Below are 50,552 nucleotides of genomic sequence, written 5' to 3'. Positions count from 1 at the left end.
TCCTCCCAGACAGGATGAATCACAAATCAGCTCCAACAGGAATCCCCGCGATTCAGGTTTTCAGTCGGATGCTTTAATCAGCAGGTTCGGGGTTCGAGTCCTCGTGGGATCGCCAGCCTACCCCCAAGCCACTCACATCTCCGCCAGAAACCCGCCCACGGCCATGTTGAACAATTCGGGCCATTCCATGTGCACCGCGTGGGCGCATCCGGGCACGACGGCAAGGGAGGCATCCGGGATCGTCCGCCAAAGCCGTTCCGTCTGTGACCACGGGTAGGTCCGGTCACGGTCCCCCCAGACGATCAGCGTTTTGGCCCCGATCGAGGGCAGGTGATCCTCGCCCGACCAGCCCTGCATCGCGCCAAGCCCGGCGAGGATCGCGGGCAGGCCGCTTTTCTCCGCGATTGCCGCGCAGGCGGGGTATTCCGCCGCCGCCTCGCGCTTCAGAAACCACGTTGCGGCGATCCGCCGGGCTGTCGCGGAAGGGCCGTCGGCGCGCGCGCGTTCCATCGAGGTTTCGATGGTCTCGAACCGCCCCGGCAGAACGCCCACCGCCCCGGTGCCGTATAGGATCAGGCGCTTGATCCGCTCGGGCGCCTGCCGCGCCATCTCCTGCACGATCATCCCGCCCATCGAATGGCCCAGAAGATCGAATTGCCCGATGCCCCGGTGCGCCACCTCCTCCAGAACCCAGGCCGCATTGCCCGCAATGCCGGGAAGCGGCGCGAGATCCGCGTTTGCCCCGAACCCCGGCAGATCCACCGCGATCAGATCGCGCTCTTTCCCCAGCGGGGCCTGCAGCGCCCATTGCGCGCTGCCCCCCATGAACCCGTGCACGAGGACGAGCGGCGTCACCTGCGCCCGCCCTGCACGATGCGATCCAGGATCATCGCGCAGAACAGGATCGAGAAGCCGGCCAGAATCCCCTGGCCCACATTGGCGTATTGCAGCGCTTCAAGTACGTCTTCGCCCAGCCCCTTCGCCCCGATCAGCGAGGCTACGACGACCATCGCGAGCGACAGCATGATCGTCTGGTTGATCCCGGCCCGGATCGAGGGCGCGGCCAGCGGCAGATCCACCTTGGTCAGCAGGTACCACTTGTTCGCGCCGAAGCTGATCGCAGCCTCCCGCACGCTTTCGGGCACGCCCCGCAGGCCCAGAACCGTCAGCCGCACCACTGGCGTGCCGCCGAAGATCATCGTGGTGACGACGGCGGCGGGCTTGCCGGTGCCGAAGAAGGCGATGACCGGGATCATGAAGACGAAGGCCGGCATGGTCTGCATGAAATCCATGATCGGCTGGATGAAGGAATAGAAGCGCGGGCGCCGGGCGGCGAACATGCCCAAGGGGATGCCGATCAGGATCGACAGGCACGCCGCCGTCCCCAGTAGCGCGAGCGTCGTCATCGCCTTTTCCCAGAACCCCAGAAGGCCCATATAGGCGAGGAACGCGCCCGAATAGATTGCCATCCGCACGCCCGCCGTCAGCCAGGTCAGAAGGATAATCAGGCTCGCGATCACGATCCAGGGCGTACTGACGAAGGCGATTTCCAGCGCGTCGAGCACCAGCCGGATGCAATAGGTGATCGCGTCGAACAGCGCCTCTCCCGACAGGACCGCCCAATTGAAGAATGCCTCGACCCAGTCGATCGCGGTCAGGCGGATTTCGGGCACGGTCGGGAAATCGGTCAGAAGCGGGAAGCGCCCCGGGAAGCTGTAGTGGATCATCGCGGCGGCCACGACGAGCCCCATGAAGATGGCGCTGAACGCGATCTGCGACACCGGCATGCCGGAGCGCACGCTCCTGTCGCTCAGCCAGTCGGAGAACCGCGCCTCGAGCGCGGTGTTCGCCACGACGGCCTGCGCGAGCTTCGCGAGGATCAGGATCACGAGGCCCGTCAACGCGATGGTCGGGCCTTCTGCGGCCAGCGCCTCTGCCTCGGCCCGGATGCCGCCGATATTGGCCTCCAGCGCCTCGACGGTGCGCTGGAACGCCTCCACCCTGTCCGATCCGCTTTCGATGGCGGCGGCAAGCTGCTGGCGGCGCAATTCCAGCGTGCCCTCGATCGAGGCGATCCGCTCCATCGCATCCGCCGCGAGATCGCCGAAGAGGCCGCGCGCGATCTGCACGAAGGCAAGCGCTTCGAGGATCAGGAAGGATAGCGCCCAGGACCAGAGGCCGCGTGCCCCGAACCACACCGGTCCGAACAGCCCCGCGAAGAGGTTGAAGGTGGGCGTGAACTTGGCGGAGGCGCCGATCTTGTCGAAGTTCCGGATGTAATAGTCGGGGCTTGTCCGCACGAAGGTGCGGATGTTCTCGCGAAGCTCCTCGGCATAGGCCTGCGCGGCCTCGCTTTCGGTATCCTCTAGCGGGTTTACGCTGTCGTCCCTCATGACACCTCGGTTCCTTCGATGACCGTGCGCAGAAGGTCGGCGCGGGTGATCACGCCGACATCGGTTCCGCCATCCTCGACGATGATCGCGCTGTCGTCCTCTATGGCGAGGTTGATCAGGTTGCTCAGCGTCTCGGCCTCGTTCACGCGTGGCGCATCGGCGTGAAGCGGGCCGTGGGTGGCCACATGGGCCTCGATCGGCTGCATCACCGCATGGGCATGCACCACCTTCAGGCGCGAGATTCCGGCAACGAAATCGGCCACGTAATCGTCGGCAGGGTGCATCACGATGTCTTCCGCCGTGCCGATCTGCACCATCTTGCCGTCCCGCATGATCGCGATCCGATCGCCGATCCGCACCGCCTCGTCGAGGTCGTGGGTGATGAACACCGTCGTCTTCTTCAGGATCTTCGACAGCCGGATGAACTCGTCCTGCAACTGGCGGCGGATAAGCGGGTCGAGCGCCGAAAAGGGCTCGTCCATCAAAAGCACGTCAGGGTTCGCGGCCAGCGCGCGGGCCAGGCCCACCCGCTGCTGCATCCCGCCCGAAAGCTCATGGGCGAATTTCGATCCCCAGGCACCAAGCTCCACGATGTCGAGGATCGCCGCCGCCTGGCGCATGCGCTCGTTCTTCGCCGTCTTCCGGATCTCGAGCGGCATCGCCACGTTGTCCAGCACAGACCGATGCGGCATCAGCGCGAAGTTCTGGAACACCATGCCGATTTTCTGGTTGCGGAAGAGCTGAAGCTCCCTCGGCCCCAGCGCCATAACGTCGGTGCCTTCGATCTCGATCTTTCCGGCGGTGGGTTCGAGAAGCCGGTTGAAATGCCGAACGAGCGTCGATTTCCCGCTGCCCGACAGCCCCATAATACAGAAGATCTCGCCCCGGTTGACCGACAGGCTGACATCGGCGACGCCCACGACGGCGTTGTATTCCGCCAGAACCTCGGCCTTCGTCAGTTTCCTGTCCCGGATCGCTTCAAGCGCGTTCGCGGCGCGCTCTCCGAAGATCTTCCAGACATTCGAGATCTCGATAACGGTGTCCTGGGTCATTCTGTCCTGTCCCGCTCGCGACACGCCAAAGGGGCGCGGGGCTCGCGCAACTGGCCCCGCGCCGCTTCCGTTTCGTCTGGCCTCAGAGGCCGAGCATCGCGTCGACGCGATCGGAGTTGGCCTCGACCCAGTCTTTCGCCACGTCCGCCGGATCGCGGCCGTTTGCGCTGATCTCGAAAGCCAGCCGGCTGACGTCATCCGCCGTCAGGGCGAAGTTCTGGAAGAATTCCACGATCGCGGGCGATCGGTCTGCCAGCGAGTTCGACCAAGCGATCTGCACTTCCTTCAGCGCGTCCTTCGAGGCGACCATCGACTTCTCGTACCAGTCGGCATCGTCCGAGGGCTGCACCATCACGTATTTCTCGGGGTCATAGGTCGGCTCGGTCAGCATTATGACGTCGAACATGTACCACACGGCATGGGGCGTGTAGCAGTAGAAGGCATACCCTTCGCCCTTCGCGATCGAATCCTTGATGCGTGCGGTCTTCACCGCTTCTTCCGCGCGGATCGGCTCGATGAAATCGAGCAGGCCGTAATCCCGCACCTTCACCTCGTTCACGTTGGCCGAGGCCCAGCCCGGCGCCCCGATCCACATTTCGCCCCGGCCATTGCCGTCGCTGTCCATCAGCGCGGCCACGTCCGGGCGGCCCAGATCGGCGATGTCGGTGATGTTGTTGGCCTGGCCGAAGTCCTTCGACACGCAGAAGCCCTAGTTGCCCTCATAGGGGTTCGAACTCAGCGTCACCGTGCCCGCCTCGTCGACGTATTTCTTGGTGAAGCTCTCCTGGTTCGGCAGCCAGACGTCGGGATGCACGTCGATGTCGCCCTTGCCCTGGTCCATCGCCTGGAAAATCGTGGCGTTGTTGCCCGGCACGTATTCCACGGTGCCGCCGATCCGGCTTGTGACGACCTCGCCCAGCACATGCGCGATGGCCTGCGCCCCGGTCCAGGACGGCACGCCGATCTTCACTTCTTCCGCGGCCTGCGCGGCAAGCGCAAACGGGCTGATCGCGGCTGAAAGCACGAGCGCCTTGAATGTTGTCTTCATTGTAGTCTCCTCTGTTGGTTTGCGCCGGTTTTCCGGCGTTTTTTCAGATCAATGCTCCGCGCAGCTGGTCCTCATAGGCGAACAGCGCCGAGGCGCCGCCGGTGTGAAGGAAAAGCACGCTGTCGGTCGGCTTGAAGAATCCCTGCCGGATCATCCCGATCAATCCCGCCATGCCTTTCGCGGAGTAGACCGGGTCGAGCAGGATGCCTTCCTGCCGCGCAAGCAGGCGGATCGCCTCAAGAGTACTCTCTGCGGGAATGCCGTAGCCTTCTCCGACATAGCCGTCGTCGACGAGAATCTTCGACAGGGGCACGCCCTCGGCCCCGAGCTTTTCCAGCGTCGCCTGGGTCAGTGCATGGACGGCGTTCATCTGCCGCTCCCGCGGCTGGCGCACGCTGACGCCCATCACCGGCAGGCTGTGGCCGATCGCGTGCAGCCCGGCGACGAGCCCCGCCTGCGTCCCGGTGCTTCCGGTCGCCATGACCAGCCAGTCGAAGGTTTCGCCGGTCGCGCGGGCATGATCGGCGATTTCCTGCGCGCAGGCGGCATAGCCCAGCGCGCCCGTGGGGTTCGATCCCCCGCCGGGGATGAAATAGGGGCGGTGTCCCTCGTTCCGCAACCCGTCCGCCACCGCCTGCGCCTCGGCGTTCATATCCAGCCCGCCGGGGCGAAACTCGTGCGTCGCCCCGAACAGATCGTCGAGCAGGACGTTGCCCGTCGCTTCGTAGCTTGCCGCCACATCCGGCACCCGCCGTTCCAGAAGCACGTGGCACTTCATCCCCACCTTGCAGGCCGCCGCCGCCGTCTGGCGCACGTGGTTCGATTGCACCGCGCCTTGCGTGACAAGCATGTCGGCGTTCTGCTGCATCGCCTCGCCAACGAGGAATTCGAGCTTCCGGGTCTTGTTGCCGCCCATGGCGAGCCCGGTGCAGTCGTCGCGCTTGATGAAGATCGATGGCCCGCCCAGAAGCTCGCTCAGCCTCGGCAGGGGTTCGATCGGGGTCGGCTGGTGGCAGAGTGCCGTGCGCGGAAACCGGTCGAGATCCAGTCTGACGGTGTCGCGCAGCAGGGTGTCGGTATCGGCCATGACTCATCCTGATGGGAGGTGTGATGCCGTCACCTTGCGGCAGGCGCGGCGTGCAATCCAATGTTATGTTCGAATGGCATTATGCAAAATCTGCATTATGCTGGCGGTCATGGACATCTATCTCTTCCGCGATCTGAAACTTCTCCGGCAGACCGGGAACTTTTCGCAGGCCGCCGCGCTCGGCAATCTCAGCCAGCCGGCCTTCAGCCGACGGATCAAATCGCTCGAGGCCTGGGTGGGCGCCACGCTGGTCGATCGCGCGCGTCAGCCCGTGAAACTGACGCCTGCGGGCGAACAGATGCTTGAAGCGGGGCTTCAGGCGCTCACCCGGATCGAACAGGAACGCAGCCAGATCCTCGAACTTCAGGCGCTGCCCGACAAATACGTGGTCTCCTTCGGGGCGCAGCATTCGATTGGCTGGCGGTTCTACCCGGCCTGGCTTCAGGCGCTTGAAGAGGCATACGGGCCGATCATGTCCCGGCTCCGGGCCGATGACCTGCCGAACTGCATCCGCGATCTGAGGGGCGGCGACGTCGATTTCGTGATCGCCTATGCCAGCACGGGCGAGGGCGGTGACGGCCAGTTCGAGGCGATCGGGATCGGCGAGGATCAGCTTATTCCCGTCTGCAAGCCGAACGCCGACGGCACGCCGCTCTTCACCTTCGACGATGAAGGCGTGAAACTGCCCTACCTGCGCTTCGGCGATGCCGCGCCGATCGGCGATCACCTGGCTCCGCTGTTTTTCGCCCACGGCATCCCCGACCGCCTGCAGACGGTCTATGAAAACACCATGGCGGGCGCGCTCCGGATCAGGGCGCGGGCGGGAGAAGGCGTGGCATGGCTTCCGAAAAGCCTTGTCCTGCCCGATCTCGAAAGCCGCATCCTGGTGCAGACCGGGCGGCCCGAATGGGTGGTCGATCTCTCGATCCGCCTGTTCCGGAACCGCCAGCATTCGAACCGGGTGACACGGTCGATTTGGTCCTTCCTGAAGGTCCGCCAATCGGTGTCGCTGCTCGCCCCGGCCTGATGCTTGGGGGTCAGAGCGTCCGGGTCTCCTTCGACAGGTGCGGCGGGCGATCGGTGGAGCGGCCAAGCCGCCGCGCCATGGCTTCAAGCGCGGCATAGAGTACCGGAACATCGGTCAGCGGGTCGACCAACGGGTGCCCCGTGCCCGCCCCGGGCGGCAGGACGCGCAGATCCGCGCCCTGGGCACGCAGGCTGTCGGTTGCCTGGGTCAAGCCGTCTTGTGCCCCGGTCGCCAGCGCAAGCACCGGAAACCCCTCGGTCAGGATCGCGCGGGGGCCGTGCAGAACTTCGGCCCCGCTGAAGGCGGTCGCGTGGATGCCGCAGGTCTCGATCAGCTTCAGCGCCAGTTCCTGCGCCACGCCAAGCCCGGTGCCGCGCCCGATCACGACGGCTTGCCCGCGCCGGTCGAGCCCGTCTAGGAACGCCTCGGGCACCGGCGCACTCATCCGGTCACGCAGCACCCCGGGCAGCGCGTGAAGCGCGTCCGCAAGTGCTTGGTCCTTCGCCCAATGCGCCAGAAGCCACAGACCGGCCACCACCGAATTGACGAAACTCTTCGTCGCCGCGACCGCCTGCTCCTTCCCCGCACGAATGTCGATCACGTGATGGGCGGTTTCCGCCAGCGGGCTTCCCATGCTGTTCGTCAGCAAGGTCACCTCCGCGCCCGCCGCCCCCAAGGCCTGGCACAGCGCGGCCAGATCGCGGCTCGCCCCCGACTGGCTGATCGCCAGCGCGGCAAGGCCGCGGGCGCGGAAACGCGCGCCGTGCACGGTGACGGTCGACGGCCCGAGAGACGCGACGGGTAAGCCAAGGCATCGCTCGACCGCGTATTTCAGGTAACTCGCCGCATGGTCCGAACTGCCCCGCGCGACGGTCAGAAGCGCGGGCGGATCCAGCGCGCGCAGCCCTGCCGCCACCGTGCCGATCTCTTCCTGGGCCCCCGGCCCGGCAAGCCGGGCCACGGCCTCAGGGATTTCCTCGATTTCGCGGTGCATATGCATCGGGCCTTCGGCTCCTTCCGGCCTCGCCTCAGCGGGCCAGCGCCTCGGCCGCCGGTTGCGGGGCGCTGGCTTCGGGAAAGCCGCCACGCCCCGATATCGCCCGCGCGCCAAGCGCGTTTCCGGCGGCCAGGCACGCCTCTACCGGGCGGTCGGCAAGCCAGGCGCTCAGAAACCCCGCGTTGAACGCGTCGCCCGCGCCAGTCGCATCCACCACCTCGACGGGATCGGCAGGGGCCGAGGTTTCCACGCCCCCGATCAGCGCCGTCGCGCCCTCCGCCCCGCGCTTGATCACGGTTATCCCGGCCAGCCCGGGTGCGATCCCGGCGCGGCCCAGATGCTCGGCCTCCCCGGCATTCGGCAGGAAGACGTCGATCCCCGGCAGAAGCCGGCCAAGAGGTTCCAGATCCAGCGTCTCGTCCCAGCTGCAATCGAGGGAAACCGTCACCCCCGCCTCCCGCGCGGCGGTGAGGATCGCGGGCCGCTCCATGAGCGTCGCAAGCTCGCCGATATGCACATGTGCGGCCCCGCTGCGGCGGATATCGGCGGCGGCAAGGTCCGGGCAGGGCGCGCCGCTCCGCCGCGTCAGGAAGGCCCGGTCGCCACCCGCCACCATCGCCACCGTCACCTGCGGGTCAAGCCCGGGCGGGGCAGGGCGCGACACGGCAAGGCTTACCCCCGCCGCCTCTATTTCGGTCACCAGCCCCGCGCGGAACGGCTCCCCCGGCAGGATCGACGCGAGCGCCGCCTCATGGCCTAGCGCGGCGAACCAGGCCGCGCTGATATAGGCCCCGCCGCCAGCGTGAATGCCGAAGCCCCCGGCATAGATCTCCGTCCCCAGCGTCGGCATGCGCGGCACCTCGGTGAAGATCAGATCGGCGTAAAGCCGCCCGACGCAAAGGATGCCCGGCGCGCTCATCGGATTGCCTCGCCGGTCCCGGCATCGAAGACGTGGATGTTCTCACTGGCCGAACCCAGCCGCACGGTCGATCCCACCTCGGGCGGGGTGCGCCCGTCAGCCTTGGCGATGATCTCCCCGGCAGGCGTGCCCACGTAGATCAGGGTTTCGTGCCCCAGAGGCTCGCGCACGATCACCTTGCCCTCGATCACCGATTGCGGCGCGTCGAGCGTCAGATCCTCGGGCCGGATCCCCAGCGTCACCTCCGCCCCGGGGCTGAGCGCCCTTCCGATCGCGATCCGCCCGCCGGTCGACAGATCGATCCCGCCATCCGCCGCGCGGCCCGGGATCATGTTCATCGCGGGCGCCCCGATGAACTGTGCCACGAAGGTGTTCGCGGGCTGGTGATACACTTCGGACGGCGTGCCCACCTGCTGAATGTGGCCATCCTTCATGATGACGATCCGGTCGGCCATGGTCATCGCCTCGACCTGGTCATGGGTCACGAAGACGATGGTGGAGCCCACGCGCTGGTGCAGCTTCTTGATCTCGAGCCGCATCTGCGTGCGAAGCTGCGCGTCGAGGTTCGACAGGGGCTCGTCGAAGAGGAACACCGCCGGGTCGCGCACCATCGCCCGCCCGATCGCCACCCGCTGCCGTTGGCCGCCGGAAAGCTGTGCGGGCTTCCGTTCCAGAAGCTCGGTCATCCCGAGGATGCCGGCAACCTCCTCGATCCGCGCTTCCTTCTCGGCCTTCGGGGCCTTTGAGCTGCGCAGCCCGAAACCGATATTCTTCCGCACACTCATATGCGGGTAGATCGCGTAGTTCTGGAACACCATCGCGATGTCCCGGTCCTTGGGTTCAAGGTTGTTAACCACACGCCTGCCAATCTCGATCGTGCCCGAGGTCACATCCTCAAGGCCCGCAATCATCCTGAGCGTCGTGGATTTCCCGCAGCCCGAGGGGCCGACGAAGACGACGAATTCCCCGTCCTGCACCGCAAGATTGATGCCGTGCAGCACCTCGGTCCTGTCATAGGTCTTTACGAGATCGCGAAGGGTCAGGTCGGCCAAGTCTCAGCGCTCCCTCAGGGTCGTGAATGCCGCGTCGAGCGCGGCGGCGGCATCGCGGTGGCGCGCAGTTCGCGCGGCAAGGGCGGCACCGAGGCCCGCTTGCGTGGCCCGATAGCCTTCCAGCGCCTCCCGCAGGGGCGCGGGCGCAGGGCCGCCGGAGCGCTGCCTCACGGCGACGAAATGCTCGGGCGAGGTGACCTCGCGATAGGCCTCGGCGCTTAGCGCCGGTGCGCGCCCCACCTCCGCCTCGAAGGCCGCCGCGAAGGCCGCGAAGCCGTCGCCCAGCGGTTGCCCCTCCGCGATGACCGCCCGCGCCGTCTTTGCCGCGATCTCGTGCGCGCGGCGGAAGCTCAGCGCCTCCTGCCGCACCAGCGTGTCGGCGAGTTCGGTGATTGTCACACAGGCCGCATCGGCATTCCGCCGCACCTTCGCCGCGTCGATCCGGCAGGCGGGCAGCAGCGCGGTCAAAAGCTCCAGCACCCGCGCGCCACTGTCGAAGGCGGCGTATCCCGCCTGCTGCACCTCGCCTTCGCTGTCGTTCATGTCGGTGAAGGGCGTGTTGTGCATCACGTTAACCACCATGTCACAGCGCCCGACCGTGGCGCTCGCAAGGTGGCGCAGATGCTCGATTGGCACCGGGTTCCGCTTCTGCGGCATGATCGACGAGATCTGGACAAAGGCATTCGGCACGTAAAGCTGGCCCACTTCGAAGGAGGACCAGAACTGCAGGTCCTGAATCACCCGGCCGAGATGGAGAAACAGAAGCTTCATCGCCGAATAAAGCCCGGTCACGTAATCGACCGACGCGATGCAGCCGTAGGAATTCAGAAGCGGGCCCTCGAAGCCCAGAAGCTCCGCCACCCGCCCCCTGTCGATCGGAAAGCCCGAGGTGGTGATCGCCGCCGCGCCCATCGGGCAGTGTTCGAGCCCGCCCATCGCGGCGTCGATCCGTTCGGCATCCCGCAAAAGCACTTCGATCGCCGCGCACAGGTAGTGCCCGAAGGTCGTGGGCTGCGCGGGCTGGCCGTGGGTATAGGCGACGATCAGCGTTTCCGCCTCGGCCTCTGCCTTCGCGATCAGCGCCTCCGCCAGGCCCAGCACGAGCGTCTGAAGCGCGGCGGCGCGGCCGCGCAGCGCCATCTTGAACACGGTGTGATCCATGTCGTTGCGCGACCGCGCGGTGTGAAGCGCGCCGCCCGCATCGCCCAGCCGCGCGCGAAGCTCGGCCTCGACGAGGAAGAAGTAATCCTCATGCTCCCCGGTATAGCGAAGCGCCGCCACGTCAATCTCTGCCTCGATCGCCGCAAGGGCCCGCGCCAGATCCCCCGCCGCCGGCCCTGGCACGATCCCGGTTTCCGCCAGCATCACCAGATGCGCCCGGTTGATCGCCCCCATATGCGCCGCGTAATGCGCCTTCACCCCTTCGAAGAGGGGGGCAAGCACCGTGTCGCGATAGGTCGGGTCGGGAAATGTACTGTGGTCGTCCGTCATCCCTTCAGCCCCGCCATAACCACGCCCCGGATGATGTAGCGCTGGAAGATCAGGAACACGACAAGCGTCGGGATCGTCGAAATCGCCGCCCCCGTCATGATCAGTTCCCACGCCACATCCGCCTCGTCCCCGAAGGACGACAGGCCCACGGGCAAGGTGTACATATCGACCGAATTCGTCACGATCAGCGGCCAGATGAAGGCCGTCCAGTTGCCCAGGAAGACGAAGATCGCCAGCGCGGCGAGCGCGGGTTTCACCAAGGGCATCGCCACAGTCCACCAGATCTGCAACTCGTTCAGCCCGTCGATCCGCGCGGCCTCGATGAAATCGTCGGGCACGGTTTCGAAAAACTGCTTCATCAGGAAGGTTCCGAAGGCGGTCATAAGCCCGGGGAACATGATCCCCCAATAGGTGTCGAGCCACCCGAACTGCTGGCTCATCAGGTACCAGGGGATCACCAGCATCTCGGTCGGGATCATGAGCGTCGACAGGATCGCGATGAACACGATGTACCGCCCCGGGAAGCGGAACTTGCACAGGGTGTAGCCGACGAGGCTGTCAAACAGCACGTTCGATACCGTGGTGATCACCGCGATGATCAGCGAATTCACGAACCACCAGTAGAACCGTCCGTCCTCCAGCACGAAGGTGTAGTTCTCGATGGTGGGTTCCTCGGGAATGAGCTTGAGGTTGTAGACCTCGTGAGGCCATTTCAGCGAGGTCGAGATCATGTAGGCGATCGGCATCACCATCAGGATCCCGCCCGCGAAGAGGATCAGCCAGCGCGCATATTGGCCGGGGTTCGCGGGCCGCTTCGGCGCCTCGCGGGTCAGCAGCGTCTCGGACGAGGCGCGGATATCGTCGGCCACCGCCATCAGCTGTCCCTCAATATGCGAAGCTGGATCAGGCTGACGACGAGCAGGACGAGGAACAGAACCACCGTCTGCGCCGCGGCATAGCCCATGTCGAAAGACGAAAACGCGGTCTGGTAGATCATCAGCACAAGCGGCTTGGTGGAATTGAGCGGCCCGCCGGGATTGTTCGTCGTCATGTTGAACACATGGTCGAAGATCCGCAGGAAGCCGATCGACGAGAAGACGACGAGGAACACGATCGTCGGCTTCAGAAGCGGCAGCGTGATCTCGAACAGCACCGTGTACCAGGGCACCCCGTCGATCTTCGCCGCCTCGTAATAGCTGCGCGGGATCGCCCTGAGGCCCGCCATGAAGATGATGATCTGAAAGCCAAGCCCGGCCCAGACGGCCGGGGCCAGGATCGAGGGCAGCGCATTGGTGGTGGAATTCAGGAAGTTCACCTGCGGAATGCCGAGCGAGGCCAGGAAGTTGTTGAAAAGGCCAATGGGCACCGGCTGATAGAACCATCGCCACACCCAGGCCATCGCCACCGCCGAAGTCATGAACGGCAGGAAATACAGCATCCTGAGAAAGCCGTGCATGAACCGGGTCTTGTCGAGGTGATAGGCGATCGCGAAGGACACGACGAGGCTCACCGGCGTCCCGATCAGAAGGTAGACAAACGTGTTGCGGAACACCTGCCAGAACACCGGATCGGCAAAGAGCTTCTGGTAATTCTCAAGCCCCGCCCAGGTCCGGTCCCCCAGAAGGTTCCAGTCCTGGAAGCTGATGAGGATCGCATTCCCCGTGGGATAGAACCGGATCACCGAATAGAACAGCACCGGCAGGGCCAGGAAGGACCAGGCCCAGACGATCTGTTTCTGTCGGATCGTGAGATCGCGGTAAAGCTTCATGGGGCCACCCGGCACAGATGCGCACCCCGGGGAGGGAGGGCCCCCGGGATGCGCGCGCCGCCTCAGTTCGAGGCGTAGTAGTCGTTCAGAAGCTTCTGCTCGGATTCCGCCGCGATGGCGAGGCTGTCGGCCGCGCTCATCCCCTGCAGGGTCATCCGCTCCAGCATCTCGACCATCAGCTGCCGCTGGCCGCTTTCGTCGGCGAACTTCGTCGTGTTCGCATAGGCGAGGCCACGGATGAACGGCCCGAACACCGGGTTGTTGGCATTCGCCTCTGTCATCCCGACCGACGGTTTCGCGGGCAATTCGCCCACCACGTCAAGCCAGACCTGCATCGCCTCGTCCGACGTGATGTACTGCATGAACTTGACGGCGGCGTCGTATTTCTCGCCCTCCGCCTTCGTCGTGATCGCGTTCACCCAGTAGGAGGAGTAATTCGAGCGCGTGCCGTCCGCCGTGGCCGGAAGCTCGGTCACGCCCCATTTCAGGCCACGCGTGTTGTTGAGCGATCCGATCCGGAACGATCCGTCGATGTGAAGCCCCGCACGCCCCGCCTTGAAGGCCGCCTGCGGCTCGTCCATGAAGCCGACCTGGCTGAAGGCGTCGTCGCCCTCCTGCATCCCGGCATAGAATTCGAGTGCCGCGATCCCGGCCTCCGAATTGTAATTCACCGTCCGGTAGTCATCGAGATAGGGCTCGCCCCCGAACTGGCGTACCAGCACCTCGCGCCACCAGTGGTGGTCCTGCGCAGTCATGCCCATGGTCATTCCGACCTGGGTAATGTTGCCCGCGCCATCGCGTTTGGTCATCGCCTTCGCGGCCGCGACCATCTCGTCAAGCGTGGTGGGCGGCTCCACCCCGGCCTCTTCCAGCAGGCGCTCGTTGTAGAACAGCGCAAGCGACCGCACGGCGGTGGGCAGCGCCCAGTACTGATCGCCCTCCTTCATCGCCTGCACCATGGGAAAGAAGGTCTCGTCGATCTCTTCGGCGGGGAAGGCATCGGCCGGAAGCGGCTGAATAAGGTCGGCGGCAACGTAATCGTTCAGCCAGCCATAGAACAGCTGCACCACATCGGGGCCTTCGCCCGCGGGAATCGCGGCGGCCACCTTGGTGCGGTAATCTGCATAAGGAAAATGCGTCATCGTCACGGTGATTTCGGGATTCGCAGCCTGGAAATTCTCGATCAGTTGCTCCATCGCCGTCACGCGGGCATCGAAGAAATACTGCCAGTATTCGATTTCAACGGCCTGCGCCGCCGTGCCGAAGAGCGCCGCGGCGCTGGTGGCCGTCGCGACGGCCAGTGCCTTTACTCTTGCGAGTGTCATGGATGGTCTCCCTGTCATTGTCGCCCGGTCGGATGCCGGCGCATCGCGCGGGTGGGCCCGCATGAAAACAGGATTAACTCAACTCTATTGAGCTATCAAGTTAGTTGAGTTAATTGGGGGCATGTTCGTCGCTTCCGACATCACCGTCGGCGCCAATGCCGGCCGGGCCCGCAGCCACAACCGGCAGGTCGTGCTCGACAGGGTGCGGACGGCGGGGCGGGTCGGGCGCGCCGAAATCGCCCGCGCCTCGGGCCTGACGACGCAGGCGGTGTCGAACATCATCGCCGATCTTCTGGAAGACGGGCTGATCGTCGAACAGGGCCGCCATGCCGCCGGGCGCGGGCTTCCGGCGGTGCAATACGCGCTGAACGCCAGCGGCGGCTATGCGCTCGGGGTCGAGATCCGGCCCGACGCCGTCTTCGCCGCCGTCCTCAACCTCTGCGGGGAAACGGTGGCCGCCGACCGCCGCGATCTTGCCTCGCCGGATCGCGACAGCGTGACCGAGACGATGCTCGGCCTCCGCGATCACCTGCTCAAGGCGTCGGGCACCCCGCCCGACCGGCTTTTGGGCGCAGGCGTCGTAATGCCGGGGCCGTTCGGCGCGACGGGCATCCGCGACAGCGGCTCCGAACTGCCAAGCTGGGCCGAAAGCGCGCCCGATCACTGGTTTTCCGAAGCGCTCGAACTGCCCGTGGTCATCGAGAACGATGCCAACGCGGCGGCCATCGCCGAACGCATCGTCGGGGTCGCGCAGGGGCTTGAAACCTACGCCTTCATCTATTTCGGAAGCGGCATCGGCCTTGGCGTCGTCCAGAACGGGCGGCTGATCACCGGTGCCCACGGCAATGCGGGCGAGATCGGGCATATCCCGGTCCCGGCAGGCGGCGAAAGCGTCCCGCTCGAAAGCCGGGTCAGCCGCCTCTCCGTCCAGCGCGCACTGGCGGGCGCGGGTATCACAGCGGCCAGCGTCAGCGATCTCGACCGGCTCTATGCCGCCCGTACGCCGGAACTCATGGCCTGGCTCGACGCGGCGGCAGAGCCTCTGTCCGCCGCCATCGCCATCGTCGAAAACCTCTTCGATCCAAGCACGGTGATCCTTGGCGGCGCCATGCCTGATACCCTGCTCGATCACTTGATCGGATCGGTCACCCTTGCCGAAACCTCCGTCGCCCGCCGCGACGACCGCACAACGGCCCGGCTTCTGCGCGGCGCGTCGGGGCGGATGACGGCGACGCTCGGCGCGGCGGCCATCGTCATCAACCACGCCTTCACCCCGAAAATCGCCGCCTGAGGCCCTGAGGAGCGTTCATGCCGACCCAGGATCAGTCCCTCCTCGATGATGCCCGTGCCCGCCCGCGGATCAGCGAACTCTGGCGCGCGCTGCGCCCCCTCGCCACGGTGATCCGCTTCATGCAGTCGGGCGCGCATCCCGATGATGAAACCTCCGACATGCTCGCGGCGCTCGCGTTCCGCGACGGGATCAACCTCTCCTACGCCTGCTCGACCCGGGGCGAGGGCGGCCAGAACGACATCGGGACAGAGGCGGGCGCCGATCTCGGCACGCTCCGCACCCGCGAGATGGAGCGGGCCTGCGACATCCTCGGCATGCGCATGTACTGGCATTCCGACGGCCCCGACGATCCGATCACCGATTTCGGCTTTTCGAAAAGCGGCGAGGAAACGCTCGCGCGCTGGGGGGAAGAGCGCACGCTCGCCCGCTTCGTCGAGATCGTGCGCACCGACCGGCCCGATATCCTGTGTCCCACCTTCCTCGATATCGGCGGGCAGCACGGGCATCACCGGGCGATGACGCGCGCGGCCCACCAGGTGATGGCGGCGGCGGCCGATCCCGGCGTTCCCTCCAACCTGCCGCCCTGGCAGGTGAAGAAGCTCTACCTCCCGGCCTGGTCCGGGGCAGGGCGCGCCTATGACGACGACGCACCGCCCCCGCCCGCGACGTTGACGATCGACGGGGCCGGTCGCGACAGCATGACGGGCTGGACATGGGCGCACGCGGGCCAGATGTCCCGCGCCTTCCACCGCACGCAAGGCATGGGCCGCTGGCCCGCGCCGGACGAGGCGCGCGACTGGCCGCTCCACCTCGCCGAAAGCCACGTGCCGGGGCCGGACACGGCGCTTTTCGCTGGCCTCCCCCGCACCCTTGCCGATCTTGCCGCGCTGGATGGTGCCGCGCCCATCGCCGATCCCCTCCGCGCGGCGCAGGCGGCCATCGACACCGCGCTCGGGGCCTTCCCGGCCTTCGAGGCGGTGGCCGATGCGCTTGGCACCGCGCATGACGCCGTGGCCCGCGCCATCGCCGATTGCCCCGCGGCCCTCGCGCCGGATCTCCTCCACCGGCTCGAGGCGAAGCGCACCCAACTGGCTCAGGCCCTCCGCCACGCCCGCGGCTCCGACGCCCGCGCCCGGGTGGCGGATCCCTTTCTCCGGCCCGGCGAAGCCGCGGCGCTCACGCTCGAAGCAGGCCCGGGCGAGGCGCCCGCCCTCGATCTCCCTGCCGGCTGGCAGGCAGACGGCGGCACACTCACGATCACCGCCGATGCCGCGCCCTCCGATCCCTACCGCGACCGCTACGATCCCGCCGATCCGCCCGCGCCTGCGCTCGTCCTCTCCCTGCCGACGCCCGCAGGCACCGCCTCGGCCCGTGTCTCGTTCGACACCGAACCCCTGGTTCTGCCTGCAGAAACCGCCGCAATCACGCCCGAGGCGTTGATCCTCAACCTCACGCAAGCCCCCCGGCCGCTCACGATCCGCGTCACCGATATCCGCCCCGAGGCCGCCACGCCCACGCTCGACCTGCCCGCGGGCTGGGCCGCCCTGCAAACCGGCGACACCCTGACGCTGACGCCCCCCAAAAGTGCCGCCCCCGGCCTTTACGAGCTGCCCCTTCGCCTGAACGGCACCCCGGCCCACACGGTCCGCCGCATCGCCTATCCCCATATCGCGCCCACCGCCCGGTCCCGGCCCGCGACGCTGCGCCTTCGCGTTCTGGACGCGGCGGTGCCCGATGTGCGCATCGGCTATGCCGGCGCGGGGAACGACAGGGTCGGCCACTGGCTCGCCGCCATGGGCGCGAATGTCACCGATCTCACCGACGCCGATCTTCTGAGCGACGCCACGCTTGCAGCGCTCGACACCATCGTTATCGGCATCTTTGCCCTCAGGTTCCGCCCGGGGCTTGCCGAGGCGATGCCCCGCCTGCACCGCTGGGTCCGCGCGGGCGGCACGCTCGTCACGCTCTACCACCGGCCGTGGGACAACTGGGATCCGGAACAGACCCCGCCATATCCCCTGGAAATCGGCCAGCCCTCGCTGCGCTTCCGCGTGACCGATGAAACCGCCGGCATCCGCCACCTCGCCGATCATCCGATCCTCGACCACCCGAACCGGATCGGGCCGGAGGATTGGGCGGACTGGGTCAAGGAACGCGGCCTCTACTTCGCGAAACGCTGGGATGCGGCCTATACGCCGCTTCTTGAAATGGCCGATCCGGGCGAGGCCCCGCACCGGGGCGCGCTTCTGGTCGCCGATGTGGGGCAGGGGCGGCACGTGCACACCTCGCTCATCCTTCATCACCAGATGGAGCATCTCGTGCCCGGCGCCTTCCGCCTGATGGCGAACCTCGTCGACCGGCGCGCGTGAGCGGCCGGGGCGACCGCGACAACCTCAGGGGCGGCGCCTGGCTCATCGCGGATATGTCTCTGAACATATGGGCGCTTTCCATCGTGAAATGGCTCGGCGCGGGCTATCCCTCGACACAGATCGTGTGCCTGCGCGCGCTCGTCGGGCTCATCCTGATTGCGCCCCTGATCTGGCGGGGCCGGGCGCTCTTCCGCGAAATCCCCGATGCCCGGCTCCACCTCCTCCGCGTCGGTCTCTCGGTCGTCACCCTCTCGGCCAGCTTCTTCGCCATCGCCCGCGTGCCGCTCGCGCTCTTCACCGCCATCGGCTTCACCCGGCCCCTCGTCACGATGGTTCTGGCCGCGCTGCTCCTCGGCGAAACCATCGGCCTGCGCCGCTGGATCGCCGCAGGCATCGCGCTTCTGGGCGTGGTGATCGCGGTCAACCCGGGGGCGGTGTCGTGGAACTGGGGGCTCGCGGCGCTCGGCATCGTCGTCGTCTCCGGCTCCGGCGCCGTCGTCGCGACCCGGCGGCTGAAGGAGGCGCCGCCCATCGTGCTCATGGCCTTCTACACCGCGGGGCTAACGCTCTTCTCCGCCCCCTTCGCGCTTTGGGGCTGGGTGCCCATCGCCCCGGGCCACGCGCTGCCCCTCCTCCTCGTCGGCTGTTTCGCGCAGGCGGCCCAGCTTTGTTTCCTGCGCGCGCATTACCTCGGCGGGGCGGGGTTTCTGTCGGTTCTGAGCTACCTCAGCCTCGTCCTCTCGGTCTGCGTGGGTGTCATGGTCTTCGGCGAGGTGCCTGCGCCGTCCTTCGCCCTCGGTGCGGCCCTCGTCGTCGCTGCGGCACTCTGGGTGACACTCCGGGCGCGCACCGCGCCACCGCCCTTCAAGAAGGATTAGCAGGCTCAACCTCAAGGCCGGGCCGGAAAATCGCCGGGATCCGTCTGTTCCGTGTCCGAGCTCAGCGAGATCTGGATCATTCTCTGCGCGCTTATCGTGCTGGATCTTCAATGCGGGTTCCTCTGCCTCGAGGCGGGAACGGTGCGCGCGAGGAACGCGGCCAATATCGCGCTGAAGAATCTCAGCGACATCTGCGTCGTGGTCACTGTCTACTGGCTTGCGGGCTTCGGCATCGTGGTCGGCGCAAGCCCGGGGGGGGGGGGGCACAACGGGCTTCACCCCGGCGATCGACAATGCGACGGGCAATCCTGCGGCGCTTTTCTTCTTCCAGCTCGCCTTCGCGGCCACGGCGGCCACCATCGTTTCTGGCGCGGTGGCGGAGCGGGAGAGGTATGTGAGCTACATCCTCGTCTCCGCGATCCTCGCGCCGCTCGTCTACCCGGTGGTCGGGCACTGGGTCGGTGCCGGCGGCATCCTGTCGGCCGACGAAGGCTGGCTTCAGGCCATGGGCGTCCTCGATTTCGTGGGAGCCACGGTCGTGCACAGCGTCGGCGGCGGGGCGGTGCTGGCGGACGCATGGCTCAGCTTGGCGTTCTCTCGGTCGGCGGATCGACCAGGACGGGGAACGCCGAAACCTCGTGAAGGGCCTGATCAAGATGGCCCACAATATCGGCGCCACCGCGCTCTCGTCGCTCGGCACCAGATGTGTTTCTGGGCTGCTATTCCGGGTGCCCGATGTCGGAAGCGGAATTCACCGACTGGGCGCTGTCCGCAAGGTGCGCCGGGCCACCTGAGGCCCGCGGCCCCGGCGGCCCGCCGGCTCAGCCCGCGCTCAGCGCCGCACCCGCCGCCAGCATCAGCCCGGACGACAGGATCGAGGCGACCGCGCGCACGCTGTTCCACCCGGTCCATTTCGGCAGGTAGGTCTCGCGCCAGTAGGCCGCCCCTTCCGCCGACTGGGCCGCAAACCTGTCCAGCGCGGTGTTCATCGGCACGTTCCGGGCCGCTGTCACCCCGAAGACGCCCGCGAGATAGACAAGCCCCGCAACCGCCATCAGCCCCCCGGGCGTCCCGCCGACCGCCCAGAGCCCGAGCCCCAGAAGCAGAAGCGACACCGGCACGAGCCCCAAAAACAGCGTCATGAACACCCAGCGGAACACAGCGCGGTTGATCTCCTGCATCGCGGCGAGCCCGCCCGCACCCGGGGTCGCCCCGAGCGCGCGCATGATGAAATCGGAAAACGCGAGGAACATGCCCCCCGTCACGGCGAAGGCAAGTGCCACGGCCTGCATGGCAAGTGTGGTCCAGATCTCCATGGTCCGTCCTCCCCGCCTCAGGCCGCGCGCGCCCAGGCGCCCGCCTCGGCCGCGCGCCGCGCGAAATCGGCGAAATCCCGAGGCGCGCGGCCCAGCGCGGCCTCGACGCCATCCTCGAGATGCGCGTTCCGCCCGTCCAGCGTTTCGCGCGCGATCGCGGTCAGGATATCGGCAATCGCCGGCCCGGCGCTCCGCGCCACGCTGTCGTGGAACATCTCCAAGCTGATCGGCTGGTAGCGCACCGTGCGGCCCGTCGCCTCCGATAGGATCGCGGCCATTTCCTCGAAAGACAGAAGCCGGGGCCCCGTCACTTCGTAAAGCTTGCCCGCATGGCCCGCGCCGGTCAGCGCGGCCACGGCCACATCCGCGATATCGTCGGCATCGATGATCGGCTCCCGCACGCCATCGCCCGGCATCGGCAACACCCCTGCAAGGATCGGGTCGCGCAGGTAGCCCTCGCTGAAGTTCTGCGCGAACCACGCCGCGCGCACCAGCGTCGCGGGCACGCCAGAGGCGCGCACCGCTTCTTCGCCAAGCCGTGCGTGATGTTCGCCCCGGCCCGACAGCAGCACAAGCCGCCCGACACCGGCAACCCGGGCCGCTTCGCTCAGCCGTGCGACCCGGCCCACCGCGCCGGGAATGGCGAGATCGGGGAAATAGCTGATATAGGCCGCGCCCACGCCGTCGAGCGCGGGTGCCCAGGTGGCCTCCTCCTCCCAGTCGAAGGGGATCGGGGCGCGGCGGCTGCCGTCGCGCACGGCGTGGCCCTGCGCGATCAGCCGCGCGCGGATGCGCGATCCGGTCTTGCCGGTCGCGCCGATGATGAGGATCGGATGGTCTGACATGGGGTTCTCTCCCGTAAGCGTTGCGATGGCCCACGGGATAAGGCAGGGCGTGGCGCGGGGTATTGGCCGTTTCGGCCAAACCCTTGACCGGTCCGGTCAGCCGCCGCCCGCCTCGCGCCGGTATGCCGCCGGGGTCCGCCCCGTCCAGCGCTTGAACGCGCGGGTGAAGGCGCTTTGCTCGGCGAAGCCGGTCAGAAACGCGATCTCGGCCAGGCCATAGCGCCCCTCCCGCAACAGCCCCGCGGCCACATCGCGCCGCGTCTCGGCCAGCACGTCCTGAAAGCTCAGGCCCTCTGCCGCAAGCCGCCGGTGCAGCGACCTGACGCTCAGCCCCATGCGCCGCGCGATATCCTCCATCCTGGGCGCGCCCTCGCTCAGATCCCGCGTCACCCAGTCCCGCACTTCCTCGCGCAGGGTCGCGCGCCCCGGCAGATCCCCGATCGCGGCATCAAGCAGGCCGGTGAGATAGGCGGTCAGCCCTTCGTCGCCCAGCCGGTTGGGGCGATCGAGCGTCTCGGACGCGAACAGGATCGCATCGCGATCCGATCCGAAGGTTACGTCGCAGCCGAAATAGCGCCGGTGCGCGTCGATCCGCGCGGGCGCGTCGTGGCGCGCATGCACCGCCAGCGGCACCACGGGGCCCGTCGCCACCTCGCGCGCGATGCTGATCGCGCTGGCCAGCGTCGCCTCGTTCGACAGGCGCAGCCCAAGCCGCCGCGCCCCGGCCCGGTGCAGGTGAAACCACACACCCTCGGCCGCGGGCTCAAGCGTATAGTCCACCACCGACGTCCAGAGCCGCGCATAGCGCGCCACCCTTCCGTAGGATCCCCCCAGCGTCGGCGCGGTCTTGAACGCCAGCCCCAGCGCCCCGTAATCGTCGCAGCGCATCGACGCCCCGGTGCGCAGCGGCAATTCCGTCGCGTCGGTCTGGCCCGCGATCCGCTCCAGAAGATCGTAATAGGCGTGATCGGCCACCATCGCGGCAGGATCGACCGCGCCCGCGGGATCGATCCCCACCGTTCGAAGCAGGGCCGCGCCGTCCACGGCATCTCCCGCCGCCGCTACCATTTTCGTCACGAAGAGGGACGTCACCACACCCATGGGGTGCGACTATAGCGGTGCCGGCGCCCGGGATGAACCGCCCGGCGCGACAGCCCCCTTACATTCGCGCCGTTCCCGCTCTAAATTTCCCCCCGAATGCCGCGTTATTGGTCGCGCGGCGCGGGAACAGCGATTGTAGGGGGCACGCCATTTTAGCCCAGATCGGCAGGCTTTTGGGTCTTATTGCGCGCGGCATCATCATGGTGCTGCTTGCGGTCGTGACGATTGTCGCGATCCCGCTCACGCTGATCTTCCTGCCGCTTCGCAAACTCATCACGGGCCAGTCCGACGCGGTCGATCCCGCCGCACTGGCCGAATTCGAACGCGGCTACGACGCGATAAAGGGCGGCGACGCGTCCGCGCTCTCCGCACTGGCCGCCGAGATCGAGGGCTTTCCCGCGCGCAAGGACAGGTTCCTGTGCCGCACCTGGCTCAACACCGCGGTCAGCGAGGGCGCGCCCGAAACTGTGCGCTGGATGCTCGCACGAGGGGTAGAGGTGAACTACTTCGACGAAGAGGGTCTCTCCCCCCTTCAAACGGCCGTCTCGCGCGAGGATGACGCGGCCCGCGAGGTGGCGGAGATCCTGATCGCCGCCGGGGCGGAGGTGAACGCGAAAGGCACGCTCGATGTCACCGCGCTTCACACCGCCGCCGCCCTTGGCAGCGAGGATGTGGTGCGGCTCCTGCTCGAACACGGGGCCGATGCGGGCGCCCTGACGTCGGATTACGTGCCCGAACGGCCTGCCGACTGGGCCGAACGCGCAGGGCGCGAACAGATCGCCCGGCTTCTCAGGGCAAGCGCTTCTGCTTCGCCGGGCGGCTAGCCGCCTACTCCGCCTCCCGCGCCGGCGCGCCGCCTTCGAACACGTTCTCGTCGGCATAATCGCAGGGCGCCTCCTGCATCTCCAGATGAAGGCCCTCGCCGGTATAGGGATGGGCGCGCGCCAGCGCCTCGTCCACCTCGATCCCGAGGCCCGGCGCGTCGCCCAGCGCCACCGTCCCGTCCTCCACCCGGATCGCGCCGCCGATCAGCGCGTCGTGGAACGGCGTTTCGATCGTCTCGGCGATCAGCAGGTTCGGGATCGATGCGGCGAAATGCAGGTTCGCCGCCCATTCCACCGGGCCCGCGTAAAGATGCGGCGCCATCTGCGCGCCATGGGCCTCCGCCAGCGCGGCGATCTTCTTCGCCTGCCAGATCCCGCCCGCGCGCCCCAGCGCCGGCTGCAGGATCGCGGCGCCCGCCCGCAGGGCTGCGCCAAACTCGGCCAGCGTCGTCAGCCGTTCTCCGGTGGCCACCGGCACCGGCTGGCCCGCCGCGACCCGCGCGAGGGCCTCCATGTCATCGGGCGGCACCGGCTCCTCGAACCAGAGCGGCGAATATGGCGCGATTGCCTGCGCCATCCGTATCGCACCTGCAGGGGTGAACTGCCCGTGCGTGCCGAAGAGAAGATCGGCCCGGTCGCCTACCGCCTCGCGGATCGCCGCGCAGAAGGCGGCCGATCGCGAGATATCGCGCATCGCCGGCATATGCCCGCCCCGGATCGTGTAGGGCCCCGCCGGATCGAACTTCACGGCCGTATAGCCGCGCGCAACGCAATCCGCCGCCGCCTCCGCCGCCATCTCGGCATCGACCCAGAACGCGGGCAGGGGGTGGTGGGGCAGGGGGTAAAGGTAGGTATAGGCCCGGATCCGCTCGTTCATCCGCCCGCCCAGAAGCGCCCAGACCGGCCGCCCCCGCGCCTTGCCGAGGATATCCCAGCAGGCGATTTCAAGCCCCGAAAACGCGCCCATCACGGTCAGATCCGGCCGCTGGGTGAACCCCGAGGAATAGGCGCGGCGGAACATCAGCTCGATATCCTCGGCACTTTGCCCCGCCATGTGCCGCGCGAAGACATCGCGAATGACGGGCACCATCGCCTCGGGGCCGATGGTGCTTGCATAGCATTCGCCCCAGCCCGTGATCCCGTCCGCCGTCGTCACCTTGACGAGGATCCAGTAACGCCCGCCCCAGCCGGGCGCCGGGGGCGCGGTGACGATGATGTCGAGATCCTGGAGTATCATGGGGCAGGGGCCTTCGGTTCGGGAACGGGCTTCGCCCATCAGCGGGAAAACCCGGCATGGAATCAAGGGCAATGCGCCGGCGCGGGCGCCCGCGGCCTCAGAACACGATCACGTTCCGGCGCGCCGCGCCCGCCTTCGTGTCGGCGAAGGCCTCGTTGATCTGGTCGAGCGTCCAGCGGTTCGAGACCAGCTCATCCAGCTTCAGCCGCCCCTGCCCGTAAAGATCCACGAGCCACGGAATATCCCGCGCGATGACGCTGTCGCCCATCTTCGAGCCGATCAGGCTCTGTCCCAGCGCGGCAAGGTTCACCGGCTCGTATTCCACGATCGCGCCGACGGCGGGCATACCCACCATGATCACCCGCCCCCCGGCGGCGAGGTAGTTGGGCGCCTCGGTAAAGGCCCTGACCGCGCCCACGGTCACGAAAACCGCATCGGCGCGCCGTCCGAGAAGCTCCTTCGCCGCCGTCCACGGTTCGGGTTTCGTCGCCAGCACCCCGTCGGTCGCTCCGAAGGCGCGCGCGTCCTCAAGCTTCGCCTCCGTCATGTCGACCGCCACGATCCGCCGCGCGCCCGCGATCCGCGCGCCCTGGATGGCGTTCAGCCCGACACCTCCGGCGCCGATCACCACCACGTCCTCGCCGGCGCGCAGCTTGGCGGCATTCACCGCGGCCCCGACGCCGGTGATGACACCGCAGGCCAGAAGGGCGGCGGCCTCGGCGGGCATCTCCTCGGGCACCGCAACCACCTGGCTCTGATCCACGACGATGCGCTCGGCGAAGGCCCCGATCTGCAGGGGCTCGGCAAGGGCCGCGCCGCTTGTATCCGTCATCGGCCCGGCCTCGGCACGCGGCCCCTCGCAGGCCACCGGCCGCCCCGCGCCGCAGCAGGCGCAATGCCCGCAGGCCTTGATCAGCGTCGCCACCACCCGCGCGCCCGGCGCAAGGCCCTGAACGCCTGGCCCCGCCGCGCTCACCCGCCCCACCGCCTCGTGGCCATAGACGGCAGGAAGAACGCCGCCCCAGATCCCCTCGGCATAGGAGATATCGGAATGACAGATCGCGACCGCCTCCAGCGTCACTTCCACCTCGCCCTGGGCGGGTGGGCGCAGCGTAACCTCTTCCACCGACAGCGGCTCTCCGAAAGCGCGGCAGATTGCGGCGCGGATGGTCGTCATGGGGGATCTCCTGTCAGCCTTTCGCCGGACGGTGCCCATGCCCAGAGCCGGGCCGCCCGCCAGAAAGCGACAAATTCTGGCAAGGCAGCGCTCTGGGCGCAGACGGCCAGTCCCGGGCGTCGCCGGCAAGGGCAGGGCCAGACCGCAGCCCTGCGAAACTGACGGTATCCGGAATGGCAGTGTGCGTGCCCCAAGGCGCCGCGGACTGATCCGGATCAACCATCGGGACGGTCGGAGTGATACCGTCCGGGTCGATCTCATACCGGCGCATGTAGGGAGGTCTCGACGTCATCAAGGCGCAAACCTTCCGGAAATAGGAGGAGCAGGACGTGGCTGACTACATCGACTATCTCGAACAACAGCTCAACATCGTCGACCAGGGCATCGCGCGCACCAGGCGGCATTTCGAAACCTCGGATGTCTCCGGCAAGGTCGCGGCGCTGGCGGATCTCAGGCAACTCGAGTCGCGGCGCGATGCGCTGACCTCGCGGATCGCCGAGGCGAAGGAAATGGGGGCCGACCAGTGGTCTGATTTCCACGTGAGTTTGAAGGAAGAGGCAGACGCGCTCAGGGATACGATCGAATCCTGGCTGACACGGCTCGGCTAACGCCCCGCTTTCACCACCTCGTCACACCCTGTCCGCCCGCTCCGCCGGGGCCTGCCCCGCGAACACAACCGCGCAGACCCCCATCAACAGCATGGACAGAAGGAACGGCGCGCCGGGCAGGTAAACGGGCATCCCCCCGCCCGTAAACGCAAAGAAGATCCACGTCATCGCGAGCGGCGACAGGATCAGCGCCAGCGATGTGGCCGATGTCAGCACCCCTTGCAACTCGCCCTGCGCGTCGTCCGCCACCCGTCGCGACAGCATCCCCTGCAGGGCGGGCGTCACCACCGCCCCGATCGCGGTCAATGGCGTCAAAATCAGCGCCAGCGTGCCGTTCGCCACCGGCGCGAGCGCGAGGAAGGCGCAGGCGTTGAACCCGATCCCGAAGGTCACCGTCGCCCGGTCGCCGAACCGCTTCAGGATCAGCCGGATCAACCCGCCCTGCACAACGGCCATCGCGATCCCGAAGGATCCAAGCGACAGGCCGATCATTGCGGGATCCCAGCCGAACCGGGCCTCTGTGAAATAGGCCCAGACGGCGGGATAGACCATGAACGCAACCTGGTAGAGGAAGAACAGCAGGATCAGCCGTCCGATTCCCGGCATCCGGTTCAGCGCGGCGAAGGAGCCGAAGGGATTGGCCCGCGACCACTGAAACCGCCGGCGCGTGGCGCCGGTCACCGTCTCGGGCAGAACGAAGAAGCCAAGCGTGAAGTTGAGCGCGGCAAGCCCGGCAGCGGCATAGAACGGCGCGCGCGTCCCAAGTTCGCCCAGCGCCCCGCCGATCAGCGGCCCGATCACGAACCCGATCCCGAAGGCCGCACCGATCAGCCCGAACCGCCCCGCCTTTTCCTCGGGTTTCGAGATATCGGCGATATAGGCATATCCTACCGCGCTCGTGGCCGAGGCGATGCCCGCCACGATCCGGCCCGCCAGCAGAAGCCAGATCGTTCCCGCCACCGCCATCACCAGGTAATCGGCGGCCATCACCGCCAGCGACACAAGAAGCACAAGCCGCCGCCCGAACCTGTCCGACAGGCTGCCCAGCATCGGCGCGCAGGCGAATTGCATCACCGCGAAAACGCTGGTCAGGATCCCGCCCCAGACGGCGGCCTCGCCCAGCGTGCCTCCGTCGACCTCCTGTATCAGGGCGGGCATGACCGGGATGATCAGGCCGATCCCCATCGCGTCGATCATCAGGGTAAGAAGGATGACGGTCAGGGGCAGACGCTGCTCCCGCATCAGCCCTCCGGGGCTTTGAGCGCGGCCGCCGCCGCCGCGAAACCCCGGGCCTCTGCCGGGGCCTGGCCCAGCGCGGCGCGCGCGTCGAACAGATCTGCCGGCAGGTCGGGATGCGCCACCCCCGCAACCTCTTCAAGGCTCCGCCCGCTGTCCCGCGCCTCCGCGGCCAGCGCCTTCGCCTCAGCCTGCGCCTCGGGGCGCGCCATGTGGGCGGTCAGTGCGAAACTCAGCGCCTCGGCAAAGACGGCCCCGCCGGTCGCGTCGAGGTTCCGCGCCATCGCGCCCGGCACCGGCGCGATCCCCGGCACCATCTCTCCGGCGGTGGTCAGCCCGCGCCCCAGCGCCACGGCGATCTGCGGCAGGGTCAGCCATTCGGTCATCCAGGCCGCCCCGTCGCGCTGCTGACGGTGCAGAGCGGCGCCTTGAAGCGCGGCGTTCAGCCCGATCGACAGCCGCGCCAGCGCCGACAGCACCGACGGCGCCACCGGGTTCGCCTTCTGCGGCATGGTCGACGAGGCGCCAGTGCCCTTCAGCGCAACCTCCCCGATCCCGCTTTGTGTTAGAAGGATCAGATCCTCCCCCATCTTGCCCAGCGCGCCCAGAACCCCGGTGGCCCAGCCCCCGAAGCCCGCAACCGTATCCCGCGTCGTGTGCCAGCTTGCACCCGGATCCTTCAGCTTCAGCGCCCGGGCCAGCGTCGCGCGCACCTCGGGGCCCTTGTCGCCCAGAACCGAAAGCGTGCCTGCCGCGCCCGACAGGCTCACATGCAGAAGATCCTCGCGCACCACCGTCAGTTTCGCGTGATATCCCAGAAGCGGCGCGCCCCAACTGGCCACCAGGGCCCCGAAACTCGTGGGCACCGCCGCCTGCCCATAGGTGCGCCCCGTCATCGGCAGGTCGGCATGCGCCCCGGCCAGATCGCCCAGCGCCCGGATCACGGCCACCAGCCGCATCTCCGCGATCGCCAGCACCTGACGCAGCCGCAGGACAAGGGCGGTGTCCATGATATCCTGGCTCGTCGCGCCCCAATGGATGTATTGCGCGTGCTCGGGCGCGTTCATCGCCGCGCGGAACGCGGCGACCAGCGCGGGCACCGGCACCGCGTTCGCGCCCGTCGCCGCCGACAGCCCGGCGGGATCGATCTGCACCTCGTGGCTCGCCCGCTTGATCGCCGCCGCGCTCGTCTCGGGGATGATCCCCGCGGCCCCCTGCGCCTCCGCCAGCGCGCCGAGCACGAGAAGCATCGCCCGCACCTCCGCACTGTCGCCGAACAGATGCGCGACACCAGGGTCGCCCATCAGATCGGCATAAAGCGCGCTGTCGAGCGGCGTGGCCGGCATCAGGCGGCCCTGAGCCCGAGGATCTGCCGCGCCTCGGCGGGGCTCGCCACGGGGCGCTCGTATTTCTCGCAAAGCGCCACGGTCCGCGCGACCAGCGCGGCGTTCGACGGCGCGAGCGTGTCGCGATCCAGCCGGATGTTGTCTTCCAGCCCGGTCCGGCAATGCCCGCCCGTGGTGATGCACCACTCGTTCACGGTGATCTGCGCCGGGCCCACGCCCGCGGCGCACCACTCCGCATCTGGCGCGATCCGTGCGAGCGTCTCGCGGAAGAAATCGAAACTCGGCCGGTCCGCCGGCATCGCGTTCTTCACCCCCATCACGAACTGCACGTAAAGCGGGCCCTTCAGCCGCCCGTCGCCCGCAAGCTTCACGGCCTGGAAGATGTGGCTCAGGTCGAAGGCCTCGATCTCGGGCTTCACGTCGTAGCGGATCATCTCCGAGGCCAGCCAGTCCACCAGATCGGGCGGGTTCTCGTAGACCCTTGTGGGAAAGTTGTTCGATCCCACCGACAGCGAGGCCATGTCGGGCCTGAGCGGCAGCATCCCGCCCCGGGCCTGCCCCGCGCCCGATCGTCCGCCTGTCGACAGCTGCACGATCATGCCGGGGCAATGGGCCTCGATCCCTTCCTTCAAGCGGGCGAAGCGTTCGGGGTCCGAGGTCGGCGTGCCATCGTCCATCCGCACGTGGCAATGGGCGATCGACGCCCCAGCCTCGAAGGCCGCGTGGGTCGATTCCACCTGTTCCGCGACGGTGATCGGCACGGCGGGGTTGTCGGATTTCTGCGGCACCGAACCGGTGATCGCGACACAGATGATGCAGGGTTTCGTCATGGGCCTTCCTTCGTTTTCAGGCAGATTAGCGGGCCGCCCGGCGAAGCGCCACGCCCCGAAGGCAACGGCACGCCATCACCCGTCGCCGTCTTCCATCTCGGCATAGGTCGCTTTCGCGATCGCCAGCGCCCGGTTCGCGCGCGGCACGCCTGCATAGATCGCCACGTGCTGAAACGCCTCCAGCACATCCTGTTTCGTGGCCCCGGTCCGCGCGGTGGCGCGGATATGCATGGGGATCTCCTCGAAATTCCCCAGCGCCGCCAGAAGCGCCAGCGTCAGCATGGAACGCTCCCGGTCGCTGATCCGGTCAGAGGCCCAGACGGTGCCCCAGGCCGCTTCCGTGATAAGGCCCTGAAACGCCTCGTCGAATTCGGTCTTGGCGGCCTCCGCCCGGTCGACATGCGCGTCGCCCAGAACCTTCCGGCGCACCGCCATGCCGCGTTCATACCGCTCAGACATGGCCCACCTCCTTCAGAAATCCCGTCAGCGCCTCGGCATACGCGTCCGGCGTCTCGACGCAGGGCAGATGCCCCGCCCCCCGGATCAGGTGAAACCGCGAACCCGGGATCAGATCCACCGTTTCCCGCACCAGATCGGGCGGGGTGGAGCCATCCTCGCTTCCCGCGATCGCCAGCGTCGGCAGCCTGAGGCCCGAGGTCGGTTCCATCAGATCCGTCCCCGCGATCGCCGCAGAACAGCCCATGTACCCTTCCGCGGGCTGACGTTCGAGCATGTGGCGCCAGGCGATCAGCTCCTCGCCCGCGCGGAACGGCTTCGAAAACCAGCGCTCCAGAATGGCGTCCGACAGGGCGGCGATCCCGCCCGCGCGCACCGCGTCGATCCGGTCCTGCCACATATCCGCGGTGCCGATCTTCGCGGCGGTGTTCGAGATCACCATCGCCCGCACCAGATCCATCCGCTTCACCGCCAGGCCCTGCGCGATCATCCCCCCGATCGACAGGCCCACGAAAACGGCCCCCGTGACGTCGAGATGATCCATCAGCCGCTCGGCATCGGTGACAAGCGTGCCCATCTTGTAAGGCGCGGGCGGGCAGGCCGACAGGCCATGGCCCCGCTTGTCATAGCGGATCAGGCGCAGCCCCTCGGGCAGACGCGCCACCACCTCGTCCCAAAGCCTGAGATCCGTGCCAAGCGAATTGGCAAACACCACCGGAGCGCCGCCCGGATCCCCGTCCTCGCGATAGTGAAGGTCGATTCCGTCAAGCCGTGCGATCTTCAATAGGGCAGCCCCACATATTGCTCGGCCAGCACGCGCTGGGCGCTGTCCGACTGTTCCAGATAGGAGATCTCGGTCTCCTGCATGCGCTGATCGTACCCGGTTTGCTCGGGAAAGCGATGCATCGTCATCGTGAAAGACCACGAAAACCGCATCGCGTTCCACACGCGCGCCAGCGCCCGGTCGGAATAGCCGCGCACCGCGCCCGCATAGCCGCCGTATTCCGCCTCCAGCGCCTTCCACAGGTAATGCACGTCGCCCACCGCAAGGTTCAGCCCCTTCGCCCCGGTGGGCGGTACGATATGGGCCGCGTCACCGACAAGGAACAGGCGGCCCCACTGCATCGGCTCGGCCACGAAGGAACGCAACGGCGCCACCGATTTCTCCACCGACGGGCCCGTCACCATCCCGTCCGCGATATCGGGGGGCAGGCGGCGCCGCAGCTCGTCCCAGAACGCCTCATCGCTCCAGTTCTCCGCTTTTTCGTCAAGCGGCACCTGGATGTAATAGCGGCTGAGGCTGGGGTTCCGCATCGAACACAGCGCAAAGCCGCGCTCGTGGTTGGCATAAAGGATTTCCTTTGTCGCCGGCGGTGTCTCCGACAGGACGCCCAGCCAGCCGAAAGGATAGACCCGTTCGTATTCCTTCAGCACGCTGGCGGGCATGCTCTTCCGGCTCACCCCGTGAAACCCGTCGCAGCCCGCGACAAAGTCGCAGTCGATCCGGTGCTCCGTCCCGTTCCGCCGGTAGGTCACGTAAGGCGCGTCGCGGTCCAGATCATGAAGCGTCACGCCTTCGGCCCGGTCGATCACCACGCCTCCCATCGCATCCCGCGCGGCATAAAGATCGGCGGTAATCTCGGTCTGGCCATACACCATCACGCGCTTGCCGGTGAAAGCCTCCAGGTCGATCCGGAAGCCCCGGTTCCGGGCGGCAAGCTCGATCCCGGTATGCGGATCGCCATCCCTGTCCATCCGCGCGCCCACGCCCGCGGCGCGCAGCGTCTCGACCGATCCCCATTCCAGAACGCCCGCCCGGATCCGGCCCAGCACATACTCCCGCGACTGGCGTTCCAGCACCACCGTGTCGACGCCCGACCGGTGCAGAAGCTGCGACAGAAGAAGCCCCGATGGCCCCCCGCCGATGATACAGACTTGCGTGCGCATGGCTGTCCTCCCTGGCAGGACAACCTAGCAAGATAATTGTCAGCGTCAATTAACCTGGCGACCCGCCGAGGGCCCGGATATAAAGATCCCGGTCCACGTTCCCGCCGCTCGCCACCGCGATCACGGCCTCGCCTTCGACCGCGTCGGGATGGAACAGCGCCGCCGCCAGCGCCACGGCGCCGCCCGGTTCCAGCACGATCCTCAGCCGCTCGAAGGCCGCCGCCATCGCGCGCATCGCCTCGTCGTCCGATACCGCCAGCCCGGGCCCCGCCAGCCGCGACAGGATCGGGAAGGTCAGTTCCCCCGGCTCCGGCGTCAGGATCGCGTCGCAGATCGAGCCCTGCGCGGCCGCGTTCCCCACGATCCGCCCGGCATCAAGCGACCGGGCCACGTCGTCTAACCCCTCGGGCTCCACCGTCCTGACCCTGAGGCCCGGCGCCTCGGCCTCGCAGGCCATGGCGATCCCCGACGACAGCCCGCCGCCTCCGCAGCAGACCAGAACATCCGCCACCTCCACGCCCGCTTCACGCGCCTGCCGCGCGATCTCAAGCCCCGTCGTGCCTTGCCCGGCGATCACCTCGGGCTCGTCATAGGGCTTGATCAGCGTCAGCCCCCGCTCTTCCGCAAGCCGCCGCCCGATCTCTTCGCGCGACTCGCGTGCCCGGTCATAACTCACCACCTCCGCGCCCAGCGCGCGGGTATTCTCCACCTTGATCGCGGGGGCGTCCGACGGCATCACGATCACCGCGGGCAGGCGGAACTCGGCCGCCGCGCGCGCCACCCCCTGCGCGTGGTTCCCCGACGAAAACGCCAGAACCCCCGTCACATCGCCCCTTGCGACCAGGGCCGAAACGGCCGACCGCCCGCCGCGATACTTGAACGATCCTGTGTGCTGCAGGCATTCGGCCTTCACCAGAACCCGCCGCCCCGCGATCTCGTCGAGGAAGGGCGACGACAAAAGCGGCGTCTCCCGCACATGCCCCCGAAGCCGCTCCGCCGCGGCCCGGATCATCCCGATGTTCATCCCAGTGCCTCCACCCAAGCCCGGATCGCCGCCACCGCCTCGGGCTCGTCCAGAAACGGCACATGCCCGCGCCCCGGCACTTCCACGGCGATCATGTCGGGCCGCCGCGCCTGCATCTCGGCGAAGGTCTCGGGCGCCAGAAGATCGGAATTCGCGCCCCGGATCGCCGCCACCGGCAGGCCCGCCAGCGCATCGAACAGGGGCCAGAGATCGGGCGCCGGCGCCGCCATCATCGCCAGAACCGCCTCCCTCAGCCGCGGGTCGTAGTTGATCTGAAGCCCGCCGTCCGTCTCGCGGTAATGCTTCCGCACCTCCACGTCCCACCGGCCCTCCGGCACATCGGCGAACCCCGCCAGAAGCGTCGCGCGCATCGCCGCCGCTTCGGCGAAGGTCCTCTCCTTCGGATTGAGGCCCACGTAGTTCCGGATCACTTCAAGCCCCTGAGGCGCGATCACCGGCCCGATATCATTGAGGCAAAGCCCCGCCAGCCGATCCTTCGCGGTGGCCGCCAGCAGCATCCCGATCAGCCCGCCCCGCGACGTCCCGAGGATCGCCGCCTGCGCGAGCCCCAGATGATCGAGAAGCGCTATGGCATCCGCCGCCTCCTGCGGCACCGTGTAGCTCGCGGGATCCGCCCAGTCCGAGTTGCCGCGCCCCCGGTAATCCATCCGGATCACCCGGCAGCCGTCGAGATGCGGCATCACGTAGTCGAAATCGGTGGCGTTCCGGGTCAGTCCGGCCAGGCACAAGACCGGCGTGCCCGCGCCCTCGTCGAGATAGTGAAGCCCGGTACCGTCGGGCGCGGTAAATGTCGGCATCAGAGGCGGCTCACAAGGTCAGGGATCGTTTCAAGGGTGTCGAGCACGGTTTCGGGCCGTCCCGGCAGGCGGTCCATCGGTTCGCCCGCCCGGTTCACCCAGACGGTGCGAAACCCGTAGGCCGCGGCCCCCGCCGCATCCCAGCCGTTCGACGAGACGAACAGAACCTCGCCCGGTTCGGTGCCGAACCGCGTGCCCACCATGTCATAGACCCGCCGGTCGGGCTTGAAGATGCCCACATCCTCCACCGACAGGATGGCATCGAGGCTCTCGGCCACCCCGGCCGAACGTACCGCGCCCTCCAGCATCGCGGGCGAGCCATTGGACAGGATCGCCGTCTCGCACCCGGCATCCTTCAGCGCGGCCAGCATGGCGGGCACCTCGGGATAGGCCGCAAGCTCCCAGTAAAGCGCCAGAAGCCGCTCCCGAACCTCCGCCCCTTCAAGGCCCACGGCCTCCATCGCCCAGTCGAGCCCGTCCTGCGTCACCTGCCAAAAATCCACGTGATCGCCAGTGATGGCCCTGAGCCAGGTGTACTGAAGCTGCTTTGCCCGCCAATGCGCCGCGAGCGCCTGCCAGTGGCGGGCCAGCGCTTCCTGGCCGGGTTCCTTCGCCGCCTGTCGCGCAGCCGCCGCCACGTCGAAAAGCGTGCCATAGGCATCGAACACCGCAACTCTGATCGCCATCGTGCCCCTCCCGAATGCCCGCGCACCCTTGCACAGCGCCCCCGGGTTTAAAACCCGGGCCATGGCTGTTAGGGTCGCCCCGAACTCACCCCGAAACCGGAGATATCATGACCGACGCCAAAACCGGCGATACTGTTCGCATTCACTACACCGGCACCCTCGAAGACGGCACGCCCTTCGATTCGTCCGAAGGCCGTGACCCGCTCGAATTCACGATCGGCTCGGGGCAAATCATCCCCGGCCTCGACGCGGCCCTGCCGGGCATGTCGGTGGGCGAACAGAAGACGGTGACGATCCCGCCGGAACAGGCCTACGGCCACCCGAACCCCGACGCCCGCCAGAGCATCCCGCGCGAGGGTATCCCCGCCGACATTCCGCTCGAACCCGGCACCCGGCTGCAGATGAGCACGCCCGACGGCCGCAACATCCCGGTCGTGGTGGTCGAAACCGGCGAAACGGAGGTGCTTCTCGACGCGAACCACCCGCTTGCGGGCAAGGATCTGACCTTCGCCTTCGAACTCGTCGAAATCGTCTGAGGGCCGGGCCTAGAGGCGCGCGGCCGCCTCGGGCAGAACGGCCTCTTTCAACAGCGCATGCAGCGCGCCCGCGTACCCGCGCGAGCGCGCTGGCCTCAGGGGGTCCGACGTGATCGCCACAGTCAGCTGAAGCTCCGGCACGGCATAGATCATCTGTCCGCCATAGCCCCGGCCATAGGCCACGCGCACCCCGTCGGGCGTCATCAGGAACCAGCCGTAGCCATAATCGTGGCCCGAAAAGGCCGATCGCGTCCGAGGCGTCAGCGCGGCCTCGACCCAGTCCCGGCTGACCACCTCGCGGCCCTCCCAGACCCCGCCTTGCCGGATCATGTCGCCGAACCGCCAAAGCGCTTCGGGCGTCAGCGCCATCTCGTTGCCACCCATGTAGCGGCCCTGCGGATCGCGCGTCCATGCCGGGATCTCGATGCCCAGAGGGGCGCCCAGCCAGTCGCGCGCGAGGCCAAGAAGGCTCGTCCCCGTCACCTCAGACAGCACCGCACCCATCACGTGGTAGCTGCCGGTGGAATAGAGCATCCGCGCCCCCGGCTCCGCCACGAAGGGGCGCGACAGGGCATCGGCCACCCAGTTCCGGCTCGACACCCAGCCACCGTAATTCGCCCCCGATGTGCGTTCGAGCCCGGCCTGCATGGTCAGAAGATCGGCCACCCGGATCTCCGCCACCCTTGGGTCCGCGTTCCGCGGGATGATCCCCGGCGCCACCGAGCCCAGCGGTGCTGCGACCCCGGGCAGCGCGCCCTTGTCGATCGCGATGCCGGTCAGCGTGGCCACGATGCTTTTCGACACCGATTTCACGTTCGCCGGCCGCCCCAGCGCGGGGCCTCGGATCGCCTCCGCCCTGAGGATCGCGCCCTTCTGCCCGATCACCAGCGCGTGAAGCTGGTCAAGTTCCGCCGCCCGCCCGAAGGCGTCCGCGAACGCGCCAGCCTGAGCGTGCGACAGAAATGGCGCGGCCAGCGCGCCCGCGACGAATGTTCTGCGTTTCATGCCCATACCCGCGATATAGGGGCCGGCCCCCGCCCTGGCGAGGCCCTCTTCATTTTGGCAGAAATACTCCGGGGGGCCTCGCGGTACGCGAGGCGGGGGCAGCGCCCCCTCCGCCGTCAGAGGTTTTCGAGCCGGGGCATCCCCATCACGTTATAGCCGCCGTCGACCATCACGACCTGCCCCGTCGTGCAGGCCCCGCCGTCCGAGGCCAGCCACACCGCCGTGCCCCCGATCGCCTCGAGCGTCGCGTTGGCCTGCATCGGTGCGTTCGCCTCGGAATGCTTGTAGGTCCGCCGTGCGCCGCCGATCGCCGAACCTGCGAGCGTCTTCATCGGGCCGGGGCTGATCGCGTTCACGCGGATGCCCTCGGGCCCCATGTCGTTCGCGAGATAACGCACCGCCGTCTCCAGCCCCGCCTTCGCCACGCCCATCACGTTGTAGCAGGGGAAAACCCGCGACGAGCCCTCGAAGGTCAGCGTCATCATCGTCCCGCCATCGGGCATCATCGCCGAGGCGCGGCGCGCCACGTCGATGAAGGAATAGCAGGAAATCAGCATCGACTGGGAAAAATTCGCCCGGCTCGTGTCCCGGAACCGAAAATCCGAGGCCAGCTCCGCCTTGTCGGCGAAGGCGATGGCGTGAACGAGGAAATCGAGCTTGTCCCAGCGTCCCGCCAGAAGCTCAAAACCCCTGTCCATCGAGGCTTCGTCTGTCACGTCGAGGTCGATCAGGATGTCCGACCCGACCGAGGCCGCCAAGGGTTCCACCCGCCGCCCGAAGGCCTCGCCCTGATAACTGAAGGCAAGCGCCGCGCCCTGATCCGCCATGGCTTTCGCGATGCCCCAGGCGATCGACCGTTCGTTCGCCACGCCCATGACAAGCCCGCGCTTGCCGTCGAGAAGCCCCGCCACGGCCCTAGTCCGCCTTGCTCATGACAAGGGTCGCATTGGTGCCGCCGAAACCGAAGCTGTTCGACAGCACCGTCTCCAACTCCGCCTCGCGCATTTCAGTCGCGATCTCTTCGGGCCTGAGCGCCGGGTCAAGCTCGGTCACGTTGATCGAGGGCGCGATGAAGCCGTGTTCCATCATCAGAAGGCAATAGATCGCCTCGTGTACGCCTGTGGCGCCCAGTGAGTGCCCGGTCATCGATTTCGTCGAACTGATCGGCGCGTGCTCCTCGCCGAAGACGCGGCGGATCGCCTCAACCTCGATCACGTCGCCCACGGGCGTCGAGGTGCCGTGCGCGTTGATGTATCCCACGGGCCGGTTGCCTGCGGTGGCCATCGCCTGCCGCATCGACCGTTCGCCGCCCTCTCCCGATGGCGCCACCATGTCATAGCCGTCCGAGGTCGCGCCGTAGCCCGTGATTTCGGCATAGATCTTCGCGCCCCGCGCCTTCGCGTGCTCGTACTCTTCCAGCACGACCATGCCGCCGCCGCCGCCGATCACGAAGCCGTCGCGCGTGGCGTCGAAGGCGCGGGCCGCCGTCTGGGGCGCGTCGTTGTATTTCGAGCTCATCGCCCCCATCGCGTCGAACAGGCACGAAAGCGTCCAGTCCACCTCTTCCCCGCCGCCGGCAAAGACAATGTCCTGCTTGCCCATCTGGATCAGTTCAGCCCCGTTTCCGATGCAATGGGCCGAGGTCGAACAGGCCGAGGTGATCGAATAGTTCACGCCCTTGATTTTGAAGGGCGTCGCCAGGCAGGCCGATACGGTCGACGACATGCCGCGGGTCACCATGAACGGCCCCATCCGCTTGGGCGCGCCCTTTTCGATCACGATGTTGTGGGCGGCAAACAGGTTCGACGTCGACGGCCCGCCGGAGCCTGCGACGATGCCCGTGCGCTCGTTCGAGATGTCGCTGTCTTCCAGCCCGCTATCGGCAATCGCCTGTTCCATCGCGATATAGGCATAGGCCGCGGTCGGGCCCATGAACCGAAGCTGCCGCTTGTCGATATTCTCTTCGAGATTGATCTGGGGGATCCCGGCCACCTGGCTGCGGAACCCGTGCTCGGCATAGTTCTCTTCGAACCTTATGCCCGAACGGCCCGCTTTCAGGCTTTCGGTCACTTCCGCGGCAGAATTGCCGATGGGCGAGACGATCCCCAGCCCGGTGATGACGACACGACGCATGGGCCGGTCTCCTTCTCTTGTCAGGCGGCGTCGGTGGCCAGCCCGACCTTCATGTCCTTGACGGCGTAGATCTGTTCCCCGTCCGCGAAGACCTTACCATCGGCGACGCCCATTTTGAGGCGCCGGTCGATCACGCGGGTGAAATCCACATGATAGGTCACCAGCTTGCGGTCCGGCCGCACCATGCCCTGAAGCTTGACCTCGCCCACGCCGAGCGCAAAGCCCTGGCCCTGCCAGCCGCGCCAGCCGAGGTTGAAGCCGGTCAGCTGCCACAGGCCGTCAAGGCCAAGGCAGCCCGGCATGACCGGGTTTCCGGGGAAGTGGCACTCGAAAAACCAGAGGTCCGGCGTGATGTCGAACTCTGCCACTACGTGGCCCTTGCCATGCTCGCCGCGATCGGCCGAGATGTCGGTGATCCGGTCCATCATCAGCATCGGCGGCATCGGAAGCTGCGCATTGCCGGGGCCGAACAGTTCGCCTTTCGCGCACCGGATCAGATCTTCCTTTTCGAACCGGGTCGGGAAATCGCTCATTCTCAGCCTTTCTCAGCCTTTCCTGCGCCCTTCTCAGGCAGGGCCCTCTGGCAGGCACCTCTAGCACCGGCCAAGCCGCATTCGCAAGGGCGCGGGGGCTTTGCCACACGCGGCTCATGTCGTCATGTTTTCATTTGAAAAACCGTGGTCAGCGCACCATTATATAGCCGTGAACAACCGGAGACGGGTTTTGCGGCCGAACGAAGCACAGCTGAAACGCGGAGCCGACTGGCTCTTGCAGGCGGGTCTCAGACCGACGCGGCAGCGCGTGTCGCTTGCCGCGCTTCTGGTCGGCGATGGGCAAAACCGGCATGTCACCGCCGAAAGCCTGTTCGAAGCCAGCCGCTCGACCGATGACAAGGTGTCGCTTGCGACCGTCTACAACACGCTCAGGGCGTTCTGCGATGCGGGGCTTATGCGGGAAGTTCTGGTCGACGGATCGCGCAGCTATTTCGATACGCGGATCGACGATCACCCTCACTTCTTCTGGGAGGATGAGGGGAAGCTGACCGATGCGCCTGCCGAAGACCTTGAAATCACACGGCTTCCCGACGCCCCGGAGGGCGCCGAGATTGCCAGTGTGGATGTGGTGATCCGTCTCCGGCGCGGTTAGCCCGGATAGATCACACCACCGATGCAGTAATCCTTGCCGGTCACGAAGATCGTGTTGCACTTGCCGGCGCCGCCGTGGGGCGACATCACCGTGGCGTCGCTGGTTGCACCGCCGGCGCCGCCGGCGGAAGCGGCGGTGGCGATCAGGGTGGCCGCGACGGCGGACAGAAGAATGCGCATAAGGGTCGTCCTCTCAGATCTCATACGCGCCTGACCATACAGAAGAATCCGGCATTTCAAGTGCGGTTATTTCGCAACACCCACGGGCCGTGCGTTTTGCGCAACGCAGGCCCGTCAGGTCAGAACCACTGACCAGGTTCCATCAGCCCCAGATCCATCAATTGCCGCCCGCTCCATTCGAAGGGGCGGGAGTTGTGCCAGCGGAAGGTGTCGATCTCGAACATCGAGCCCGCATTGCTGCGCAGGGCCTTCGCGGTGCGGAACGAACAGACCGCTGCGGTGAGGTTGTGGTGCCAGGGGCAGGCGTAGGTGTTGTATTCTTCATCCGAGAAAGTGAAATCTTCCCGAAGCCTCAGCCCGGGCTTCGACCGGAAGAGCGAGATCCGGTCGATCTTGCGCTTTTCGCGGGGCACGAATTCTTCGTATCGCCAGCGAAGCCCGCCGAAGAAATCAAGCTGCCGGTCCATCACCTGGCCGCCCCGGTCGCGGGCCAGCGCGTAATATCCCGTGCGGTCGAGATGGGCCGATTCGAGCGAGACGGCATTGGGATGCTGGCCCAGATCTTCGGCATAAAGATCAACCACATAGGTCAGCATCGCATCCCGCCGCTCTTCGGCGTGGAAGGTCAGCATCTCGCCCACCGTGCGGGTGTCGGAGAAGGGGTAGAACAGGTATTCGGCGTTGTAGCAGTAGTAGAACCAGATCCCGGGTGCGGCGTCGTTCAGGCGGTTCACCACCTGCTGCATGGCGTTTTCGCCCGCCGTGTTGAAGGGGATCCGGCGGATCGACTTTTCAAGCTTTTCGGGCAGGTGCAATTCGTGCGGGGCGAAGAGCAGGATCTCGCGGAACCCCGCGAACTGGTGGTGGCGGATCGTGGTGTCGACCTCGACGAGATCCTCGGCAAGGATCACCGCGAGCGGGCCCTTGCGCAGCGCATCCTGGCCCTTCTTCAGGAAATGTTCGAAATCGTTGTAGCGCATGGGCCTGCCCGACTGCCCGTCTTGCGGTGAGTTTCCCCGATAAGGCGCGTCCGTGCAACCGTTGCGGTGGACGCGCCGCCCGTGTAGAGGAGCGGGCTGAACCCCGAGGAACCCGGACGTGGCGAAGAAGCTTTTTATCAAGACCTACGGCTGTCAGATGAACGTCTATGACAGCGAGCGCATGGCCGAGGCCCTGGGCGGCGAGGGTTATGAGACGACCGCGACGCCCGAAGACGCGGACATGATCCTGCTGAACACCTGCCACATCCGCGAGAAGGCGGCGGAGAAGGTGTATTCCGAACTGGGCCGGTTCCGGGGACTGAAGGCGGAAAAGCCCGACCTCAAGATCGGCGTCGCGGGCTGCGTGGCGCAGGCGGAGGGCGAAGAGATCATCCGGCGTCAGCCGCTTGTCGATCTGGTGGTGGGCCCGCAAAGCTATCACCGTTTGCCCGAGCTTGAGCGGAAGGCCCGCGCGGGCGCCCGCGCGCTCGACACGGATTTCCCCGAAGAGGACAAGTTCACGCGCCTCGCCCGCCGCCCCAAAGCGCCACGCGGCCCGACCGCGTTTCTGACGGTTCAGGAAGGGTGTGACAAGTTTTGTTCTTTTTGTGTGGTGCCTTACACGCGGGGATCAGAAGTATCGCGTCCGGCTGAACAGATCCTGAACGAGGCGCGCGATCTGGTGGAGCGGGGCGTCAGGGAAATCACGCTTCTGGGGCAGAACGTGAATGCCTATCACGGCCACGAGGGGGGCCTCGCCGGGCTCATTTGGGCGCTGGCCGAGATCGGCGATCTGAAGCGGATCCGGTTCACGACGAGCCACCCGAACGACATGGACGACGCGCTGATCGAGGCCCATGGCGCTTGCGAAAAACTGATGCCTTACCTGCACTTGCCGGTGCAGGCCGGGTCCGACCGGATCCTGAAGGCGATGAACCGAAAGCACACCGCGGAAAGCTATATCCGGCTGATCGGGCGGCTTCGGGCGGCGCGGCCCGACCTTCTTCTGTCGGGGGATTTCATCGTGGGCTTTCCGGGCGAAACGGAGGCCGATTTCGCCGAGACGCTGGCGCTTGTCGAAGAGGTGGGGTTCGGGCAATCCTACAGCTTCAAGTATTCGCCCCGCCCTGGCACCCCGGCGGCGGAGCGCGACCAGGTGGGTGAGGCCGAAAAAGACGAGCGTTTGCAACGCCTTCAGGTGCTTCTGACGCGCCAGCAGCGCGACGCGCAGGAGGCGATGGTGGGCCGCGAGGTGAGCGTTCTGTTCGAGAAACCGGGCCGTCTTCCGGGCCAGATGGGCGGGAAATCGGAATATCTGCACGCCGTGCACGTGCATGCCCCCGAGGCCGCGAAGGGCGATATTCGTAAAGTCCGCGTGACCGAGGCGGCCGCCAATTCGCTGGGCGGCGTGCTCGTCTGAGCCGGAGCACAGGGCGTACACCCGGCGTACACTGCGCGTACACCGAATCGGCATCTTTCGCCCGAAAACGCGCGGTTTCGCCCCGAAATGCCCCGGAATTTAGTGTCGAGTCGCTACTACCCGGGGTCTGCGCCCCGGGGATAGTAGCGACTCGCTATCAGTTTCGGGGGGCCGTTCGGGGGATAGTGTCGTATCGCTACTATCCCGCCCGGGGGCGTCTCCGGGGCTCCGCCCCGCCTCCCTCCGGTCGGCCCCCCGGGAGTATTTCTGCCAAAATGAAGAGGCGGGTTCTGCCCTTGCGTCAGGGCAGGACGAGGAGCCAGAGCCAGATCGTCAGGATCGAGATCGCCGTGGCGATGAGGACGGTGGTGGCCGCGACGCGCTTTCCGACACCGTACATGTTCGCGAAGACATAGCCGTTGACGCCGGGGGCCATGGTGGAGGTGAGGACGGCGGAGCGGAACGCCTCGGTCGGAAGCCCCGTGGCCTTGCCCATGGACCAGACGATGGCGGGCGTGACCGCAAGCGCCACCACCGTCATGTAAAGCACGATCCTCAGATCGCCCTCGGGCCGGTAGGCGACGAGGACGCCGCCCAGCCCGAAGAGCGCGGCCGGGAGTGCGGCGCGGGAAACGAGCCCCGCCGCATCCCAGACGATGCCGGGGAGCGGCAGGCCGGTGAGGTTGACGAAGAACCCCGCCGCGATGCCGATCAGGAGCGCGTTGCGGAACATCGCGCGCAGGACGCGGGCGGCCATGTCGCGGGGGCGGCCGCCGCGGTTCCTCACGATTTCCATCACCGTCATGCCGAGCCCGTAGCACCAGGGCGCGTTGAGCGCGATGATCGCGTAATTGCCTGCAAGCGCGGCCTCGCCATAGGCGCGTTCGGTGATCGGGAGGCCGAGGAGCACCGCATTCGAGAAGAGGCCGAGAAAGCCGATCGCCACGCTGTCTTCCCAGGGCCGCCCGAAGATCAGCCGCGCGCCGAAGAGGCCGAGAAGGAAGCCCGCCGTGGCGCCGGTGTAATAGCTGAGAAGGAGGCGGGCGTCGAAATGCTGGCCGAGATCGAGGGTGGCGATGGCCATGAAGAGAAGGACGGGGATGGCGAAGTTCTGGGTGAACTTCATCAGCGCCTCGACCCCTTCGGTGCTGAACCAGCCACGCCAGACGGCGAGGTAGCCGAAGCCGATCACGAGAAAGACGGGAAGGATGACCTCGAGCAGCGCCTGCATTCAGGTGACGTTCGCGGGAAGCGTGAGGCGCATCATGTCGTAGGCGGGTTCGATGTGGCCGGGGGTTTCGGCGCGGACCGTTTCGTAATCGAGATCGATGTGCATGTTCGTCAGGACGCCGCGTTTCGGGGCGGCGCGGGCGATCCACTCAAGCGTTTGTTCGAGATGGGAATGCGTGGGGTGGGGCGTGCGGCGAAGCGCGTCGACGATCCAGATATCCAGGCCATTGAGCGGCCCGTCCCAGGCCGTATCGGGAATGGCCGCGACATCGGGCAGGTAGGCCAGCGTGCCGATGCGGAAGCCGAGCGCGTCGATGGCGCCGTGATCGACCTCGAACGGATCGAGCGTGACCGGCCCGCCCGCGCCGTCGATCGTCACCGGCCCGTCGATCGTGTGCATGTCGAGGATCGGGGGGTAGGGCGAGCCCTCGGGCTGGACGAAGGCATAGCCGAACTTGGCGTAGAGCGCTTCCTGCGTCGGCCCGTCGGCCCAGACGGGAAGGCGCGCGCGCATGTTGAAGACGATCATCCTGAGATCGTCGATGCCGTGGACGTGATCGGCATGGGCGTGGGTGTAGACGACCGCGTCGAGGGTGCCGACGCCGGCCTCGAGCAGCTGGGCGCGGAGATCGGGGGAGGTGTCTATGAGGACGCGGGTGGTGCCCTCCGGCCCGTCGCGTTCGACGAGAAGCGAGCAGCGGCGGCGGGTGTTCTTCGGGTTATCGGGGTCGCAATCGCCCCAGAGCCCGCCCAGGCGCGGCACGCCGCCCGAGGAGCCGCAGCCGAGGATGGTGAAGCGCATCTCGCTCATCAGGCGGCCTTCACGAAGAGGCGGTTGAAGTTCGCCTCGGTCTGTGCCGCGAAATCGGCGTAGTCGAGGCCGAAGACTTCGGCGCCGACGCGGGCGGTGTGGGCGGTGTAGGCCGGTTCGTTGCGTTTGCCGCGCTTCGGGGGCGGGGCGAGATAGGGGCTGTCGGTTTCGACGAGGATGCGGTCGACCGGCGCAGCGGCGAAGATATCGCGCAGCTCCTGGCTTTTGGGGAAGGCGGCGATGCCGGACATCGAGAGGTAGAAGCCCAGGCCGAGCGCGGCCTCTGCCAGGGCGCGGCCCGAGGAGAAGCAGTGCATCACGCAGGTATAGGGGCCTGCGGCGTGTTCTTCCGACAGAATGCGGGCCATGTCGTCATCGGCGTCGCGGGCGTGGATGACGAGCGGCAGGCCGGTCTGGCGGGCGGCCTCGATATGGATCGCCAGGCTTTCCTGCTGGGTCGCCTTCGTTTCGGCGGTGTAGTGATAATCGAGCCCGGTTTCGCCGATGCCGACGCATTTGGGATGGCGGGCGATTTCGGTGAGTTGATCGACGGTTGCCATGGGTTCGTCGCCCGCCGACATCGGGTGGGTGCCGGCGGCGTAGAAGACCGGCGCGTGGGCTTCGGCGATGGCGCGGACCTGCGGTTCGAGGCGGAGGCGCGTGCAGATCGTGACCATGCGGTGCACGCCCGCCTCGGCCGCGCGTTCGATGAGCGCGGCGTGTTCCCCGTCGAAATCGGGGAAGTCGAGGTGACAGTGGCTGTCGGTGATGGCCGGGGTCGTCATCGCGTGCCCTAGTGGCGGGCCGTGATCGCCGCCGCGGTTTCGTTGATCTTCAGCACCATATCGAGGATGAGGCTGGAGGGGTCAAGGTTCACCGCGAGGCCGTGCTGAGCGCGGTCGGCCAGCGTCTGTTGCAGGGCGGCCCATTGGCGGGCGGCCCGGGGATCGGGCGAGAGGCGGGCGAGATGGGCGGCCTCGCCCGGGGCGGCCTCGGCATTCGGAGGGGCGCCGGCGCCGGTGCGGGCGAGGCGGGCGAGGTAGAGATCGATCAGGCGGAGGATCAGGTCGCGCCGGGCCTCGCGCCCGCGCTGGGCGGCGTCTTCGGCGAGCTTGATGGCGGCGGGGCGATCCATCAAGGGCGCATCGGCGAAGAGGGTGAGGAGGCGGGCGTAGAGGGCGGGGCCGTCTTCCGTGGTGAGCTGGATCGCGGTGCCGGGGGCGCCGCCGGCAAGCTCGGCGAGGATTTCGGGTGGGGCGTCGGTGGCGATGCCCGTCTGGTCGAGGACGCGGGCGATATCGCCGGGGGCGAGTTCGGTGAGGCGGAGTTCGCGGCAGCGGGAGCGGATAGTGGGCAGGAGGCGGGCCGGGCGGTGGCAGACGAGGAGGAGGGTGGCGCGGGCCGGGGGTTCCTCGAGGAGTTTCAGGAGCGCGTTGGCGGCGTTCACGTTCATCTGGTCGGCGGCGTCGACGATGACGACGCGGCGGCCGCCATCGGCAGCGGAGAGGCCGAAGAACGCGTTGAGCTTGCGGGTGTCTTCGACCGTGATCTCGGATCTGAGGCGCTTGGCCTTCTCGTCCCATTGCGGGCGGAGGAGCATGAGGCGGGGCTCCGAAAGCGCGGCGACGCGGCGGGCGATGGGGTGTTCGGGATCGATGTCGAGGGATGCGGGGGCGGGGGGCGTGTCGCCGAAGAGGCCGCCGTCGTCTTCGGGCGGTTCAGCGAGGAGGAAGCGGGCGATGCGCCAGGCCAGCGTCGCCTTGCCGGTGCCGCGGGGGCCGGTGATAAGCCAGGCGTGATGCAGGCGGCCGGTGGCATGGGCGTCGAGAAAGGCGGCCTCGGCGGCGGCATGGCCGATCAGCGCGGGCGCCTCGCGGGGGTGTGGGACGCCGGGGAGGCGATCAGCTTCGGGGAGGGGCGCGTCTGTCATGGGGCTGGTGTACACGGGTGGATCGGCGGGGTCACGGGGGGATGGGCGATGTGTGCGGGGCGTGGGGGCGCGGCTTGGGGCCCCGCCGCCCGGAATCGAGGCCCGGAGGGCCGCCGGGCAGGGCCCGACCGCCCCAACGAGCGGGCCCTCCTGCAGCGTTGCGAGCCGTGGAACGCTTCTTCGGGATTGAGACATAAAGTGCGCCGTGGCGGGGATGGTGGGCCCACCCGCGGTCGGTCCCTGCCCGGCTTGGTCAGGACGGGGATGGCGTGGATCCCGGGAGCCTGGGGGCGGGGCGCACATGCGTTAGGGCCCCGCCTTGCTCGGTCAGGATGGAATAGGGGAGGGCGTGTGTCGTGGGAGCCTGTTTCGTGGCGGGGCGCCACTTGCCCGGAACAAAGGCCCGGAGGGCCGCCGGGCAGGGCCCGACCGCCCCCCGGGCGGGCCCTCCTGCAACGGTGCAAGCCGTGGAACTGTTGCGCGGGATTGAGGGATAAAGCGCGCCGTGGCGGGGGTGGTGGGCCCACCCGCGGTCGGGCCCTGCCCGGCTTGGTCAGGACGGGACCGGGAAAGGCATGTGTCGCGGGAGCCTGTCTTGTGGCGGGGATCTCTTGCCCGGCGCGTCGTCAGGGATCGAGCCGCGCCGTCACCGCCTTTGCCACATCGGCCGCCACCGCCTCTTCCGTGCGCATCCCGTCGATCACCACGAACCGTTCGGCATGGGCGCGGGCCAGCGCGAGGAAGCCGTCGCGGAGTTTCACCTGGAAGGCCTGGCCGAATTCCTCGAACCGGTCTTCGCCCGAGTTGCGGGAGAGGCCGCGGGTGAGGGCCACGCCGGGATCCATGTCGATCAGGATCGTCAGATCGGGTTCGCGCCCGATCATCAGGCTGTGCAGCCGATCCACCTTTTCCGCCAGGTCGCCCCGGACCGCGCCCTGATAGACGCGGGTGGAATCGGCGAAACGGTCGGACACGACGATGCGCCCCGCCGCGAGCGCCGGTTCGATCGTGCGTTCGAGATGGTCGCGGCGCGCGGCGGTGAAGAGCAGAAGCTCGGTTTCCGGCGACCAGCGGTCGGGATCGCCCTCGACCAGAAGGCGGCGGATCTCTTCCGCCCCCGGCGAGCCGCCCGGCTCGCGGGTCAGGCAGACATCGCGGCCCGTGTGTTCGAGATGCGCGGCCAGCCGCCGGGCCTGGGTCGATTTCCCGGACCCGTCGATGCCTTCGAAGGTGATGAACACCGCCGGCCTAGCGCAGCGCCTGCGCTTCGCTCAGCGCCTTGTCGAAGAGGATCGCCGCCGCCGAGCGCACCCGGGGCAGGAAGCCGCCGCGTTCCACCGCGCGGTCGGCCACGAGGGGGATGCGCGCATCGGGCAGATCCTCGCGCGTGACGACGAGTTCGGCGATTTCCTGGCCCTCGGCGATGGGCGCCTCGATCGGGCCGCGATAGCTGACCGTGACGGAGCTGGGCGCCTGGGTGTTGGCCGACAGAAGCAGCGTGACGTCTTCGGCGGGCACGAGGCCGACCTGGCTGATCTCGCCCATCCAGACCTCGGCATCGGTGATGACCGTGCCGGCCTCGAGAAGCGGCTTTTCGACGAACTGGCGGAAGGCCCAGTTGACGACGGCGATCGATTCCTCGCGCCGTTCGGTGGTGGAATCGAGCCCGGTGACGACGAACACGACGCGGCGGGTGCCCTGCTTGGCCGAGCCGACGAGGCCGTATCCCGCCTCTTCGGTATGGCCCGTCTTCAGCCCGTCCGCGCCGATGCCCGCGCCGAGGATCGGGTTGCGGTTGAACCGGTTGGCCGGCGAGCGTTCCTTGTAGTCGTATTCTTCCTGGGCGAAGTAGCCGTAATATTCGGGGAATTCCTCGATCAGGTGGGTGGCGAGAATGCCCAGATCGCGGGTGCTCATCCGGTGGTTGGCGTTGGGCCAGCCCGAGGCGTTGGTGAAGGTGGAATTCATCATGCCGAGCGTGGGGGCCATTTCGTTCATCTCGCGGGCGAAGGCGTCTTCGGAGCCCGCGAGGTTTTCGGCCACCACCACGGTGGCGTCGTTGCCCGAGGAGACGACGATGCCCTGGATCAGATCCTCCACCGTCGGCTTGTCGAGTTCGTTGAGGAACATCGTGGAGCCGCCCATCGCCTTGGCGCGGGAGGAGACGGTGAATTCCTCGTCCAGCGTCACGCGCCCGTCGCGAAGCGCGTCGAACAGCATGTAGAGCGTCATCAGCTTCGACATCGAGGCGGGCGGCAGGGGCTGATCGGCATCCTTTTCGTAAAGCACCGTGCCGGTGGTGACATCGTAGACATAGGCCGCGCGGGCGCGGGTTTCGAAGGCCTGGGCCAGCGCCGGCACGAGAAGCGCGGCGAGGGCGAGGGCGGCGGAAAGCGAAAATCGGGTGAGCATGGGGGGCCTCAATTGGTCACGGCATAGGCGTCGGAATAGCCGAGCTCGCGCAGGCGGCTCAGCATTTCGCGGCGTTCCTGGCGGCTGGTCACCGGGCCGACGACGACGCGCCAGATGGTGCGTGCCTCGCTTTGCCGTTCGCGGATGCCCGAGGCGATGCCCGCCTCGCTGAGCGCGGCGGCGACGTTGCGGGCGTTTTCCTCGACGCTGAAGATGCCGATCTGGATGTAGGGTTTGGTGAGGTTCTGGACGGGCGCCGGAGCGGGCTCTTCCACCGCGGCGGTTTCGGCGGCTTCGGACCCGCCGTCTTCGGCCTCGGCCGCGGCGATGGCGGCGGCGGCGGTGGCGACGGGATCGAGTGTGCTGGCCTCGATGGCGCCTTCGGCCTCGGCCTCGGGCGCGCTTTCGGCGGCCTCGATCGCCGCGCCGGTGCCTTCGGTGGTTTCATCGGAAATCGTGGGTTCGGGCACGGGAAGGGGGATTTCCACGGTTTCGCGGCGGAGCGCCACCACGTTCAGCATGGTGGGCTGGCCCGGGATCAGGCCAAGCTGGCGCGCGGCGTCGGCGGAGACCTGGATGGGCGGGCCGGGCAGATCGCGTTCGCGCCGGAAGAGGGCGATTTCGACGGTGGTGCCGTTTTCCTCGTTGGTGACGCGGACGCGTTCGGGGGTGCCGGCATTGGCATGCGCCACCCAGGCACCGCCGAGGGACGGTCGGCCATCCCAGAGCCCGGTGTCGTTGACGGCGAAGACATCGGGCGCCTCGACTTCCTGTTCGACGATGCGAACGGGCGCGCCGTCGGCGCCTTCGCCGATCACGCCGGGTTCGGTGCTGGACGTGCCGGAGCCGTTCAGCCCCTGTAACCCCTCTTCGCAGCCCGCGAGCGCGGTCGCGCCGAGAACGAGTGCGATAACTCCTAGACGCATGGTGCCTGCCATCGGTGCCCCTTTGCCCCCGCGCTTGCCGCGCGCGGTAACTTGCCCTGCTCACTGGCGCCTCGGGGGCGCCTTGGGCGGGAGTTTACCGTTTCAGGCCCGCCATGGGAAGCGGGGGGTTCGGGGCGTCGGCGGAAATGCAACGCCCCGAGCGGCGGCCTTGACGCGGGGCCCGGTTTCCTCAATGACAGCCGGTGCCGGAGAGGTGGCAGAGTGGTCGATTGCGGCGGTCTTGAAAACCGTTGACCGTGAGAGCGGTCCCAGGGTTCGAATCCCTGTCTCTCCGCCACAGACCTAACGTATTGATATTGAACGGAAAAGCGCCGGATTTCTGACCAATTTTTCCGCGCCTTACGCGTTTGCCGCCAGCACAGAGACTCATGGACGAGACCGTTTCGCGCGAGAACCCGCGATGGGTCTCTGTCGGCCACATCTGCGGGTTCGGTTTTGACCGGATTTTCCCTGCTAGCAGGGAATTAACAGGGAAAAATCACCCGATTTGCGATATTCCGGCAATTTTGGCCAAGATAACGTTAGCCAATTCAGGGACTTAGATGTGTTTTCCCTGCTCGCTCGAGCAGGGAAAGAGCAGGGAATTCCGTCGCCTGAACAGGGAATGGGTTACCGGCCAGCAGGATCCCTCGTCGAAGGGTCCCGTCAGACCCCGAAGATCCGCTCCTGCTCCTGCCAGTCGAGCGAGATTGGAAGCTTCAAAAGGCGGCGCAATGTCAGCTCCGGTGGAAGCGTGCCGTCACGCATGGCGACCTGGATCTTGGGGGACAGGAAGGCGAGGGAACCGCGGGTTCGGATGAAAGCATCGTGATGCCCGGCAGCACGGGCAACCTCGGAGATGGGCGTCCCGGTCCGGAGCGCTGCCGCCCAGCGATGCGCATCGGTGAGGGTCCGCAAGAGCACCGGGTCGGGTCCGGGCCTTGTGGTTCCGACGACCAGCTTTGCCTCGACACCGCGGCGGCGCAGTCGGATCGGTGTTGAGAACGCGAGGATGCCGGACGCGAGATCCCCGGGCGGGAGCTTCAGCGCTTCGGTCAGAACTGCCGGATCGAGTTCGAGTTTGATCTCCCGGGGCGCAAGGATGCCGCGGGCCAGAAGCCGGCGAAGCATGTCGGGCTCGTGCTTCCAGAGTGCGCTCGCGAATGCTCTGGCAGACTGGGCGTGATCTGGGTCCGACCTCAGATCCGGTGTCGCCAGGAGCCGATGCTCGACCGCTGCCCGATCGATGTGATCGGCAATGGCGCCGGCGATGAGCGTCTCGAGTTTGCGGCCGGGCAGGCGCCAGCCTGTGGGATCGGAGCCTCCCGTGATCAACCGGTTCGAGACGTAGTAGCGATGACGCTTGCCCGCCTTGAGGCTGTGGGTGGGCGTGAGCCGATCGCCGGTCTCATCCCGAAGCTTGCCTGTGAGCGGCGCAATCTCTGCATCTGAGGAGCGTCCTCGCTTCCGCCTCGAGGCAGCTTGAAGCCTCTCCTGTACGCGGGTCCAGAGATCCTCGTTGATGATGGCGGGATGCCGTCCGGGCCAGCTCTTGTCCTTGTGCCGGATCTGGCCGCGATAGACCGGGTTGGTGAGGATCTTGTAGATCTGCCCGGTCGGAGATGCCCGCCACCCTGTTCCCGGCCCGAGCTGAACCTATGCTGCTTCGAACGAAGCCCCGCCTCCGAAGCCGCGC

At 67.4% G+C, this 50,552-nt stretch carries 49 protein-coding genes, 1 tRNA gene and 4 pseudogenes; 13 read left to right on the top strand and 41 right to left on the bottom strand.

The genetic code is table 11. The annotated features are described in order from the left end of the window. Positions 1 to 132 precede the first annotated feature (132 nt). From RXV90_RS22920 to cuyA, 5 genes and pseudogenes are all read right to left on the bottom strand, one after another. Complete coding sequence (locus tag RXV90_RS22920; protein ID WP_316652232.1) at positions 133 to 855, bottom strand: alpha/beta fold hydrolase; 723 nt, start codon at positions 853 to 855, stop codon at positions 133 to 135. Next, complete coding sequence (locus RXV90_RS22915) at positions 852 to 2,393, bottom strand: ABC transporter permease (RefSeq protein WP_316652229.1); 1,542 nt, start codon at positions 2,391 to 2,393, stop codon at positions 852 to 854. Before RXV90_RS22915 ends, RXV90_RS22920 begins: the two co-directional genes overlap by 4 nt. Further along, positions 2,390 to 3,445, bottom strand: coding sequence for a quaternary amine ABC transporter ATP-binding protein (locus tag RXV90_RS22910; protein ID WP_316652226.1), 1,056 nt, complete (start codon positions 3,443 to 3,445; stop codon positions 2,390 to 2,392). The genes RXV90_RS22915 and RXV90_RS22910 overlap by 4 nt, the downstream gene beginning before the upstream one ends. A gap of 82 nt (positions 3,446 to 3,527) precedes the next feature. Next, positions 3,528 to 4,493, bottom strand: a pseudogene (locus tag RXV90_RS22905) (ABC transporter substrate-binding protein). 43 nt (positions 4,494 to 4,536) lie between these two features. Then, complete coding sequence (gene cuyA, locus RXV90_RS22900) at positions 4,537 to 5,541, bottom strand: D-cysteate sulfo-lyase (RefSeq protein WP_458646495.1); 1,005 nt, start codon at positions 5,539 to 5,541, stop codon at positions 4,537 to 4,539. 148 nt (positions 5,542 to 5,689) lie between these two features. Between cuyA and RXV90_RS22895 the strand changes: the two genes are divergently transcribed. Next, the gene (locus tag RXV90_RS22895) at positions 5,690 to 6,607 is read left to right on the top strand and encodes a LysR family transcriptional regulator (protein WP_316652221.1); all 918 of its coding nucleotides are present in this window, start codon (positions 5,690 to 5,692) and stop codon (positions 6,605 to 6,607) included. 10 nt (positions 6,608 to 6,617) lie between these two features. Here the strand turns inward: RXV90_RS22895 and RXV90_RS22890 are convergent, their stop codons facing one another. From RXV90_RS22890 to RXV90_RS22860, 7 genes are all read right to left on the bottom strand, one after another. Further along, positions 6,618 to 7,607: an SIS domain-containing protein gene (locus tag RXV90_RS22890; protein ID WP_316652216.1), complete on the bottom strand. Its 990-nt coding sequence runs from the start codon at positions 7,605 to 7,607 to the stop codon at positions 6,618 to 6,620. 28 nt (positions 7,608 to 7,635) lie between these two features. Next, on the bottom strand, positions 7,636 to 8,523 hold the full coding sequence (locus RXV90_RS22885) for a carbohydrate kinase family protein (RefSeq protein ID WP_316652212.1): 888 nt from the start codon (positions 8,521 to 8,523) through the stop codon (positions 7,636 to 7,638). Continuing rightward, the gene (locus RXV90_RS22880; RefSeq protein ID WP_316652210.1) at positions 8,520 to 9,575 is read right to left on the bottom strand and encodes an ABC transporter ATP-binding protein; all 1,056 of its coding nucleotides are present in this window, start codon (positions 9,573 to 9,575) and stop codon (positions 8,520 to 8,522) included. Before RXV90_RS22880 ends, RXV90_RS22885 begins: the two co-directional genes overlap by 4 nt. Before the next feature lie 3 nt (positions 9,576 to 9,578). After that, on the bottom strand, positions 9,579 to 11,066 hold the full coding sequence (gene argH, locus RXV90_RS22875; protein ID WP_316652209.1) for an argininosuccinate lyase: 1,488 nt from the start codon (positions 11,064 to 11,066) through the stop codon (positions 9,579 to 9,581). Next, positions 11,063 to 11,941: a carbohydrate ABC transporter permease gene (locus RXV90_RS22870; protein WP_316652207.1), complete on the bottom strand. Its 879-nt coding sequence runs from the start codon at positions 11,939 to 11,941 to the stop codon at positions 11,063 to 11,065. The genes argH and RXV90_RS22870 overlap by 4 nt, the downstream gene beginning before the upstream one ends. Further along, positions 11,941 to 12,834: a carbohydrate ABC transporter permease gene (locus RXV90_RS22865; RefSeq protein ID WP_316652206.1), complete on the bottom strand. Its 894-nt coding sequence runs from the start codon at positions 12,832 to 12,834 to the stop codon at positions 11,941 to 11,943. The genes RXV90_RS22870 and RXV90_RS22865 overlap by 1 nt, the downstream gene beginning before the upstream one ends. Before the next feature lie 62 nt (positions 12,835 to 12,896). Then, positions 12,897 to 14,159: an extracellular solute-binding protein gene (locus RXV90_RS22860; RefSeq protein ID WP_316652203.1), complete on the bottom strand. Its 1,263-nt coding sequence runs from the start codon at positions 14,157 to 14,159 to the stop codon at positions 12,897 to 12,899. Between the two features lie 121 nt (positions 14,160 to 14,280). Between RXV90_RS22860 and RXV90_RS22855 the strand changes: the two genes are divergently transcribed. From RXV90_RS22855 to RXV90_RS22830, 6 genes and pseudogenes are all read left to right on the top strand, one after another. Then, entirely contained in the window at positions 14,281 to 15,450 is a 1,170-nt protein-coding gene (locus RXV90_RS22855) for an ROK family transcriptional regulator (RefSeq protein WP_316652202.1), read from the top strand. 17 nt (positions 15,451 to 15,467) lie between these two features. Next, a complete protein-coding gene (locus tag RXV90_RS22850) occupies positions 15,468 to 17,819 on the top strand; it encodes a PIG-L family deacetylase (protein WP_316652200.1) in 2,352 nt (783 codons plus the stop codon). Next, positions 17,816 to 18,697 (top strand): DMT family transporter, encoded by an 882-nt coding sequence (locus RXV90_RS22845; protein WP_316652199.1) that lies wholly within the window; start codon positions 17,816 to 17,818, stop codon positions 18,695 to 18,697. Before RXV90_RS22850 ends, RXV90_RS22845 begins: the two co-directional genes overlap by 4 nt. A gap of 51 nt (positions 18,698 to 18,748) precedes the next feature. After that, positions 18,749 to 18,901: pseudogene (locus tag RXV90_RS22840) on the top strand (hypothetical protein); the annotation flags it as partial. 13 nt (positions 18,902 to 18,914) lie between these two features. Then, positions 18,915 to 19,220 (top strand): annotated as a pseudogene (locus RXV90_RS22835) (diguanylate cyclase); the annotation flags it as partial. A 115-nt stretch (positions 19,221 to 19,335) separates the two neighbouring features. Then, complete coding sequence (locus RXV90_RS22830; RefSeq protein WP_316652198.1) at positions 19,336 to 19,491, top strand: hypothetical protein; 156 nt, start codon at positions 19,336 to 19,338, stop codon at positions 19,489 to 19,491. Positions 19,492 to 19,518: 27 nt separating this feature from the next. Here RXV90_RS22830 and RXV90_RS22825 read toward each other — a convergent pair whose 3' ends face one another. The 3 genes from RXV90_RS22825 to RXV90_RS22815 form a co-directional block, all read right to left on the bottom strand. Beyond that, on the bottom strand, positions 19,519 to 20,013 hold the full coding sequence (locus RXV90_RS22825) for an anthrone oxygenase family protein (protein ID WP_316652196.1): 495 nt from the start codon (positions 20,011 to 20,013) through the stop codon (positions 19,519 to 19,521). Positions 20,014 to 20,030: 17 nt separating this feature from the next. After that, positions 20,031 to 20,858, bottom strand: coding sequence for an NmrA family NAD(P)-binding protein (locus RXV90_RS22820; RefSeq protein WP_316652194.1), 828 nt, complete (start codon positions 20,856 to 20,858; stop codon positions 20,031 to 20,033). A 96-nt stretch (positions 20,859 to 20,954) separates the two neighbouring features. Continuing rightward, positions 20,955 to 21,959: an AraC family transcriptional regulator gene (locus RXV90_RS22815; RefSeq protein WP_316652190.1), complete on the bottom strand. Its 1,005-nt coding sequence runs from the start codon at positions 21,957 to 21,959 to the stop codon at positions 20,955 to 20,957. Between the two features lie 173 nt (positions 21,960 to 22,132). Here RXV90_RS22815 and RXV90_RS22810 point away from each other — a divergent pair, with 173 nt between their 5' ends. Next, a complete protein-coding gene (locus RXV90_RS22810) occupies positions 22,133 to 22,783 on the top strand; it encodes an ankyrin repeat domain-containing protein (protein WP_316652188.1) in 651 nt (216 codons plus the stop codon). A 4-nt stretch (positions 22,784 to 22,787) separates the two neighbouring features. Here the strand turns inward: RXV90_RS22810 and RXV90_RS22805 are convergent, their stop codons facing one another. Beyond that, positions 22,788 to 24,020 carry a mandelate racemase/muconate lactonizing enzyme family protein gene (locus RXV90_RS22805; protein ID WP_316652185.1) on the bottom strand — a complete coding sequence of 411 codons (1,233 nt, stop codon included), beginning with the start codon at positions 24,018 to 24,020 and terminating at the stop codon, positions 22,788 to 22,790. 97 nt (positions 24,021 to 24,117) lie between these two features. Continuing rightward, positions 24,118 to 25,197: a zinc-binding dehydrogenase gene (locus RXV90_RS22800; protein ID WP_316652183.1), complete on the bottom strand. Its 1,080-nt coding sequence runs from the start codon at positions 25,195 to 25,197 to the stop codon at positions 24,118 to 24,120. 329 nt (positions 25,198 to 25,526) lie between these two features. Between RXV90_RS22800 and RXV90_RS22795 the strand changes: the two genes are divergently transcribed. Continuing rightward, positions 25,527 to 25,805 carry a hypothetical protein gene (locus RXV90_RS22795; protein ID WP_316652181.1) on the top strand — a complete coding sequence of 93 codons (279 nt, stop codon included), beginning with the start codon at positions 25,527 to 25,529 and terminating at the stop codon, positions 25,803 to 25,805. Between the two features lie 21 nt (positions 25,806 to 25,826). Here RXV90_RS22795 and RXV90_RS22790 read toward each other — a convergent pair whose 3' ends face one another. The 9 genes from RXV90_RS22790 to RXV90_RS22750 form a co-directional block, all read right to left on the bottom strand. Further along, complete coding sequence (locus RXV90_RS22790; protein WP_316652179.1) at positions 25,827 to 27,047, bottom strand: TCR/Tet family MFS transporter; 1,221 nt, start codon at positions 27,045 to 27,047, stop codon at positions 25,827 to 25,829. After that, positions 27,047 to 28,387 (bottom strand): lyase family protein, encoded by a 1,341-nt coding sequence (locus RXV90_RS22785; RefSeq protein ID WP_316652177.1) that lies wholly within the window; start codon positions 28,385 to 28,387, stop codon positions 27,047 to 27,049. Before RXV90_RS22785 ends, RXV90_RS22790 begins: the two co-directional genes overlap by 1 nt. Then, positions 28,387 to 29,217, bottom strand: a complete 831-nt coding sequence (locus tag RXV90_RS22780; protein WP_316652175.1) for a beta-keto acid cleavage family enzyme — start codon at positions 29,215 to 29,217, stop codon at positions 28,387 to 28,389. The genes RXV90_RS22785 and RXV90_RS22780 overlap by 1 nt, the downstream gene beginning before the upstream one ends. 75 nt (positions 29,218 to 29,292) lie before the next feature. Then, entirely contained in the window at positions 29,293 to 29,676 is a 384-nt protein-coding gene (pcaC, locus tag RXV90_RS22775) for a 4-carboxymuconolactone decarboxylase (RefSeq protein ID WP_316652173.1), read from the bottom strand. Further along, positions 29,669 to 30,457: a 3-oxoadipate enol-lactonase gene (gene pcaD, locus RXV90_RS22770; protein ID WP_316652171.1), complete on the bottom strand. Its 789-nt coding sequence runs from the start codon at positions 30,455 to 30,457 to the stop codon at positions 29,669 to 29,671. The genes pcaC and pcaD overlap by 8 nt, the downstream gene beginning before the upstream one ends. After that, positions 30,454 to 31,620, bottom strand: a complete 1,167-nt coding sequence (gene pobA / locus RXV90_RS22765) for a 4-hydroxybenzoate 3-monooxygenase (protein ID WP_316652169.1) — start codon at positions 31,618 to 31,620, stop codon at positions 30,454 to 30,456. The genes pcaD and pobA overlap by 4 nt, the downstream gene beginning before the upstream one ends. Before the next feature lie 49 nt (positions 31,621 to 31,669). After that, the gene (locus RXV90_RS22760) at positions 31,670 to 32,644 is read right to left on the bottom strand and encodes a threonine ammonia-lyase (RefSeq protein WP_316652168.1); all 975 of its coding nucleotides are present in this window, start codon (positions 32,642 to 32,644) and stop codon (positions 31,670 to 31,672) included. Beyond that, positions 32,641 to 33,462, bottom strand: coding sequence for an alpha/beta fold hydrolase (locus tag RXV90_RS22755; RefSeq protein WP_316652166.1), 822 nt, complete (start codon positions 33,460 to 33,462; stop codon positions 32,641 to 32,643). The genes RXV90_RS22760 and RXV90_RS22755 overlap by 4 nt, the downstream gene beginning before the upstream one ends. Beyond that, positions 33,462 to 34,148, bottom strand: a complete 687-nt coding sequence (locus tag RXV90_RS22750; protein WP_316652164.1) for a haloacid dehalogenase type II — start codon at positions 34,146 to 34,148, stop codon at positions 33,462 to 33,464. Before RXV90_RS22750 ends, RXV90_RS22755 begins: the two co-directional genes overlap by 1 nt. A gap of 107 nt (positions 34,149 to 34,255) precedes the next feature. Here RXV90_RS22750 and RXV90_RS22745 point away from each other — a divergent pair, with 107 nt between their 5' ends. Beyond that, positions 34,256 to 34,684: an FKBP-type peptidyl-prolyl cis-trans isomerase gene (locus tag RXV90_RS22745; protein ID WP_316652162.1), complete on the top strand. Its 429-nt coding sequence runs from the start codon at positions 34,256 to 34,258 to the stop codon at positions 34,682 to 34,684. A gap of 9 nt (positions 34,685 to 34,693) precedes the next feature. Here RXV90_RS22745 and RXV90_RS22740 read toward each other — a convergent pair whose 3' ends face one another. The 4 genes from RXV90_RS22740 to fabA all read right to left on the bottom strand — a co-directional run bounded on the left by RXV90_RS22740 (position 34,694) and on the right by fabA (position 38,355). Continuing rightward, positions 34,694 to 35,695, bottom strand: a complete 1,002-nt coding sequence (locus RXV90_RS22740; protein ID WP_316652160.1) for a serine hydrolase domain-containing protein — start codon at positions 35,693 to 35,695, stop codon at positions 34,694 to 34,696. Positions 35,696 to 35,805: 110 nt separating this feature from the next. Then, positions 35,806 to 36,600 (bottom strand): enoyl-ACP reductase FabI, encoded by a 795-nt coding sequence (locus RXV90_RS22735; protein WP_316652158.1) that lies wholly within the window; start codon positions 36,598 to 36,600, stop codon positions 35,806 to 35,808. A gap of 4 nt (positions 36,601 to 36,604) precedes the next feature. Beyond that, the gene (gene fabB, locus RXV90_RS22730) at positions 36,605 to 37,822 is read right to left on the bottom strand and encodes a beta-ketoacyl-ACP synthase I (RefSeq protein ID WP_316652155.1); all 1,218 of its coding nucleotides are present in this window, start codon (positions 37,820 to 37,822) and stop codon (positions 36,605 to 36,607) included. 20 nt (positions 37,823 to 37,842) lie between these two features. Beyond that, complete coding sequence (gene fabA, locus RXV90_RS22725; RefSeq protein ID WP_316652153.1) at positions 37,843 to 38,355, bottom strand: bifunctional 3-hydroxydecanoyl-ACP dehydratase/trans-2-decenoyl-ACP isomerase; 513 nt, start codon at positions 38,353 to 38,355, stop codon at positions 37,843 to 37,845. Positions 38,356 to 38,524: 169 nt separating this feature from the next. Here fabA and irr point away from each other — a divergent pair, with 169 nt between their 5' ends. Then, on the top strand, positions 38,525 to 38,968 hold the full coding sequence (gene irr, locus RXV90_RS22720; protein ID WP_316652151.1) for a Fur family transcriptional regulator Irr: 444 nt from the start codon (positions 38,525 to 38,527) through the stop codon (positions 38,966 to 38,968). On the opposite strand, the gene RXV90_RS22715 is transcribed toward irr, so the two are convergent. Further along, positions 38,965 to 39,147: a hypothetical protein gene (locus tag RXV90_RS22715; RefSeq protein ID WP_316652149.1), complete on the bottom strand. Its 183-nt coding sequence runs from the start codon at positions 39,145 to 39,147 to the stop codon at positions 38,965 to 38,967. The two genes, irr and RXV90_RS22715, sit on opposite strands and share 4 nt — an antisense overlap. Positions 39,148 to 39,266: 119 nt before the next feature. Next, positions 39,267 to 40,127 carry a hypothetical protein gene (locus RXV90_RS22710; protein ID WP_316652147.1) on the bottom strand — a complete coding sequence of 287 codons (861 nt, stop codon included), beginning with the start codon at positions 40,125 to 40,127 and terminating at the stop codon, positions 39,267 to 39,269. Between the two features lie 118 nt (positions 40,128 to 40,245). Between RXV90_RS22710 and miaB the strand changes: the two genes are divergently transcribed. After that, positions 40,246 to 41,547, top strand: a complete 1,302-nt coding sequence (gene miaB / locus RXV90_RS22705) for a tRNA (N6-isopentenyl adenosine(37)-C2)-methylthiotransferase MiaB (protein ID WP_316652145.1) — start codon at positions 40,246 to 40,248, stop codon at positions 41,545 to 41,547. A gap of 301 nt (positions 41,548 to 41,848) precedes the next feature. On the opposite strand, the gene RXV90_RS22700 is transcribed toward miaB, so the two are convergent. The 7 genes from RXV90_RS22700 to RXV90_RS22670 form a co-directional block, all read right to left on the bottom strand. After that, positions 41,849 to 42,778, bottom strand: a complete 930-nt coding sequence (locus tag RXV90_RS22700; RefSeq protein WP_316652143.1) for an AEC family transporter — start codon at positions 42,776 to 42,778, stop codon at positions 41,849 to 41,851. Continuing rightward, entirely contained in the window at positions 42,779 to 43,588 is an 810-nt protein-coding gene (locus RXV90_RS22695; protein WP_316652141.1) for an MBL fold metallo-hydrolase, read from the bottom strand. Continuing rightward, entirely contained in the window at positions 43,588 to 44,373 is a 786-nt protein-coding gene (locus tag RXV90_RS22690) for a TatD family hydrolase (protein ID WP_316652139.1), read from the bottom strand. The genes RXV90_RS22695 and RXV90_RS22690 overlap by 1 nt, the downstream gene beginning before the upstream one ends. 8 nt (positions 44,374 to 44,381) lie before the next feature. Further along, positions 44,382 to 45,518 (bottom strand): DNA polymerase III subunit delta', encoded by a 1,137-nt coding sequence (locus RXV90_RS22685; RefSeq protein WP_316652137.1) that lies wholly within the window; start codon positions 45,516 to 45,518, stop codon positions 44,382 to 44,384. A gap of 626 nt (positions 45,519 to 46,144) precedes the next feature. Continuing rightward, on the bottom strand, positions 46,145 to 46,759 hold the full coding sequence (gene tmk / locus RXV90_RS22680) for a dTMP kinase (protein ID WP_316652135.1): 615 nt from the start codon (positions 46,757 to 46,759) through the stop codon (positions 46,145 to 46,147). 7 nt (positions 46,760 to 46,766) lie between these two features. Next, a complete protein-coding gene (locus tag RXV90_RS22675) occupies positions 46,767 to 47,930 on the bottom strand; it encodes a D-alanyl-D-alanine carboxypeptidase family protein (RefSeq protein WP_316652133.1) in 1,164 nt (387 codons plus the stop codon). Between the two features lie 8 nt (positions 47,931 to 47,938). Beyond that, entirely contained in the window at positions 47,939 to 48,868 is a 930-nt protein-coding gene (locus RXV90_RS22670; RefSeq protein WP_316652132.1) for an SPOR domain-containing protein, read from the bottom strand. Between the two features lie 196 nt (positions 48,869 to 49,064). Here RXV90_RS22670 and RXV90_RS22665 point away from each other — a divergent pair. After that, positions 49,065 to 49,154, top strand: a tRNA-Ser gene (locus tag RXV90_RS22665). Positions 49,155 to 49,522: 368 nt separating this feature from the next. Here RXV90_RS22665 and RXV90_RS22660 read toward each other — a convergent pair. Together RXV90_RS22660 and RXV90_RS25900 are read right to left on the bottom strand one after the other, a co-directional pair. Then, positions 49,523 to 50,191, bottom strand: coding sequence for a hypothetical protein (locus tag RXV90_RS22660; RefSeq protein ID WP_316652130.1), 669 nt, complete (start codon positions 50,189 to 50,191; stop codon positions 49,523 to 49,525). A gap of 159 nt (positions 50,192 to 50,350) precedes the next feature. Continuing rightward, positions 50,351 to 50,464, bottom strand: a pseudogene (locus tag RXV90_RS25900) (recombinase family protein); the annotation flags it as partial. Positions 50,465 to 50,552: the final 88 nt, after the last annotated feature.

Origin of the sequence: Ovoidimarina sediminis, assembly GCF_032586175.1 — a bacterium.
Lineage (GTDB): Bacteria > Pseudomonadota > Alphaproteobacteria > Rhodobacterales > Rhodobacteraceae > Ovoidimarina > Ovoidimarina sediminis.
The sequence above is the reverse complement of the archived record's forward strand: the minus strand, read 5'-3'. Positions and strand labels throughout refer to the sequence as shown.

Bases quoted from the DNA above. Each gene is read 5' to 3' on its own strand.
- RXV90_RS22715 (WP_316652149.1), bottom strand. From the start codon at position 39,147: ATGCGCATTCTTCTGTCCGCCGTCGCGGCCACCCTGATCGCCACCGCC.
- fabB (WP_316652155.1), bottom strand. From the start codon at position 37,822: ATGCGTCGTGTCGTCATCACCGGGCTGGGGATCGTCTCGCCCATCGGC.
- RXV90_RS22700 (WP_316652143.1), bottom strand. From the start codon at position 42,778: ATGCAGGCGCTGCTCGAGGTCATCCTTCCCGTCTTTCTCGTGATCGGC.
- pobA (WP_316652169.1), bottom strand. From the start codon at position 31,620: ATGCGCACGCAAGTCTGTATCATCGGCGGGGGGCCATCGGGGCTTCTT.
- RXV90_RS22895 (WP_316652221.1), top strand. From the start codon at position 5,690: ATGGACATCTATCTCTTCCGCGATCTGAAACTTCTCCGGCAGACCGGG.
- RXV90_RS22785 (WP_316652177.1), bottom strand. From the start codon at position 28,387: ATGCCGGCCACGCCGCTCGACAGCGCGCTTTATGCCGATCTGATGGGC.
- RXV90_RS22790 (WP_316652179.1), bottom strand. From the start codon at position 27,047: ATGCGGGAGCAGCGTCTGCCCCTGACCGTCATCCTTCTTACCCTGATG.
- RXV90_RS22755 (WP_316652166.1), bottom strand. From the start codon at position 33,462: ATGCCGACATTTACCGCGCCCGACGGTACCGGGCTTCACTATCTCGAC.
- RXV90_RS22670 (WP_316652132.1), bottom strand. From the start codon at position 48,868: ATGGCAGGCACCATGCGTCTAGGAGTTATCGCACTCGTTCTCGGCGCG.
- RXV90_RS22910 (WP_316652226.1), bottom strand. From the start codon at position 3,445: ATGACCCAGGACACCGTTATCGAGATCTCGAATGTCTGGAAGATCTTC.
- RXV90_RS22820 (WP_316652194.1), bottom strand. From the start codon at position 20,858: ATGTCAGACCATCCGATCCTCATCATCGGCGCGACCGGCAAGACCGGA.
- RXV90_RS22805 (WP_316652185.1), bottom strand. From the start codon at position 24,020: ATGATACTCCAGGATCTCGACATCATCGTCACCGCGCCCCCGGCGCCC.
- RXV90_RS22885 (WP_316652212.1), bottom strand. From the start codon at position 8,523: ATGAGCGCGCCGGGCATCCTTTGCGTCGGGCGGCTTTACGCCGATCTG.
- RXV90_RS22745 (WP_316652162.1), top strand. From the start codon at position 34,256: ATGACCGACGCCAAAACCGGCGATACTGTTCGCATTCACTACACCGGC.
- RXV90_RS22740 (WP_316652160.1), bottom strand. From the start codon at position 35,695: ATGGGCATGAAACGCAGAACATTCGTCGCGGGCGCGCTGGCCGCGCCA.
- RXV90_RS22860 (WP_316652203.1), bottom strand. From the start codon at position 14,159: ATGACACTCGCAAGAGTAAAGGCACTGGCCGTCGCGACGGCCACCAGC.
- RXV90_RS22865 (WP_316652206.1), bottom strand. From the start codon at position 12,834: ATGAAGCTTTACCGCGATCTCACGATCCGACAGAAACAGATCGTCTGG.
- RXV90_RS22855 (WP_316652202.1), top strand. From the start codon at position 14,281: ATGTTCGTCGCTTCCGACATCACCGTCGGCGCCAATGCCGGCCGGGCC.
- RXV90_RS22695 (WP_316652141.1), bottom strand. From the start codon at position 43,588: ATGAGCGAGATGCGCTTCACCATCCTCGGCTGCGGCTCCTCGGGCGGC.
- RXV90_RS22815 (WP_316652190.1), bottom strand. From the start codon at position 21,959: ATGGGTGTGGTGACGTCCCTCTTCGTGACGAAAATGGTAGCGGCGGCG.
- RXV90_RS22850 (WP_316652200.1), top strand. From the start codon at position 15,468: ATGCCGACCCAGGATCAGTCCCTCCTCGATGATGCCCGTGCCCGCCCG.
- RXV90_RS22890 (WP_316652216.1), bottom strand. From the start codon at position 7,607: ATGCATATGCACCGCGAAATCGAGGAAATCCCTGAGGCCGTGGCCCGG.
- RXV90_RS22760 (WP_316652168.1), bottom strand. From the start codon at position 32,644: ATGAACATCGGGATGATCCGGGCCGCGGCGGAGCGGCTTCGGGGGCAT.
- RXV90_RS22870 (WP_316652207.1), bottom strand. From the start codon at position 11,941: ATGGCGGTGGCCGACGATATCCGCGCCTCGTCCGAGACGCTGCTGACC.
- RXV90_RS22675 (WP_316652133.1), bottom strand. From the start codon at position 47,930: ATGCTCACCCGATTTTCGCTTTCCGCCGCCCTCGCCCTCGCCGCGCTT.
- RXV90_RS22825 (WP_316652196.1), bottom strand. From the start codon at position 20,013: ATGGAGATCTGGACCACACTTGCCATGCAGGCCGTGGCACTTGCCTTC.
- argH (WP_316652209.1), bottom strand. From the start codon at position 11,066: ATGACGGACGACCACAGTACATTTCCCGACCCGACCTATCGCGACACG.
- pcaC (WP_316652173.1), bottom strand. From the start codon at position 29,676: ATGTCTGAGCGGTATGAACGCGGCATGGCGGTGCGCCGGAAGGTTCTG.
- RXV90_RS22710 (WP_316652147.1), bottom strand. From the start codon at position 40,127: ATGCGCTACAACGATTTCGAACATTTCCTGAAGAAGGGCCAGGATGCG.
- RXV90_RS22690 (WP_316652139.1), bottom strand. From the start codon at position 44,373: ATGACGACCCCGGCCATCACCGACAGCCACTGTCACCTCGACTTCCCC.
- fabA (WP_316652153.1), bottom strand. From the start codon at position 38,355: ATGAGCGATTTCCCGACCCGGTTCGAAAAGGAAGATCTGATCCGGTGC.
- RXV90_RS22750 (WP_316652164.1), bottom strand. From the start codon at position 34,148: ATGGCGATCAGAGTTGCGGTGTTCGATGCCTATGGCACGCTTTTCGAC.
- RXV90_RS22685 (WP_316652137.1), bottom strand. From the start codon at position 45,518: ATGACAGACGCGCCCCTCCCCGAAGCTGATCGCCTCCCCGGCGTCCCA.
- RXV90_RS22915 (WP_316652229.1), bottom strand. From the start codon at position 2,393: ATGAGGGACGACAGCGTAAACCCGCTAGAGGATACCGAAAGCGAGGCC.
- RXV90_RS22780 (WP_316652175.1), bottom strand. From the start codon at position 29,217: ATGACGAAACCCTGCATCATCTGTGTCGCGATCACCGGTTCGGTGCCG.
- RXV90_RS22800 (WP_316652183.1), bottom strand. From the start codon at position 25,197: ATGACGACCATCCGCGCCGCAATCTGCCGCGCTTTCGGAGAGCCGCTG.